This window comes from Pseudomonas sp. BF-R-30, from assembly GCF_019956175.1.
Taxonomy (GTDB): domain Bacteria; phylum Pseudomonadota; class Gammaproteobacteria; order Pseudomonadales; family Pseudomonadaceae; genus Aquipseudomonas; species Aquipseudomonas jessenii.
The window spans coordinates 344057-401073 of sequence record NZ_JAHBDE010000011.1; the positions used below are offsets into that span (position 1 = coordinate 344057).

53 protein-coding genes, 1 other RNA gene and 1 pseudogene (2 of these 55 running past the window's edge) are annotated in these 57017 nt (G+C 60.2%); 21 read left to right on the forward strand and 34 right to left on the reverse strand.

Annotated elements, in window-relative coordinates; genetic code table 11:
• The 6 genes from ssuD to KGB20_RS08395 all read right to left on the reverse strand — a co-directional run.
• Positions 1-599: the 5' portion of an FMNH2-dependent alkanesulfonate monooxygenase gene (gene ssuD, locus KGB20_RS08370; RefSeq protein WP_057712845.1), read on the reverse strand. It extends 550 nt beyond the left edge of the window; only the first 599 of its 1149 coding nucleotides appear in the window; it begins with the start codon at positions 597-599; the stop codon falls past the left edge of the window.
• Positions 600-624: 25 nt separating this feature from the next.
• Positions 625-1590: a sulfonate ABC transporter substrate-binding protein gene (locus KGB20_RS08375; protein WP_057712844.1), complete on the reverse strand. Its 966-nt coding sequence runs from the start codon at positions 1588-1590 to the stop codon at positions 625-627.
• Positions 1591-1680: 90 nt separating this feature from the next.
• Positions 1681-2274 carry an NADPH-dependent FMN reductase gene (gene ssuE / locus KGB20_RS08380; RefSeq protein ID WP_007993145.1) on the reverse strand — a complete coding sequence of 198 codons (594 nt, stop codon included), beginning with the start codon at positions 2272-2274 and terminating at the stop codon, positions 1681-1683.
• 334 nt (positions 2275-2608) lie between these two features.
• Positions 2609-3253: a peroxiredoxin gene (locus KGB20_RS08385; protein WP_223532191.1), complete on the reverse strand. Its 645-nt coding sequence runs from the start codon at positions 3251-3253 to the stop codon at positions 2609-2611.
• A 293-nt stretch (positions 3254-3546) separates the two neighbouring features.
• On the reverse strand, positions 3547-4887 hold the full coding sequence (locus KGB20_RS08390; protein ID WP_154860928.1) for an OprD family porin: 1341 nt from the start codon (positions 4885-4887) through the stop codon (positions 3547-3549).
• Between the two features lie 412 nt (positions 4888-5299).
• A complete protein-coding gene (locus tag KGB20_RS08395) occupies positions 5300-6631 on the reverse strand; it encodes an OprD family porin (RefSeq protein ID WP_090452049.1) in 1332 nt (443 codons plus the stop codon).
• Between the two features lie 362 nt (positions 6632-6993).
• On the opposite strand from KGB20_RS08395, the gene tauA reads away from it, so the two are divergent.
• Positions 6994-7983: a taurine ABC transporter substrate-binding protein gene (gene tauA / locus KGB20_RS08400; protein WP_102669319.1), complete on the forward strand. Its 990-nt coding sequence runs from the start codon at positions 6994-6996 to the stop codon at positions 7981-7983.
• 140 nt (positions 7984-8123) lie between these two features.
• Here the strand turns inward: tauA and argA are convergent, their stop codons facing one another.
• Entirely contained in the window at positions 8124-9422 is a 1299-nt protein-coding gene (gene argA, locus KGB20_RS08405; protein WP_057712838.1) for an amino-acid N-acetyltransferase, read from the reverse strand.
• Between the two features lie 258 nt (positions 9423-9680).
• Positions 9681-10832 carry an acetylornithine deacetylase gene (argE, locus tag KGB20_RS08410; protein WP_150813748.1) on the reverse strand — a complete coding sequence of 384 codons (1152 nt, stop codon included), beginning with the start codon at positions 10830-10832 and terminating at the stop codon, positions 9681-9683.
• Positions 10833-10989: 157 nt separating this feature from the next.
• Here argE and KGB20_RS08415 point away from each other — a divergent pair, with 157 nt between their 5' ends.
• Positions 10990-12357: an inorganic triphosphatase gene (locus KGB20_RS08415; protein WP_090452052.1), complete on the forward strand. Its 1368-nt coding sequence runs from the start codon at positions 10990-10992 to the stop codon at positions 12355-12357.
• Positions 12358-12472: 115 nt separating this feature from the next.
• Here KGB20_RS08415 and KGB20_RS08420 read toward each other — a convergent pair whose 3' ends face one another.
• On the reverse strand, positions 12473-12943 hold the full coding sequence (locus KGB20_RS08420) for an Lrp/AsnC family transcriptional regulator (RefSeq protein ID WP_090452054.1): 471 nt from the start codon (positions 12941-12943) through the stop codon (positions 12473-12475).
• 126 nt (positions 12944-13069) lie between these two features.
• Here KGB20_RS08420 and KGB20_RS08425 point away from each other — a divergent pair, with 126 nt between their 5' ends.
• The 5 genes from KGB20_RS08425 (at position 13070) to KGB20_RS08445 (ending at position 17132) form a co-directional block, all read left to right on the forward strand.
• Positions 13070-13408 (forward strand): hypothetical protein, encoded by a 339-nt coding sequence (locus tag KGB20_RS08425; protein ID WP_154909851.1) that lies wholly within the window; start codon positions 13070-13072, stop codon positions 13406-13408.
• A gap of 90 nt (positions 13409-13498) precedes the next feature.
• Positions 13499-15283: a GspE/PulE family protein gene (locus KGB20_RS08430; RefSeq protein ID WP_090452058.1), complete on the forward strand. Its 1785-nt coding sequence runs from the start codon at positions 13499-13501 to the stop codon at positions 15281-15283.
• Between the two features lie 84 nt (positions 15284-15367).
• Positions 15368-16288 (forward strand): SPFH domain-containing protein, encoded by a 921-nt coding sequence (locus KGB20_RS08435; protein WP_057712833.1) that lies wholly within the window; start codon positions 15368-15370, stop codon positions 16286-16288.
• Positions 16289-16296: 8 nt separating this feature from the next.
• Positions 16297-16746, forward strand: coding sequence for an NfeD family protein (locus KGB20_RS08440; protein WP_154860925.1), 450 nt, complete (start codon positions 16297-16299; stop codon positions 16744-16746).
• A gap of 68 nt (positions 16747-16814) precedes the next feature.
• The gene (locus KGB20_RS08445) at positions 16815-17132 is read left to right on the forward strand and encodes a DUF2388 domain-containing protein (RefSeq protein WP_057712831.1); all 318 of its coding nucleotides are present in this window, start codon (positions 16815-16817) and stop codon (positions 17130-17132) included.
• A 194-nt stretch (positions 17133-17326) separates the two neighbouring features.
• Here KGB20_RS08445 and gcvP read toward each other — a convergent pair whose 3' ends face one another.
• From gcvP to KGB20_RS08500, 10 genes and pseudogenes are all read right to left on the reverse strand, one after another.
• A complete protein-coding gene (gene gcvP, locus KGB20_RS08450; RefSeq protein ID WP_154860924.1) occupies positions 17327-20200 on the reverse strand; it encodes an aminomethyl-transferring glycine dehydrogenase in 2874 nt (957 codons plus the stop codon).
• 228 nt (positions 20201-20428) lie between these two features.
• Entirely contained in the window at positions 20429-20812 is a 384-nt protein-coding gene (gcvH, locus tag KGB20_RS08455; RefSeq protein WP_150813743.1) for a glycine cleavage system protein GcvH, read from the reverse strand.
• Positions 20813-20860: 48 nt separating this feature from the next.
• Positions 20861-21943, reverse strand: coding sequence for a glycine cleavage system aminomethyltransferase GcvT (gene gcvT / locus KGB20_RS08460; RefSeq protein ID WP_154909849.1), 1083 nt, complete (start codon positions 21941-21943; stop codon positions 20861-20863).
• A gap of 156 nt (positions 21944-22099) precedes the next feature.
• Positions 22100-23716, reverse strand: a complete 1617-nt coding sequence (locus tag KGB20_RS08465; protein WP_150813742.1) for an ABC transporter permease — start codon at positions 23714-23716, stop codon at positions 22100-22102.
• Between the two features lie 205 nt (positions 23717-23921).
• Positions 23922-24926: an extracellular solute-binding protein gene (locus tag KGB20_RS08475; protein WP_057712826.1), complete on the reverse strand. Its 1005-nt coding sequence runs from the start codon at positions 24924-24926 to the stop codon at positions 23922-23924.
• 248 nt (positions 24927-25174) lie between these two features.
• A complete protein-coding gene (locus tag KGB20_RS08480; protein ID WP_191628309.1) occupies positions 25175-26392 on the reverse strand; it encodes a 2-octaprenyl-3-methyl-6-methoxy-1,4-benzoquinol hydroxylase in 1218 nt (405 codons plus the stop codon).
• A gap of 9 nt (positions 26393-26401) precedes the next feature.
• A pseudogene (locus tag KGB20_RS08485) lies at positions 26402-26509 on the reverse strand (tetrameric acyl-CoA thioesterase); the annotation flags it as partial.
• A 37-nt stretch (positions 26510-26546) separates the two neighbouring features.
• Positions 26547-27734 (reverse strand): 2-octaprenyl-6-methoxyphenyl hydroxylase, encoded by a 1188-nt coding sequence (gene ubiH / locus KGB20_RS08490; RefSeq protein ID WP_150813740.1) that lies wholly within the window; start codon positions 27732-27734, stop codon positions 26547-26549.
• Complete coding sequence (pepP, locus tag KGB20_RS08495) at positions 27731-29065, reverse strand: Xaa-Pro aminopeptidase (protein ID WP_154909845.1); 1335 nt, start codon at positions 29063-29065, stop codon at positions 27731-27733. Before pepP ends, ubiH begins: the two co-directional genes overlap by 4 nt.
• Positions 29066-29092: 27 nt before the next feature.
• On the reverse strand, positions 29093-29650 hold the full coding sequence (locus KGB20_RS08500; protein ID WP_057712822.1) for a YecA family protein: 558 nt from the start codon (positions 29648-29650) through the stop codon (positions 29093-29095).
• 194 nt (positions 29651-29844) lie between these two features.
• Here KGB20_RS08500 and KGB20_RS08510 point away from each other — a divergent pair, with 194 nt between their 5' ends.
• The 4 genes from KGB20_RS08510 to KGB20_RS08525 all read left to right on the forward strand — a co-directional run bounded on the left by KGB20_RS08510 (position 29845) and on the right by KGB20_RS08525 (position 31269).
• Complete coding sequence (locus tag KGB20_RS08510) at positions 29845-30054, forward strand: TIGR02449 family protein (protein WP_007982902.1); 210 nt, start codon at positions 29845-29847, stop codon at positions 30052-30054.
• Positions 30051-30368: a cell division protein ZapA gene (locus KGB20_RS08515; RefSeq protein WP_057712821.1), complete on the forward strand. Its 318-nt coding sequence runs from the start codon at positions 30051-30053 to the stop codon at positions 30366-30368. The genes KGB20_RS08510 and KGB20_RS08515 overlap by 4 nt, the downstream gene beginning before the upstream one ends.
• Positions 30369-30398: 30 nt before the next feature.
• Positions 30399-30577: non-coding RNA, 6S RNA (gene ssrS, locus KGB20_RS08520), on the forward strand.
• Positions 30578-30663: 86 nt separating this feature from the next.
• Positions 30664-31269 (forward strand): 5-formyltetrahydrofolate cyclo-ligase, encoded by a 606-nt coding sequence (locus tag KGB20_RS08525; protein WP_008048703.1) that lies wholly within the window; start codon positions 30664-30666, stop codon positions 31267-31269.
• A gap of 35 nt (positions 31270-31304) precedes the next feature.
• Here KGB20_RS08525 and KGB20_RS08530 read toward each other — a convergent pair whose 3' ends face one another.
• On the reverse strand, positions 31305-31460 hold the full coding sequence (locus tag KGB20_RS08530) for a hypothetical protein (protein WP_007982896.1): 156 nt from the start codon (positions 31458-31460) through the stop codon (positions 31305-31307).
• A 195-nt stretch (positions 31461-31655) separates the two neighbouring features.
• On the opposite strand from KGB20_RS08530, the gene KGB20_RS08535 reads away from it, so the two are divergent.
• Positions 31656-32108 (forward strand): EVE domain-containing protein, encoded by a 453-nt coding sequence (locus KGB20_RS08535; RefSeq protein WP_154909843.1) that lies wholly within the window; start codon positions 31656-31658, stop codon positions 32106-32108.
• Between the two features lie 142 nt (positions 32109-32250).
• Here KGB20_RS08535 and KGB20_RS08540 read toward each other — a convergent pair whose 3' ends face one another.
• Positions 32251-32658, reverse strand: coding sequence for a flagellar basal body-associated protein FliL (locus tag KGB20_RS08540; RefSeq protein ID WP_032829534.1), 408 nt, complete (start codon positions 32656-32658; stop codon positions 32251-32253).
• 150 nt (positions 32659-32808) lie between these two features.
• Between KGB20_RS08540 and KGB20_RS08545 the strand changes: the two genes are divergently transcribed.
• A complete protein-coding gene (locus tag KGB20_RS08545) occupies positions 32809-33786 on the forward strand; it encodes an NADPH:quinone oxidoreductase family protein (protein ID WP_154860919.1) in 978 nt (325 codons plus the stop codon).
• A 47-nt stretch (positions 33787-33833) separates the two neighbouring features.
• Here KGB20_RS08545 and KGB20_RS08550 read toward each other — a convergent pair whose 3' ends face one another.
• Positions 33834-34448, reverse strand: coding sequence for an energy transducer TonB (locus KGB20_RS08550; protein ID WP_154909842.1), 615 nt, complete (start codon positions 34446-34448; stop codon positions 33834-33836).
• A gap of 326 nt (positions 34449-34774) precedes the next feature.
• On the opposite strand from KGB20_RS08550, the gene glpT reads away from it, so the two are divergent.
• On the forward strand, positions 34775-36124 hold the full coding sequence (gene glpT / locus KGB20_RS08555) for a glycerol-3-phosphate transporter (protein ID WP_008048696.1): 1350 nt from the start codon (positions 34775-34777) through the stop codon (positions 36122-36124).
• Here the strand turns inward: glpT and KGB20_RS08560 are convergent.
• The 7 genes from KGB20_RS08560 to KGB20_RS08590 form a co-directional block, all read right to left on the reverse strand.
• Positions 36100-36768: a gamma-glutamylcyclotransferase gene (locus KGB20_RS08560; RefSeq protein ID WP_090452075.1), complete on the reverse strand. Its 669-nt coding sequence runs from the start codon at positions 36766-36768 to the stop codon at positions 36100-36102. The genes glpT and KGB20_RS08560 overlap by 25 nt on opposite strands.
• Positions 36769-37079: 311 nt before the next feature.
• Positions 37080-38048: a CDP-6-deoxy-delta-3,4-glucoseen reductase gene (locus KGB20_RS08565; protein ID WP_090452076.1), complete on the reverse strand. Its 969-nt coding sequence runs from the start codon at positions 38046-38048 to the stop codon at positions 37080-37082.
• Complete coding sequence (gene ubiD / locus KGB20_RS08570) at positions 38048-39514, reverse strand: 4-hydroxy-3-polyprenylbenzoate decarboxylase (protein ID WP_008048693.1); 1467 nt, start codon at positions 39512-39514, stop codon at positions 38048-38050. Before ubiD ends, KGB20_RS08565 begins: the two co-directional genes overlap by 1 nt.
• Before the next feature lie 69 nt (positions 39515-39583).
• Positions 39584-41581 (reverse strand): acyltransferase family protein, encoded by a 1998-nt coding sequence (locus KGB20_RS08575; protein ID WP_154909840.1) that lies wholly within the window; start codon positions 41579-41581, stop codon positions 39584-39586.
• Between the two features lie 182 nt (positions 41582-41763).
• A complete protein-coding gene (rho, locus tag KGB20_RS08580) occupies positions 41764-43023 on the reverse strand; it encodes a transcription termination factor Rho (protein WP_057712815.1) in 1260 nt (419 codons plus the stop codon).
• Between the two features lie 247 nt (positions 43024-43270).
• The gene (trxA, locus tag KGB20_RS08585; RefSeq protein ID WP_003206727.1) at positions 43271-43600 is read right to left on the reverse strand and encodes a thioredoxin TrxA; all 330 of its coding nucleotides are present in this window, start codon (positions 43598-43600) and stop codon (positions 43271-43273) included.
• A gap of 120 nt (positions 43601-43720) precedes the next feature.
• Positions 43721-44428, reverse strand: coding sequence for a FadR/GntR family transcriptional regulator (locus tag KGB20_RS08590; RefSeq protein WP_154909838.1), 708 nt, complete (start codon positions 44426-44428; stop codon positions 43721-43723).
• Between the two features lie 255 nt (positions 44429-44683).
• Here KGB20_RS08590 and KGB20_RS08595 point away from each other — a divergent pair, with 255 nt between their 5' ends.
• From KGB20_RS08595 to ppx, 5 genes are all read left to right on the forward strand, one after another.
• Positions 44684-45469: a transporter substrate-binding domain-containing protein gene (locus tag KGB20_RS08595; RefSeq protein ID WP_150813732.1), complete on the forward strand. Its 786-nt coding sequence runs from the start codon at positions 44684-44686 to the stop codon at positions 45467-45469.
• Between the two features lie 22 nt (positions 45470-45491).
• Positions 45492-46160 (forward strand): amino acid ABC transporter permease, encoded by a 669-nt coding sequence (locus KGB20_RS08600; protein ID WP_150813731.1) that lies wholly within the window; start codon positions 45492-45494, stop codon positions 46158-46160.
• Complete coding sequence (locus tag KGB20_RS08605) at positions 46157-46807, forward strand: amino acid ABC transporter permease (protein WP_057712811.1); 651 nt, start codon at positions 46157-46159, stop codon at positions 46805-46807. The genes KGB20_RS08600 and KGB20_RS08605 overlap by 4 nt, the downstream gene beginning before the upstream one ends.
• Positions 46794-47531 (forward strand): amino acid ABC transporter ATP-binding protein, encoded by a 738-nt coding sequence (locus KGB20_RS08610; RefSeq protein WP_150813730.1) that lies wholly within the window; start codon positions 46794-46796, stop codon positions 47529-47531. The genes KGB20_RS08605 and KGB20_RS08610 overlap by 14 nt, the downstream gene beginning before the upstream one ends.
• A 234-nt stretch (positions 47532-47765) precedes the next feature.
• A complete protein-coding gene (gene ppx, locus KGB20_RS08615; RefSeq protein WP_154860917.1) occupies positions 47766-49268 on the forward strand; it encodes an exopolyphosphatase in 1503 nt (500 codons plus the stop codon).
• 166 nt (positions 49269-49434) lie between these two features.
• Here the strand turns inward: ppx and ppk1 are convergent, their stop codons facing one another.
• Entirely contained in the window at positions 49435-51663 is a 2229-nt protein-coding gene (gene ppk1, locus KGB20_RS08620) for a polyphosphate kinase 1 (protein ID WP_150813728.1), read from the reverse strand.
• An 18-nt stretch (positions 51664-51681) separates the two neighbouring features.
• Positions 51682-52695, reverse strand: coding sequence for a porphobilinogen synthase (gene hemB / locus KGB20_RS08625; protein ID WP_008015467.1), 1014 nt, complete (start codon positions 52693-52695; stop codon positions 51682-51684).
• Between the two features lie 208 nt (positions 52696-52903).
• On the opposite strand from hemB, the gene KGB20_RS08630 reads away from it, so the two are divergent.
• Positions 52904-53536, forward strand: coding sequence for a DedA family protein (locus KGB20_RS08630; RefSeq protein WP_057712806.1), 633 nt, complete (start codon positions 52904-52906; stop codon positions 53534-53536).
• Here the strand turns inward: KGB20_RS08630 and KGB20_RS08635 are convergent.
• Positions 53520-54752: a sterol desaturase family protein gene (locus KGB20_RS08635; protein ID WP_154909836.1), complete on the reverse strand. Its 1233-nt coding sequence runs from the start codon at positions 54750-54752 to the stop codon at positions 53520-53522. The two genes, KGB20_RS08630 and KGB20_RS08635, sit on opposite strands and share 17 nt — an antisense overlap.
• A gap of 115 nt (positions 54753-54867) precedes the next feature.
• Between KGB20_RS08635 and elbB the strand changes: the two genes are divergently transcribed.
• Positions 54868-55536 (forward strand): isoprenoid biosynthesis glyoxalase ElbB, encoded by a 669-nt coding sequence (gene elbB / locus KGB20_RS08640; RefSeq protein WP_057712804.1) that lies wholly within the window; start codon positions 54868-54870, stop codon positions 55534-55536.
• Between the two features lie 119 nt (positions 55537-55655).
• Here elbB and KGB20_RS08645 read toward each other — a convergent pair whose 3' ends face one another.
• Both KGB20_RS08645 and KGB20_RS08650 read right to left on the reverse strand, forming a co-directional pair.
• Positions 55656-56111, reverse strand: coding sequence for a YaiI/YqxD family protein (locus KGB20_RS08645; protein WP_090452091.1), 456 nt, complete (start codon positions 56109-56111; stop codon positions 55656-55658).
• A 109-nt stretch (positions 56112-56220) separates the two neighbouring features.
• Positions 56221-57017, reverse strand: the 3' end of a protein-coding gene (locus KGB20_RS08650) for a cytochrome c/FTR1 family iron permease (protein ID WP_154909835.1). The gene runs 1102 nt beyond the window's last position; 797 of the gene's 1899 nt are visible here — the last part of the coding sequence; its start codon lies beyond the right edge, outside the window; its stop codon occupies positions 56221-56223.

Below are 57017 nucleotides of genomic sequence, written 5' to 3' on the forward strand. Positions count from 1 at the left end.
GGCTCGCCCCAGGTCAGAACCATTTCCACCTGTTCGGCGGCCAGGTCTTGCGCAGCTTCCGAGGAGCCGCCGAAGTACAGGGGCGGACGCGGCTGCTGGATCGGCGGATAGAGTAACTTCGCGCCCTTCACGCTGATGTGCTGGCCGTCGTAATCGACGGTTTCACCTTCCAGTACCCGGCGCCAGATGCGGGTGAATTCCACCGAGGCCTGATAGCGTTCTTCGTGGCTGAGGAACAGACCATCGCCCGCCAACTCTTCCGGGTCACCGCCCGTCACCAGGTTGAACAGCGCACGACCGCCGGACAGTCGATCCAGGGTCGCGGCCTGACGCGCCGCCACCGTCGGGGAAATGATCCCGGGGCGCAGGGCGACAAGGAACTTCAAACGCTGGGTCACAGGAATCAGCGATGCCGCCACCAACCAAGAGTCTTCGCAGGAGCGTCCGGTCGGAATCAGTACCCCGCCAAAACCCAGGCGGTCAGCGGCTTGCGCGACTTGTTGCAGGTAACCGTGATCAACGGCGCGGGCGCCTTCGGCGGTGCCAAGGTAATGGCCGTCGCCGTGGGTAGGCAGGAACCAGAAAATATTGAGGCTCATGGAGTGGTCTCCTTGGGGAATCGATTTATTGGGCTTTGGCAACGGCGGCCGGCGGCGTCCAGATCACGTCTTTGATGCTCAACGGCTTGGGAATCAACTTGAGCTGGTAGAAGCTGTCGGCAATTTTCTGCTGCGCCGCGACCACTTCCGGAGTCAGGAACAACGCGCCATAGCCCTGGCGTTTCACCGAGGTCAGGGTGATGTCGGCTGGCAGGCCGAGCAGCGGTGAAACCTGTTGGGTCACCTCTTGCGGGTTAGCCTTGGACCACTCGCCCACCGCGCGCACTTCTTCCACCAGGGTCTTGATCACCTCGGGATTTTTCTGCGCATAAGGTTTAGTCGCCAGGTAGAACTGATGGTTGTCGACGATGCCCTGGCCATCGCGCAGAGTGCGCGCTTGCAACTGTTGTTCGGCGGCGGCCTGGTAGGGGTCCCAGATCACCCAGGCGTCGACACTGCCACGTTCGAACGCGGCGCGGGCATCGGCCGGCGGCAGGAATACGGTCTGGATGTCGGTGTATTTGAGGCCGGCGTCTTCCAGTGCACGCACCAGCAGGTAGTGCACGTTGGAGCCTTTGTTGAGGACGACTTTCTTGCCCTTGAGGTCCGCCACCGATTTGATCGCCGAGTCCTTCGGCACAAGGATCGCCTCACTGTGCGGCGCTGGCGGTTCGTAGGCGACGTAGAGCAAATCAGCACCGGCCGCCTGGGCGAACACTGGCGGAGTTTCACCGGTGACACCGAAGTCGATGGAGCCGACGTTCAGGCCTTCAAGCAGTTGCGGGCCACCGGGGAATTCCGTCCATTGCACGTCCACGCCTTGGGCGGCGAGGCGTTTTTCCAGGGTGCCTTTGGCTTTGAGCAGCACCAGGGTGCCGTATTTCTGATAGCCGATTCGTAAAGTCTCGGCCTGAGCTTGAGTAATGGCGCCGAAGGTGACAGCCGCAGCAAACAGAGCGACCAGACCACGACGCAAAATGACAGGGCGCATGGCGCTCTCCTTTTTGCAGTTGGGTTTTGGCTGCACCTGCTTGCCCGTTGGCGGGCGAGTAAGGCCAGTACTTCAATTTTTCGGTGAGGCTTAAATGCTCCAGCGAGCACTCAACAAACGATCATTCAACAGGTTCGGATCGAGCGGCTTGGGCCGTCGCGCCATGGCGCTGAAAAACAGCTCAAGCGATTCATTCAGTCGTTGTTCCAGCTCCGGCGCCAACTGCGCCAGGGCGCTGCCTTCGCCGTAGGCGATCTGGCTGTCGACGGCGAAAATGCCTTGCAGCATTTCCTGGGCCTTCAATGCCGACAGCACCGGCTTGAGCGCGTAATCCACCGCCAGCATGTGGGCGATGCTGCCGCCAGTGGCCATCGGCAGAACCACCTTGTGGCTCAAGGCGCGTTCGGGCAGCAAATCCAGCACGACCTTCAGTGCTCCGGAAAACGATGCTTTGTAAACCGGTGTGGCGATCAGCAGGCCATCGGCGTTTTCAATTTGTTGCAACAAGTCGATCACCTTGGGGCTGTCGAAGCGTGCGTGCAGCAAGTCCTCGGCCGGGAAGTCCCGTACCTGATAACTCACCACTTCCACGCCCTGCCCCTGTAACCAACGCTGGGAGCGATCCAGCAGCACCCCGGATCGAGAGCGCTGACTGGGACTGCCACCGAGTGAGACAACCAACATTCAGACGATTCCTTGCACGGTGTTGGCGATTCGCGGTTTGCGATCTCGCTTCGATGGAGTGACCTTAACAGCTGATTTATATATCCATAAATCATATTTATTCATTTGGTTATACCTTTAAGAAATATATAAAGCTGTTTCTTCCAGGCAAAAAAACAGGCCGTCGAAACGGCCTGAAATCCCCTGCTTTGTGGATGCTGTTAACTGTGAAACCTGTGGTGTCTGACCCGACGCCTTCGCGAGCAAGCCCGCTCCCACAAGGGGGTACGCGGACAAATGTGGGAGCGGGCTTGCTCGCGAAGGCGGCATCAGCCACACCGTAAATATTGATGACTCACCGATTAGGCTGCGGCGTCAGGCGCAAGTAAGGCTTAACCGCTCGATAGCCCTTGGGAAAACGCTGTTTGATTTCATCCTCATCCTCATCCTTAAGCGACGGCACGATCACCACCTCATCACCGTCCTGCCAGTTGGCCGGTGTGGCCACCTTGTAGTTGTCGGTGAGTTGCAGCGAGTCGATCACCCGAAGGATTTCATTGAAATTGCGGCCAGTGCTCGCCGGGTAGGTAATCGTCAGCCGGACCTTTTTCTTCGGGTCGATCACGAACAGACTGCGCACGGTCAGGGTGTCGTTGGCGTTGGGGTGGATCAGGTCGTAGAGGTCCGAGACTTTGCGGTCGGCGTCATCCAGGATCGGAAAGTTGACCACGGTGTCCTGGGTTTCGTTGATGTCCTCGATCCACCTGTGGTGCGACTCCACCGGGTCCACCGACAAAGCGATGGCCTTGACACCGCGCGCTGCGAACTCATCCTTGAGCTTGGCGGTGAAGCCCAATTCAGTCGTGCACACCGGCGTGAAGTCCGCTGGATGGGAAAACAGCACGCCCCAACTATCGCCCAGCCACTGATGGAAACGGATGGTGCCGGCGCTGGAGTTCTGTTCGAAATCGGGGGCGATATCGCCAAGTCTGAGACCCATGGTGCTGCTCCTTGTGAGTGCTTGATGGGTTCAACTGTGCCTGTGTTTTTTATCTATTAAAAAGAATAAATATCGATTTATTTAGATCATAAAGAAATATTAAATATCTATTCACTGGACGTACCCCGCACAACCGGCCGAACATCGCCCCCAAGGTTCGAGAAGGCCTTGAGTTACTGCAAAGAGGGAAGTTCAAGGCGGGATTACGGGGGTGAACCCGTCTTGAAAATGTAAAAGCCCCGCCCGGTGCAATACCGGGCGGGGCTTTTTTTGTCTCGGTTACGCGAGCGCTATTACAACAGCGGGATCGAGTAGCTGACGATCAGGCGGTTTTCGTCCTGCGAACGCGTGTTCGGCAGGTCGGTGCGCCAGGTCGCGTTTTTCCACGCCAGGCCCAGGTTTTTCAGCGGACCTTCCTGAACGACGTAAGCCACGCTCAGATCGCGCTCCCACTCGGAAGCACCATTGGCCGCCTCGCCACCCTTGGCGTTAACGGTATCGATGTTGTCGCCGTGCAGGTAAACCAGACCCGCCGTCAGGCCAGGTACGCCGACCTTGGCGAAGTCATAGGAGTAGCGTGCTTGCCAGGTACGCTCGCCGGCACGGCCGAACTTCTGGATTTGCGCGTCGGTGATGGTGTAGTTCGACGAACCGTCGCCCTGGTTCAGCCAAGGGAAATCGCTGCTGCCGTTGCTGACCTGATAACCGCCACCGAAGGTGTGACCGGCAACGGTGTACAGGAACAGGCCGCTGTACAGGTTGTTGTCGACCTTGCCTTTACCGTTTGGCGCGTTGTAGTTGCCAGTGGTGAAGTACAGCGGGTCGTGACCGTTGGCACCATCATCAGAGCTGTTGAAATAACGGAAATCCGACTTCAACACGCCAGGGCCGATTGCCCAGTTGTGCACCAGACCCAGGAAGTGTTGCTTGTAGAACTCTTCCAGGTTGCCGTAGTAGTACTGGGCCGTCAGGTCCTTGGTGATCTTGTAGTCGCCACCGGCATAGATGAACTTGTTGCTGTCGCGGAATTTGGTGCCGCGAGTGTTCGCGCCCGAAATCGACATCTGCTCATTGTTGCTGGAGTTACGGCCTTTAACGGCTTCGATCTGGCCACCAACCAGGGTCAGATCCTTGATGTCGCCGGACGTGATCTGGCCACCCTGCCAGGTTTGCGGCAGCAGACGACCATCGTTGGTCACGATCACCGGGTTTTTCGGCTGCAGGGTGCCCAGCTTCAATTCGGTCTGGGAAACCTTGGCTTTGGCCGTCAGGCCCAGGCTGGAGAAATCATCAACTGCCTCGCCGTTGGATTTGCTCGGGAAAACCGTGCCGCCGTAAGAGGTCGCCGTGGCGCCGTTGGTACCGCCGCCCGAATCCAGTTTCACGCCCAACAGGCCGATCGCATCGATGCCGAAGCCGACGGTGCCCTGGGTGTAACCGGAGATGAAACGCAGATCGAAGCCTTGGCCCCACTCTTCGTTTTTGTTGGCACCGGCTCCGTCACGGTAGTCGGTGTTGATGTAGAAGTTACGCAGCCCCAATGTTGCCTTGCTGTCTTCGATAAAACCCGCGGCGCTTGCCTGCTGGGTCAAAACCCCGACGGCCACAGCCATGGCCAAGGTGGACTTGTTCATGTTTCGCTCCTCTCGTTTCTAGTTCTGATGTTCCTGGTCCCGAATCGATTGCCCGGGATCCTGAATGCATAAATTCGCGGCAAACCGTCTAGGCCGGTCGTTTGGCGGGCCGCAGGATACATGGCCTTAAAGCCAAAAAGAATTTTTTGATATTTTTTAATATCACTTAGGAATATGACTTCCCACGACAGAGCCGAGGTATCGGCGGCAAGGCCGATTCCTGCACCTGACCTATTGTCGAGGGACGAAATCGCCAAATCCGGGCTCAGGGATGAGTGCCGGACAGGCGCACTTTAAGCGGGATATTTAAAAACTAAAAAGAATAATAAATAATCAGTAAAGATCTTTATGGAATATTAAAAAACAGACAAAAAAAACCTCGCCAGCAGGCGAGGCTTTTTTACAAGGCTTGTTACAGGAAGCTGTAGGTGTAGTTGAAGATCAGACGAGTCTGGTCAACATCAGGGTTGTTGGAGACTTCACTGCCACGGTAGACACCATTACGTAGCGTTACGCCGAAGCCTTTGAGAGCGCCCTGCTGGATGGTGTAGTCGATCCGCATGTCGCGTTCCCACTCGGAGCCATCAGGGCCGCTGCCGTTGGTAGCCTTGATGTTGTCGCCATGCAGGTAGGCGATCGAAGTTTTCAGGCCCGGCACGCCCAGTCCTGCGAAGTCATAGGAGTACTGACCGAAGGTGGTGTTTTCACCGGCACGAACAAAACCGTTGATCATGGAGTCGGTGAACAGGTAGAAGCTGGCGCCGCCGTTGCCTTCCGGACGGCCATTGCCATCAACCACGTTGCCCTGGTTCAGGTAGACAAAACCGCCGTCATCGCTGACGCGCTGATGACCGAGCAGGAAGGCGTTGCCACCCAGGGTGTAGGTGAACATGGCGCTCCAGGTCTTGTTATCGACCTCGCCCGGGTTCCTGGCGAAACCGTTGTTGTTGTTGAAACGGAAACCCGGATCGCCGTTCTTGCCGTCGGAGCTGCTGTCGAAGTAGCGAATATCAGTCTTGAAGGACTGTTTGGCGTCGATCGGAAACACGTGGATCAAGCCCAGGAAGTCCTGCTTGTAGTAGTCCTTCAGATTCGAGTGGTAGTACTGCAGGGTCAGGTCCTTGGTGACCTTCCAGTCAGCACCACCGTAGTAGAACTTGTTGCTGTCCTCTGTGCCGCCAGCCACGGCCAGGCCGGTGGAGTTCGAAGAGGCGCGACCCGCCGAATGCTCCAACTGACCTGCGTTGAAGGTCACGTTGTCGATTTCTTTCGAAGTGATGGTGCCACCGTCAAAGGTCTGTGGCAGCAGACGGCTGTCGTTCGCGACCAGGATCGGCAAGTTGGGTGCCAGGGCGCCACCCAGGTGGGCTTCGGTCTTCGAGAAGCGCGCCTTGACGTTAGCGGCTGCACGGCTCCATTCGGACACGGCCGAACCATCGCTGTCGCTTGGGAAGAAGGTGTTGTTGTCCGGGTGGTGACCCTTGCCGCCGTCCAGGTGGATACCCAGCAGTGCCTGGGCGTCGATACCGAAACCGACAGTGCCTTGGGTGAAACCGGACAGATAATCGAATTTCAGGCCTTCTGCGGACTCTTTCTGATCCGCACCGCCTTCACGGTTATCGTTGTTGTAATACATGGTCCGGGAACTGATGGACGCCTTGCTGTCTTCCAGGAAACCTGCGGCGCCTGCCTGCTGCGCCAAAACCCCTACGGCCACGGCCAAAGCCAAGGTGGACTTGTTCATTGTGTAGCTCCTCTCGATTCTAGTTCTTGTATTCCTGGTCTCGAGTCGTCGCCCGAAATCCTAAGATGCGCGATTAGCGCCAGACCGTGACCCACAAGTCAATCGTAACTATGTGTGTCTACGACCTTTGTCTAACCCCCGATTTTTTGGTCCCTGCCGGGTCATGAATTCGTCATGAACCTGAAAAGAATTACCCGATTCTTTTCTAATACCGTTTAGGAATTTAGCGCTCAATTTCCAGCCCCCCCAGAACAAAGGGTTCGGCTCATAAGCTAATTCCTAAACGGTATTTATATTTGCTTTTTTAGATCGATTAGTTTCTGACGCAATCCGGAAACAAATCCTTACAGAAAGGCAGCCCCATGACGATCAAGCGCGCACTATCCAGACCAATTGTTACAGTTTGTGTATCTCTCGCATTTTCTTTCACCGCCCAGGCGGCGAACCTCACCGTCGGTTATCAAACCGGAATCGACCCCAGCAAAGTCCCCCAGGCCGATGGCCTTTATGAAAAAACCATCGGCCAGCCCATCGACTGGCGACGCTTCAACAGCGGCCCGGAAGTGGTCACGGCGATTGCCTCCGGCGATGTACAAATCGGCAATCTCGGCTCCAGTCCGCTGGCCGCTGCCGCTTCGCGCAACCTGCCGATTGTCGCGTTCATCGTCTCGGCGCAGATCAATGCCGCCGAAGCGCTGGTGGTGCGCAATGGCAGCGGCATCGAAAAACCACAAGATCTGATCGGAAAGACCATCGCCACGCCTTTCGTTTCAACCTCCCACTACAGCCTGCTTGGTGCGTTGAAGCACTGGGGCCTGGACAGTTCGAAAGTCAAAGTGGTGAACCTGCAGCCGGCGGAAATCGCGGCAGCCTGGAAGCGGGGAGATATTGATGGCGCGTTTGTCTGGTCGCCAGCCCTGGGGGAAATCCGCAAGAGCGGCAAGACCCTGACCGACGCTGCACAGGTAGGCCAATGGGGAGCCCCCACCTTCGAGGTCTGGGTGGCACGCAAGGATTACGCCGAGAAGCACCCGGAGGTGGTGGCCAGATTCGCCAAGGTCACCCTCGACGCCTTTGCTGATTACGCGGCGCATAAAGCCAGCTGGACTGCCGACTCGGTACCGGTGCAGAAAATCGCCAAACTGACCGGTGCCAATGCCGCCGATGTGCCGGAGTTACTGGCCGGTTCCGCATTCCCGGATGCCAAGGCGCAACAGAGCACCGCGCTGCTGGACGGCGGCACGGCCAAGGCCATTGGCGAGACGGCGAAATTCTTGAAGGAACAAGGGAAGGTGGAGACGGTGCTGCCGGATTACTCGCCGTATGTCAGCGCGAAGTTTGTCGCCGAGTAACACCACCGACCTCTGTAGGAGCGAGCCTGCTCGCGAAAAACCCAAGGACGCCACTGGGCATCTGGTTTACGCGTTATCGTTCACGATTTTCGCGAGCAATCGAGCGTCGACCGGCTGCTCCTACAAGGACCGTATCCTGATCAAAGGGCTTTTTCGAAGATCTTCGAATTACGCTGATAGTTGTACAGCGACGCCCGCGCCGACGGCAGACGGTCAACGCTGCTCGGCACAAAACCACGCTCGCGGAACCAGTGAGCGGTGCGGGTAGTAAGGACGAATAATGTCTTCAAACCCTGAGCCCGGGCGCGGGTCTCGATGCGCTCCAGCAATTCATCACCGCGACCGCCATGGCGATACTCCGGATTCACCGCCAGGCACGCCAGTTCACCGGCATCCGAATCGGCAATCTGATACAGCGCCGCACAGGCGATGATCATGCCTTCGCGCTCGACCACGCTGAACTGTTCGATTTCGCGCTCCAGCACCTCACGGGAACGGCGCACCAGGATGCCCTGCTCTTCCAGCGGGCTGATCAAATCCAGCAAACCACCGACGTCTTCAATGGCCGCTTCGCGTACGACTTCGAACTGCTCCTGGGCCACCAGCGTACCGCCACCGTCGCGGGTGAACAGCTCGGTCAGCAGTGCACCGTCTTCGGCATAACTGACGATATGGCTGCGGGCCACGCCGCCACGGCAAGCTTCGGCCGCGGCATCGAGTAATTCTGCCTGGTAGTTACTGCCCAACCGTTGCAGATGCGCCGGCACCTGCTGCGGACGCAGTTCGCGCACCAGGCGCCCGTGTTCGTCGATCAGGCCAAGGTCGGCGCCGAACAGCAGCAGCTTGTCCGCGCCCAGGTCGATGGCCGCGCGGGTGGCGACGTCTTCGCAGGCCAGGTTGAAAATCTCCCCGGTCGGCGAATAGCCCAGCGGCGACAACAGCACGATGGAGCGCTCGTCCAGCAGACGGTTGATGCCCTTGCGGTCGACCCGGCGCACTTCGCCGGTGTGGTGATAGTCGACGCCTTCAAGCACGCCGATCGGCCGTGCCGTCACCAGGTTGCCGCTGGCCACCCGCAGGCGCGAACCCTGCATCGGCGACGAAGCCATGTCCATCGACAGGCGAGCCTCAATGGCAATGCGCAACTGGCCAACCGCGTCGATCACGCACTCCAGGGTCGCGGCATCGGTGATGCGCATGCCGTGGTGGTAATGCGGGGTCAGGCCACGGGCCGCGAGGCGCGCTTCGATTTGCGGGCGGGAACCGTGAACCAGCACCAGACGCACACCCAGGCTGTGCAACAGCACCAGGTCGTGGACGATATTGCCGAAATTCGGGTGTTCAACGCCGTCGCCGGGCAGCATGACGACAAAGGTGCAATCGCGGTGGGCGTTGATGTAAGGCGAAGCGTGACGAAGCCAATTGACGTATTCGGGCATGAACCTGGGCCTGTAATAAATAGCAGCCGAAAAAAGGGCGAAACTGAAAACGCACAGCGGGCTGATGGTTATCGTCGGAACAGGCTTGGCGACACGCGCGCTCTCCTCATGAATACGGGTTTGGGTACCGGCAATTTATACGGCTTGTCAGGTAAATCACAGACCCCTGTGGGAGCGGGCTTGCTCGCGAAAGCGGAGTGTCAGTCGACGCTGGGCGCCTGAGACACCGCCTTCGCGAGCAAGCCCGCTCCCACAGGGTCAAGCCACCGGTGTCAGGCAATAGTGTTCGATCAGTTGCCTTAATAGATGCACCGTAGGCTGCAAACGTGACATTTCGAGGTATTCCCCCGGCTGGTGGGCGCAGGCGATATCACCCGGGCCAAGCACCAGCGTTTCACAGCCAAGACGCTGAAGATAAGGTGCTTCGGTGCCGAACGCCACTGCTTCGGCGCTGTGGCCGGTGAGCTTTTCGGCAATGCGCACCAACTCTGCGTCCTCGGCCTGCTCGAACGGCGGCACTTCGGGGAACAACGGCGCGTAATCGATCTTGACCTGATGCCGCTCGGCAACCGGCTTGAGCTTCTGCAGGATCTCGGCGCGCAGGACCTTGGGGTCCATGCCGGGCAGCGGCCGCAAATCGAATTCCAGCGAACACTGGCCGCAGATGCGGTTGGGGTTGTCGCCGCCATGGATGCAGCCGAAATTCATCGTTGGCGTCGGCACGCCAAACTGTGGATTGCGGAATTCGCGTTGCCATAACAAGCGCAGGCCACGCAGTTCACCGATGGCATCGTGCATGGCTTCCAGGGCGCTGTGGCCCAGGCGCGGGTCGGAGGAATGACCGCTCTGACCAAGGATGTCGATGCGCTCCATCATGATGCCCTTGTGCATGCGGATCGGCTTGAGCCCTGTCGGCTCGCCGATCACCGCCGCCCGCCCCAGCGGTCGCCCCGCTTCGGCCAGCGCGCGGGCACCGGACATCGAACTTTCTTCATCGCAAGTGGCGAGAATCAGCAACGGCTGTTTGAACGGCTGATCGAGCAGCGGTATGACCGCCTCGATGGCCAGGGCGAAAAAGCCCTTCATGTCGCAACTGCCCAGGCCGACCCAACGACCGTCGACTTCAGTGAGCTTCAGCGGATCGGTTTGCCACAGCGCACCGTCGAACGGCACGGTGTCGCTGTGCCCGGCCAGTACCAGGCCGCCGGGGCCGGAGCCGAAACTGGCCAGCAGGTTGAACTTGCCGGGGCTGACTTGCTGGATATCGCAGGTAAAACCCAGTTCACCGAGCCACGTCGCCAGCAGATCGATGACCGGGCGGTTGGTTTGATCGAGACTGGGTTGGGTGCAACTGACGGACGGTGCAGCGATCAACGCAGCGAATTGTTCTTTCATCGACGGCAATGGCATCGCTGACTCCCGGCACCTGAATTGAAGTCCATCATAGAACCAACCGATGACAGGAATAAACCGTCTCGGCGCGTACTAACCTTGAGTCCTGTACACTGCACGACCTTGGCAGCCACACACTCCCCCGGCTGCGCTCCCGATCCTGGATTTTCCGGCCATGCAGAAAGAAACCGAAATCAAACTCCGCGTCAGCCGCGAAACCCTCGCCGCACTGCGCGAGCACCCGTTACTGAAAAAACGCAACAAAAGTGGCTGGGAACGCCGTGAGTTGATGAATCAGTACTTCGACACGCCCGAGCGTGACCTGGCCCAGGCAAAAGTCGCCCTGCGCCTGCGCAAGGATGGCGAAGAAGTGATTCAGACCCTCAAGACCCGCGGCCAGAGCGTCGCCGGCCTGTCCGTTCGTAACGAATACGACTGGAACCTGCCCAAGGCCAAGCTCGACTTGAAGAAACTCGACGGCGAATGCTGGCCCGAGGAACTGGCCGAGCTGGACAAGAAGACCCTGAAGCCGATCTTCACCACCGATTTCGTCCGTGAACGCGCGGAAATCGCCTGGGGTCGCGGCAAGACCAAAGTGGTCATCGAAGCCGCGCTGGACCTGGGTCACGTCGTGGTCGGCAAGCAGAAAGAAGAAATCTGCGAGCTGGAACTGGAACTGCGCGAAGGCGAACCGGCAGCCCTGCTGGAACTGGCCGCCGAGCTGGCCGAGAAACTGGCCCTGATGCCATGCGATATCAGCAAGGCCGAGCGTGGTTATCGCCTGTACGACGCCCACAGCTATTCGTTGAGCCTGCCGGCACCGCAGATCACCGCTGAAACGCCGCTGGACGACGCGTTCGCCGCGCTGAGCTGGCATTTGCTGGGCAGCAGCCAGCGTCTGGCCGAGCAGTATCGCTTCAACGGTCACTGGCGCCTGTTGCAGGACTGGGTCGAATGCCTCGCGGAAATGCGCGCGCTGATCAGCAGCCTGGGCCAGGCCGCTCCGCGTCAGTCGACCCACGATCTGCGTATTGCCCTCGATGCCTTGCTGGAAGACTGGCGTCCGCTGGTACAAGCCGGCCTGGACGATGAAGACGTGCGCAAGGCCGCGCCCGAGCAGTTCCTCGAAGAACTCGAAGACCCACGCTGGGGCCTGTTCTCCCTGACCACCTCGCGCTGGCTGCTGGCCCGCACCTGGGCCGCCGACCGCAACACCCGTGGCAATCGCCAGGGCGCTGCGCAACTGGGCAGCTGGTTGCCGCGCCTGCTGGGCGAAGAAGCCACTTCGTTGCAACTGCAACGTTACCAGCAACAACCGGAAGACCTGGCCGAGCAACTGCCGCGCATCGAACGCATCCAGGTCTGGCTGCACCATGCGCGCAACGTGCTGGAGATCCCGGAAATGGATCGCCTGTACGGCGAGTTGAACAAGCTGGCGCAACTGGCCAACGAGTCGATCACCGACGAAGTCCTGGATGCACGTAAGCAGCAGGCGATTGCGGTGTATCAGAACCGCGCCTGGAAAATGTTGCTGCGCCTGTAATACCTTTGTGGCGAGGGGGCTTGCCCCCGTTGGACTGCGCAGCAGGCCCATTTTTGGGGTCGCTGCGCAACCCAACGGGGGCAAGCCCCCTCGCCACAAAGGCCCTCAAGCATCATCAGCGCAACACCGGCAAACTGGTGGTCGACTTGATCTCCGACAACGCCACGATCGAATTGACCTCCTGAATCCCCGGCACCATCGACAGCTTCTCGAAGAAGAAGCGCTCGTACGCTTCGATGTCCGCCGTGACAATCCGCAGCAAGAAATCCACCGCCCCCATCAGCACGTAACATTCCAGCACCTCCGGAAAGCCGCGAATCGCCTCGGTGAATTCGGTGAAGTTCGAACGCCCGTGGGCATTGAGTTTCACCTCCGCGAAGATTTGCGTGTTCAGGCCGATTTTCTTGCGGTCGAGCAAGGTCACCTGGCCGCGAATGATGCCCTCCTCTTTCATCCGCTGAATCCGCCGCCAGCACGGCGATTGCGAGAGCCCCACCTGCTCGGCGATCTGTGCGCTGGAAAGCGAAGCGTCCTCTTGCAGCAAGGCGAGGATCTTGCGGTCGTAGCTGTCCAGTTCGCTATGCATAAAAAAACCCTTAACCGCGTAATAAATGAATTGATTTATTCTTCATTCCTGCAATACAGCCAATCATAGAGAAGAAATACCCGGCACAGGATGTAAACATTTCTCCAATGATTCTGGAGCCTGACCATGCCGTATCTCGAAGCCGTGAATACCCCACCTGCCCGCGCCGATGTCTGGAACGTCGGCAACGCCCATTGCCGGGTTCGCTATCAAATGACGGCCGAGGCTGAACCGGACCTGCTGTGTCGCGCCCTCAATCTGTTCGCCCTGCAATTGCTCACGCCGGAGCAGGTCAGCGCGCAGCGCCAGGACGACTGGTTGACCATCGAGGTTGTCATCGACGGTTTGAGCTGGCACCGCGCGCAAGTGATTGCGGAAAAACTTCGCAACCTGATCAGCGTCTGCTCGGTGGAGCTGCAAGAAGCTGATGCCCCATGGGCCGAAGCGGTTCAAGCGGCGGGCTGAAAAACTCCGAAACGGCTTTGTCGGGTAGTGGCCCAGCGGTCAGCCGAGCCACGGCTATCCTTTGCGCACTGTCGTTCAAAAGGAGCCCGCATGTCCGTACAAATCGCCCTTCAGGACCGCTGGCTGGATCTCAATGATCTACTGCGCGAACTCGTCGCCCAGGGCTTTATCAGCCAGGATTCGGCCGAACACGCACTCAATGCCCGCCGCCGCAACGCCTCCCTTGGGCAGATGCATCCGCTGGAGTTCATTGCCAGCCAACAGCTGGACGATCTCAGCCGCCCCGGCAAACCGCTGGACCTCGAGAGCCTGACCCTGTGGCTGTCCCGGCAGGCCGGCCAGCCTTACCTGCGCATCGACCCACTGAAAATCAACGTCGCGGCCGTGACCCCGCTGATGTCCTATGCCTTCGCCCAGCGCCACAAGATCCTCGCGGTAGCCATCGACCGCGAGGCGGTAACCGTGGCCAGCGCCCAGCCTTATGTCAGCGGCTGGGAGGCTGACCTGACCCACGTGCTCAAATTGCCGATCAAGCGTGTGGTGGCCAACCCCGTGGACATCCAGCGCTTGAGCGTCGAATTCTTCCGCCTGGCCAAGTCGGTCACCGGGGCGAACAGCGCCGACCCGCAAGTCAGTACCCTCGGCAATTTCGAACAGCTGCTCAACCTCGGCGCCAGCGACCAGGAGCCGGACGCCAACGACGCACACATCGTCAATATCGTCGACTGGCTGTTCCAGTACGCGTTCCAGCAACGCGCCAGCGACATCCATATCGAGCCCCGGCGCGAGCAAGGCACGGTGCGCTTTCGCATCGACGGCGTGCTGCACAACGTCTATCAATTCCCGCCCCAGGTCACCATGGCCATCGTCAGTCGCCTGAAAACCCTGGGGCGCATGAACGTCGCGGAGAAACGCAAACCCCAGGACGGACGGGTGAAAACCAAGACTCCGGATGGCGGTGAAGTCGAATTGCGCTTGTCGACACTGCCCACGGCCTTCGGCGAAAAAATGGTCATGCGGATCTTCGATCCGGAAGTATTGCTCAAGGACTTCGACCAGCTTGGTTTCTCCGCCGACGACCTGCGCCGCTGGCAAGACATGACCCGCCAGCCCCACGGCATCATCCTCGTCACCGGGCCGACGGGCTCGGGCAAGACCACCACCCTCTACACCACCCTGAAAAAACTGGCGACGCCGGAGGTCAACCTCTGCACCATCGAAGACCCGATTGAAATGGTCGAGCCGGCGTTCAACCAGATGCAGGTCCAGCACAACATCGACCTGACCTTCGCCGCCGGCGTGCGCGCACTGATGCGGCAAGACCCGGACATCATCATGATCGGCGAGATCCGCGACCTCGAAACCGCGGAAATGGCGATCCAGGCGGCGCTCACCGGGCACCTGGTGCTGTCGACCCTGCACACCAACGACGCGCCCAGCGCCATCAGCCGTCTTCTGGAGCTCGGCGTGCCGCATTACCTGATCAAGGCCACAGTGCTTGGCGTCATGGCCCAGCGACTGGTGCGAACCCTGTGCCCGCACTGCAAGGCGCCGCTGACGCTGGGCGAAGACGACTGGCAAACCCTGACCCGTCCCTGGCAAGCACCGTTGCCGGCCAATGCCCAGCGTGCCATCGGTTGCGTGGAATGCCGCGACACCGGTTATCGCGGTCGCGCCGGGGTCTACGAAATCATGCAACTGAGCGATGGCATCAAGGCGTTGATCAGTCCCGACACCGATCTGCTGGCCGTGCGGCGCCAGGCATTCAAGGAGGGCATGCGCAGCCTGCGGTTGTCAGGAGCGCAAAAGGTCGCCGCCGGGCTGACGACTATCGAGGAGATTCTGCGCGTGACTCCCCAGAGCGAGCAGAACTGAGCCTGGCTGTACTGATCCGGCATCGGCACAGCTACACTTCAGCCATTGCAACTCCACAGATCCACACATCAACAAGGAATCGTTATGCAGATCGGTAGTGTGCTTTTGCTTTTTGTCGGCCTGGTGGTCGCCATTCTGTTCATGGGTTTCAAGGTCGTGCCCCAAGGCTTTGAATGGACCGTCGAGCGTTTCGGTCGCTACACCAACACGCTCAAGCCGGGGCTGAACGTCATCATTCCGGTCATGGACCGCATCGGCCGCAAGATGAATGTGATGGAAAGCGTGCTGGATATTCCGCCACAGGAAGTCATCACCGCCGACAACGCCACGGTGCAAATCGACGCCGTGTGCTTCTTCCAGGTGGTCAACACCGCCCAGGCGGCCTACGAGGTCAACAACCTCGAACACGCCATCCGCAACCTGCTGCAAACCAACATCCGCACCGTGCTCGGCTCGATGGAGCTCGACGCCATGCTCAGCCAGCGTGACGGGATCAACGAAAAACTGCTGCGCACCGTCGACGAAGCGACCGCGCCTTGGGGCATCAAGATCACCCGGATCGAGATCAAGGACATCAGCCCGCCCGCCGACCTGATGGCGGCGATGTCAGGGCAGATGAAAGCCGAGCGAATCAAGCGTGCGCAGATCCTCGAGGCCGAGGGCCTGCGCGCCGCAGCGATCCTGACCGCCGAAGGCAAGAAGCAGGCGCAGATCCTCGAAGCCGAAGGCAGTCGCCAGGCCGCATTCCTGGAAGCCGAAGCCCGCGAGCGGCAAGCCGCGGCAGAAGCCCAGGCGACCAAAGTGGTGTCCGAAGCCATCGCCAGCGGCAACGTGCAGGCGGTGAACTACTTCGTGGCGCAGAAGTACATCGATGCGCTGGGCAAGTTGTCCTCGGCCAACAACAGCAAGGTGATCCTGATGCCGCTGGAAGCCAGTTCGATGATCGGTGCGGTGGGCGGCATTGGCGAAATCGTCAAGGCCACTTTCGATAACAAGAAAGCCTGAGGCGCGCCATGTGGGCATTTTTGCAGCATCTTTCGTTCTGGGACTGGCTGGCGCTGGGCACGGTGCTGTTGATTCTCGAAGTGTTCGGCGCCGGCGGTTATCTGCTGTGGATCGGCATGGCCGCGGCATCCGTGGGCGTCTTGACCTTCCTGATGCCGGACCTGTCCTGGGAATGGCAGTTTCTGTTGTTCGGCCTGCTGTCGATCACCACCGCGTTGTACTGGTGGCGGCGTCAGCGCACGGCAATGCGTCCGAGTGATCAGCCGCACCTGAATCTGCGCGGCCAGGAACTCATCGGCAAAACCTTCGTGGTGCATGAAGCGATTGTCGACGGTCGCGGCAAGATCAAGGTGGCTGACGGTGTATGGATGGCCCGCGGGCCGGACACAGCCACTGGCAACCGCGTGCGGGTGGTCGGCCAGCAAGGCGCCATCCTGCTGGTCGAAGCGGCGGATTAAGCGACCACGGAACTCGATTGGGGGTTGGCAATCCAACCGCGTACTCAACCCAGTGGAGTCACCTTGTCATGCGTTTCAAACTTGCTGTCGCTACCGTCGCGCTGTTGTCCCTGCCTGTCGGTTCGGCGATGGCCGATACTTTTTGGCGTAACGTTCTTACGTCCGGTGCAACCACCGGTTCGAGCTATCTGACATCCAAGGATAACAAGCTGGTCGTCGCGGCCCAGGACGATGCCAGCAGCTTCGTCGCCAGTGACGGCGGTATCCGCGGTCCGTACCTGGAAGCGGCCATGCAGAAGGTCCGCGCCGAAAACCCGGGCCTGCAAGCCACGGACATGGAACTGGCGAACGCGATCCTGGCGAAGAATGCCGTGGCTTCGGAATAAGCGTTGCGAATGAAAAATGCCGCTCAATTGAGCGGCATTTTTTTGCCTGGCGAACGCAAATCTCATGTTCACCGAGCCCCCCTGTGGGAGCGAGCTTGCTCGCGATAGCGGTGGATCAGTAAAAACTTCATTGACTGTCACACCGCAATCGCGAGCAAGCTCGCTCCCACAGGGGTTATGTACAACCTGGGAAGTCAGCGGTAGTCGTCCACCGGCACACACGCACAAAACAGGTTCCGGTCCCCATACACATTGTCCACCCGGTTCACCACCGGCCAATATTTGTGAGCCTTGGTGTGCGCGTCCGGCGTGACCGCTTGCACGATGCTGTACGGTCGTTCCCACACGCCGGTGATATCGGCCAACGTATGCGGCGCACCTTTCAACGGATTTTCTTCAGCCGGCCAATTACCGTTCTGCACCTCATTGATTTCCGCGCGGATGCTCAGCATCGCCCCGATGAACCGGTCCAGCTCCGCCTTCGATTCACTTTCGGTCGGTTCGACCATCAGCGTCCCCGGCACGGGAAACGACATGGTCGGGGCATGGAAGCCGTAATCCATCAGACGCTTGGCCACGTCCTCCTCGGTAATGCCGGTCAACGCCTTGAGCGGTCGCAGGTCGAGGATGCATTCGTGGGCCACCCGTTCGTTGCGCCCGGTATAGAGCACCGGGAAAGCACCGGACAAATGCCGCGCCAGGTAATTCGCGGCCAGGATCGCCACTTCGCTGGCGTCCGCCAGTTGCGGCCCCATCATGGCGATGTACATCCAGCTGATCGGCAGAATGCTTGCGCTGCCCCAAGGCGCTGCGCTGACGGCGCCATTTTGCGGGTGCGGCCCGTCGATTGGCACCACCGGATGGTTGGCCACGAACGGCGCCAGATGTGCCCGAACACCAATCGGCCCCATGCCCGGCCCACCGCCACCATGGGGAATGCAGAAGGTCTTGTGCAGGTTCATGTGCGAGACATCGGCACCAATATCGGCCGGCCGCGCCAACCCCACCTGAGCGTTGAGGTTGGCGCCATCCATGTACACCTGCCCCCCGTGCTGGTGGATCACCTCACAGATTTCGCTGATGCCTTCCTCATACACCCCATGGGTCGAAGGATAGGTCGCCATCAGGCAGGCGAGTTTTTCGGCGGCCTGCGCGGCTTTTTCCTTGAGGTCATCCAGGTCGACGTTGCCCGCCTCGTCGCACTCGACGATCACCACGCGCATCCCGGCCATTTGCGCCGACGCGGGATTGGTGCCGTGAGCCGACGAAGGAATCAGGCAGATATCACGGCCGCCCTGTTGCCGGCTCTCATGGTATTTGCGGATCGCCAGCAGCCCGGCGTATTCGCCCTGGGCGCCGGAGTTGGGTTGCATGCAGATCGCGTCGAAACCGGTGATCGCGCACAACCAGCGCTCCAGTTCCTCGATCATCAGCCCATAACCGGCGGCCTGTTCCTTGGGCACGAACGGGTGCAGGTTAGCGAACTGCGGCCAGGTAATCGGGATCATCTCGCTGGTGGCGTTGAGCTTCATGGTGCAGGAGCCCAACGGGATCATCGATTGATTGAGCGCCAGGTCCTTGTTTTCCAGCTGCTTGAGGTAGCGCAGCATCTCGGTTTCACTGTGATGGGCGCTGAACACGGGGTGACGCAGATAAGGTGAAGTTCGCGCCAGCCCTTGGGGAATTCCGCCAGGCAAGACTTCGGCATCCAGGTCGTCGATGCTGAGCCCGTGATCGGCCCCCAGGAACACGTCGAACAGCTTCGCCACGGTGCCTTCGTCGCAGGTTTCGTCGAGGCTCAAGCCCAGCTGGCCGCGCCCGAGAATGCGCAGGTTGATCTGTGCGGCCCGGGCACTTTCGATGATCGCGGTCTGGGTCCCGCCGACTTCCAGCGTCAAGGTGTCGAAGAAGTGCCGGTTGACCCGGGTGATACCGTTGCGTTCAAGCCCGGCGGCAAGGATGCAGGTCAGCCGATGAACCCGCTGGGCAATTCGCTTGAGCCCTTCGGGGCCGTGGTAGACCGCATAGAAACTGGCGATATTGGCCAGCAGCACCTGGGCCGTGCAGATGTTGGAGTTGGCCTTCTCCCGGCGGATGTGTTGCTCGCGGGTTTGCAGGGCCATGCGCAGGGCGGTGTTGCCCCGCGCATCTTTCGAAACACCGATGATCCGCCCGGGAATCGCGCGCTTGTATTCATCGCGGCTGGCAAAAAATGCTGCATGAGGCCCGCCGTAGCCCATGGGCACACCAAATCGCTGGGACGAGCCGAACACCACATCGGCACCCAGTTCACCCGGCGGAGTCAACAACAACAGGCTCAGCAAATCCGTGGCGACACAGGCCAGGGCCTGTTGCGCGTGCAGGTGATCAATCAGCGGTCGCAGGTCGTGGATTTCACCATGGGTGTCAGGGTATTGCAGCAGCGCGCCGAACACCTGGTGCCGCTTCAAGTTATCCACAGTGTCGACGATCAGATCGAAGCCGAAACCTTCAGCGCGGGTCTGCACCACGGAAATGGTTTGCGGGTGGCAGTTTTCGTCGACAAAGAACAGGTTGCTTTTGGACTTGGCGACCCGCTTGGCCAAGGCCATGGCCTCCGCCGCGGCGGTGGCTTCATCAAGCAGCGAGGCATTGGCCAGTTCCAGGCCGGTCAGGTCGATGGTCAGTTGCTGGAAGTTCAGCAGCGCTTCGAGTCGCCCTTGGGCGATCTCTGGCTGATAGGGGGTGTACGCGGTGTACCAGCCGGGATTTTCCAGCACATTACGCAGAATGACCGCCGGTGTGAGGGTGCCGTGATAGCCCATGCCGATCAGGCTGGTCCAGACCTGGTTCTGCTCGGCATAACCGCGCAGCTTGGCCAGCGCGGCCTCTTCATCGAGTGCCGGGGGCAGGTCCAGCGCCCGGTTGAGGCGGATGCCCGGCGGCACCGTCTGCTCGATCAATTCGACCCGACTGCCCAGGCCGAGGCTGTCGAGCATCGCCTGTTGCTCGGCGGCATCGGGCCCGAGGTGGCGGCGTAGAAAGGCATTGGGGTCGCGTAACTGGCTCAGGGACGGCAATTGGGACATGACGGGCTCTCTCTTGACTGGCGCTCAGCGTCGATGCAACACGATCAAACCAGCATAGCAGCCACTCTGTAGGAGCGAGCTTGCTCGCGATGACCCCGAGCGCGCCGCGGGGTCTCAGGTTGCAGCGTTATCGTTAACGACCATCGCGAGCAAGCTCGCTCCTATAAGGGAAATTCGCCAGACAACAAAAAGCCCCGACGAGTCGGGGCTTTGGATGACGCTGAAGGCTTACTCGCCGATGGCGGCCTTGTAGCCGGCGGCATCCAGCAGTTTTTCCAGCTCGGCGGTGTCGCTTGGCTTGAGCTTGAAGATCCACGCGCCGTACGGATCGGAGTTGAGCAGCTCAGGCTCAGCGCTCAACGCTTCATTGACCGCGATCACTTCACCGCTGATCGGTGCATAAATGTCGGAAGCGGCTTTGACCGATTCAACGACACCCGACTGATCACCGGCAGCAAACACGTTGCCGACCTCAGTCAGCTCGACGAACACCACGTCACCCAGCGCTTCCTGCGCGTGATCGCTGATGCCCACGGTGACGGTGCCATCGGCTTCCAGACGTGCCCATTCGTGACTTTCGGCAAAACGCAGGTCGGCAGGGATATCGCTCATGTTCTGTGTCCTCAGGAAATGGTCGGCGGTCATGTCCGCCAGAAAAGATTAGATCAAGGTTTTGCCGTGGCGTACGAAGGTCGGTTTGACCACCCGGACCGGGTACCACTTGCCACGGATTTCCACTTCAGCGCGGTCGGCTGTTGCCATCGGCACGCGCGCCAGTGCAATCGACTTGCTTAGCGTAGGAGAGAAACTACCACTGGTGATCTCCCCTTCGCCAACATCGGCGATGCGGACCACCTGATGAGCGCGTAAAACACCGCGTTCCTCAAGGACCAGACCGACCAGTTTTTGCTGTACACCGGCAGCCTGCTCGGCGTCCAGCGCCTTGCGCCCGATGAACTGCCGGGTGGCAGGTTCCCAGGCAATGGTCCAGGCCATATTGGAGGCCAAGGGTGAAATATCCTGCTGGATATCCTGACCGTAAAGATTCATGCCGGCTTCGACCCGCAAGGTATCCCGCGCGCCAAGACCGATGGGAGAAATCCCGGCGCCGACCAGATCGTTGAAAAAGCCTGGCGCCTGATCGGCCGGCAGAATGATTTCCAGGCCGTCTTCGCCGGTATAACCGGTGCGTGCGATGAACCAGTCACCATCGGACAGGCCTTCGAAAGGCTTGAGGAGCTGGATCAGGTTGCCGCGGGACTGACTGACCAGTTCGGCAATTTTCTGCCGGGCGTGGGGGCCCTGGATGGCCAGCATCGCCAACTCGGAACGCTCGCGAAGTTGCACATCGAAACCGTCGAGATGCGCTTGCATCCAGGCCATGTCCTGATCGCGGGTGGAGGCGTTGACCACCAGGCGATAACCCTCATCGAGACGGTAGACGATCATGTCGTCGACAATCCCGCCCTGCTCGTTGAGCATGGTGCTGTACAACGCACGGCCTGGGCTGTGCAGGCGTTCGACATCATTGGCCAGTAAATGCCGGAGCCAGGCTTTTGCCTGGGCGCCACCGACATCGATTACGGTCATGTGGGATACATCGAAGACACCGCAATCGCGGCGCACCTGATGGTGTTCCTCGACCTGCGATCCATAATGCAGAGGCATGTCCCAACCGCCAAAATCGACCATCTTCGCGCCGAGTGCGAGATGAAGGTCATACAGAGGCGTACGCTGTCCCATGGGTTTCTCCTTCCGGGCGTGGCGAAGGTGCGGGCTGGTGCTGCACGGACTGAATGCCTTGAAATAAAGGGCCTTCAACCGATTTCAGCTACCTGGTCTGTCAGACGGACCGCACCGAATGCCGCGCATTGTAGCCGCAAGGTGTAGGACTGACACCTAGCTGTTTCGATGTGCTGAGCGTCGGATCAATCCGATGACCGGTAACAGCCCGACCAGTACCAGAGTCAATGCCGGCAAAGACGCCCGCGCCCATTCGCCTTCGCTGGTCATTTCGAAGATTCGCACCGCCAGCGTGTCCCAGCCAAACGGGCGCATCAGCAAGGTTGCGGGCATTTCCTTGAGCACATCGACGAACACCAGCAGCGCGGCGCTCAACGTGCCGGGTAGCAATAATGGCAGATACACTTTGAAAAACAGTCGTGGCCCACTGACGCCAAGGCTACGTGCCGCTTCGGGCAAAGATGGCCGTATACGCGCCAGGCTGCTTTCCAGCGGTCCGTAAGCCACCGCAATGAAGCGCACCAGATAGGCCAGCAACAATGCCGACAGGCTGCCCAGCAGCAGCGGCTTGCCCGCACCACCGAGCCAACTCGAAAGCGGGATCACCAGTTCGCGGTCCAGGTAACTGAACGCGAGCATGATCGACACCGCCAACACCGAACCGGGCAAGGCGTAGCCCAGGTTGGCCAGACTGACCCCGGAACGAATGACCCGGGTGGGCGCCAGTCGTCGGGCAAACGCCAGTAACAAGGCGACGCTGACGGTGATCAACGCCGCCATCGCCCCCAGGTACAAGGTATGGACGATCAACCCGGTGTAGCGCTCGTCGAGATCGAAGCGCCCACGCAGCCAGAACCACACCACCAATTGCAGCATCGGGATAACGAAAGCACAGGCGAACACCAGGCAGCACCACATCGTGGCCGCCAGTGCCTTGACGCCTCGCAGGTGATACAGCGCCTTGACCCGTGGTCGCTCGTTACTCGCCCGGTTCGCCCCACGGGCACGCCGTTCGCCGTAGAGCACGAGCATCACCACCAGCAGTAACAGGCTGGCCAGTTGCGCGGCGGACGACAGGCTGAAAAAACCGTACCAGGTCTTGTAGATGGCCGTGGTGAAGGTATCGAAGTTGAACACCGACACTGCGCCGAAGTCCGCCAGGGTTTCCATCAGTGCCAATGCCACGCCCGCACCGATGGCTGGCCGCGCCATGGGCAATGCCACCCGCCAGAACGCTTGCCAGGGCGATTGGCCAAGGACCCGCGCGGCTTCCATCAGGCCTTTGCCCTGGGCAAGGAAGGCTGTGCGGGCCAGCAGGTAAACATAGGGATAGAAAACCAGCACGAGCACGACGATCACGCCACCCGTGGAGCGCACGCGCGGCAGCCGCAGGCCACTGCCAAACCACTCGCGCAGCAGGGTTTGCACGGGCCCGGCAAAATCCAGCAGGCCGACGAAGACGAAGGCCAGCACATAGGCCGGGATCGCGAAGGGCAGCATCAATGCCCAGTCCAGCCAGCGCCGACCGGGGAATTCGCAAAGGCTGGTGAGCCAGGCCAGGCTGACACCCAGGACTGTCACGCCGACACCAACGCCTAGCACCAGGGTCAGGGTATTGCCCAGCAAACGCGGCATCTGCGTGTCCCAGAGATGAGACCAGATCTGTTGATCGATGGTTTGCCAGGACAGCAGCAACACGCTCAGGGGCAACAGGACCAGCGCAGCAATGGCGAAGACGACTGGATACCAGCGGCGTTGGGCGGGATGGGCCACAGGCTTGGTTCTCTACTATCTAATGGATGAGATCGACACTGGTAGGAGCGAGCTCGCTCGCGAAAAACGTCAACGATAATGCGGGAAGCCTGACCGTCCGCGGCGCCCTGACGTTCATCGCGAGCAAGCTCGCTCCTACAGCGTCAGGGGTGCGTAACGCAAAAACAAACGCCCCGCCTAGGCGGGGCGCAGCATAACAGCTGGCTCAGTTCCAGCCAGCCTTGTCCATCATGCGAATCGCCTCAGCCTGGCGCTTGCCAGCGATTTCCACGGGCAAGGTATCAGCAATGAACTTGCCCCATGCGGCGACTTCAGCCGATGGCTGCACGGCCGGATTCGCCGGGAACTCCTGGTTCACGTCGGCAAAGATTTTCTGCGCTTCAGGGGTGGTCATCCACTCCACCAGAGCCTTGGCCGCTTCCGGGTGTGGCGCGTGTTGTGTCAGGCCGATACCCGACAAGTTGATGTGTACGCCACGGTCAGCCTGGTTCGGCCAGAACAGTTTCACCGGCAGGTCTGGCTTCTGCTTGTGCAGGCGGCCGTAGTAGTAGGTGTTAACGATACCGACGTCGCACTGACCGGCGTTGATCGCTTCCAGCACGGCGGTGTCGTCGGAGAACACGTCAGTGGACAGGTTCCTGACCCAGCCCTTGAGGATTTCCTCGGTCTTCCCGGCGCCGTGCACTTCGATCATGGTCGCGGTCAGGGACTGGTTGTAGACCTTCTTCGCCGTGCGCAGGCACAGGCGGCCTTCCCATTGCTTGTCGGCCAGCGCTTCGTAGGTGGTCAGTTCACCCGGCTTCACCCGATCTGTGGAGTAGGCAATGGTCCGCGCCCGCAGGCTCAGGCCGGTCCAGGCGTGGGAGGCTGCCCGGTATTGCAGCGGAATATTGGTGTCGATGGTTTTCGAGGTGAACGGTTGGAGGATGCCCATCTGCTCGGCTTGCCAGAGGTTGCCGGCATCGACGGTGAGCAGCAGGTCGGCCGGCGTATTCGCGCCCTCGGCCTTGAGCCGCTGCATCAGCGGCGCTTCCTTGTCGGTGATGAACTTCACCTTCACGCCGGTCTTGGCGGTGTAGGCATCGAATACTGGCTTGATCAGCTCGTCGATTCGCGAGGAGTAGACCACCACTTCGTCAGCGGCCTGGGCGGCGGTGCTGCCGATCAGGGTCAAGGCCAGTGCAGTCAGTAGACGCTTCGGTGCCAACATGGGAGCGGTCTCTCGATTGAAAAATGAGGACAAATGATAAGGACTCACATTTAGCTTCTCAATCGAACCCGCTTGCGGAGGAGTTACCAGATGTTGCACAAGCTGGAATATTGGGTGGCCGAACTGCCGACATCGCGAGCAAGCTCGCTCCCACAGGGTTCTCCAGCGTTCACACAAATTGCATTAACACCTGAATTCCTGTGGGAGCGAGCTTGCTCGCGAAGGGGCCCTTAACCTCAACAAAAATCTCAGGCCTTGGCGAGTGCCGGCAAATCCCCGGTCAACCCCAGCGCTTCACGCACGAACAACGCCTTGGCTTCCGGCATTTTCTCCACCATTTTCAATCCGGTATTACGCAACCAGCGCACCGGCAACGGATCGGCCTGGAACAACCGCTCGAAGCCTTCCATCGCCGCCATCAACGCCAGGTTGTGGGGCATGCGTCGACGCTCGTAACGGCTGAGGACTTTCACATCCGCCAGGCGTTCGCCACGTGTTGCCGCTTGCAGCAACACTTCGGCCAGCACGGCGGCATCGAGGAATCCGAGATTGACCCCCTGCCCGGCCAACGGGTGAATGGTGTGGGCCGCGTCGCCGATCAATGCCAGGCCTTCAGCCACATACCGCTTGGCATGCCGCTGACGCAGGGGCACACACAGGCGCGGGTCGGCGCTCAGCACTTCACCGAGCCGACCTTCAAAGGCCCGCTCCAATGCCTTGCAGAAACCTTGTTCATCCATCGCCATCAGACGTTCGGCTTCGCCGGGTGTGGTCGACCAGACGATCGAACACCAATCCTGTTGGCCGTCCCGCTCAAGGGGTAGAAACGCCAACGGGCCGGTGTCGGTGAAGCGCTGCCACGCCGTCATCTGATGCGGTTTGGCGCAACGCACGCTGGTGACGATGGCATGGTGAAAATAATCCCATTCGCGGGTCGCCACTCCGGCCAGGCGTCGCACCGCCGAGTTGGCGCCATCTGCCGCGATCACCAGCGGCGCGCGCAGGGTGCGGCCATCGGCCAGGGTCAGCAGCCAGTCATCGCCGGAGCGGCGCATCTGCTCCAGGCGAGCATTGGCCAGCAACCCCAGGTCGCAATCGTGCAGACGCTCAAGCAAGGCATCCTGGACCACGCGGTTCTCGACGATATGCCCCAGCACCTCGGCATGCACGCTGGCCGCCGAGAAGTGGATTTGCCCGGTGCCGCTGCCATCCCAGACCTGCATGTCGGTGTAGGGGCTGCTGCGCCGCCCGGCGATGCCGTCCCACACGCCCAGGCGCTCGAGAATCCGCTGGCTGGCAGTCGACAAGGCGCTCACCCGTGGCTCAAACGCTGCCTGAGCGTTGAACGGTTTGACGCTCATGGGGCTGCCGTCCAGCAGCAGGACTTCCAGCCCGCTGTCCTGCAACGCCAGCGCCAGGGCGCTGCCGACCATTCCGGCCCCGACAATCAGCAGATCTGCGCGCATTTCCATGCTTTAAGCCTGTCTCTCTTGCGGCTTGAGCCGCACGTAAAGGGTTTTCCCGACCCGCGCCACCCAGTGGCCGGCGCTGTCATGAATGTCGAACCTGCAAGGCAGGTATTTTATCAATCGCGCCTTGCCGAATCGGCGGATCAGCCAGTTACGCATCTGGACGCGTACCCAGCCCCATCGCCTGCCGGGCAAACCAGCGTTTGGCCGGTGGCAGCAGATCGAGGCCGAGCAAGCCGATGTTGCGCCCCAGGGACACCAGCGGCTGGGTACTGCCGAACAGGCGCGTAACCTGATCGGAGAAACCCACGGTGAGGTCCTGATCGAGACGCTGGTGTTCGCGATAGGCCTGCAACGTGGCGAAGTCGCCCAATGGTTTTTCACTGGCGAGCAAGGCATTGGCCAGGGCCTGAGCGTCGCGCAGGGACAGGTTGAATCCCTGGCCGGCAATCGGATGCAGGCTGTGCGCCGCGTTGCCGAGCACCGCCAGATGCGGGCGCACCTGTTCTTCGGCCTCGACCAGTGTCAGCGGATACAGATGCCGCGCACCCACCTGCTTCAATGTGCCAAGGCGATAACCGAACACACCCTGCAACTCGCTGAGGAAGCTGCGCTCGTCGAGGGCTGCCAGGCGTTGCGCGTCCATGCCCAGGCGGGTCCAGACCAATGCGCAGCGATTATCCGGAAGCGGCAGCAACGCCATCGGGCCTTCGTCGGTGAAGCGCTCGAAAGCCATGCCGTTGTGGGCTTCGCTCGGGGTGATGTTGGCGATCAGCGCGCTCTGGTTGTATGGACGCTTGCGGATGCCGATCCCAAGTTGCTCGCGCAGGCCGGAGCGGCCACCATCGGCGAGCACCGCGAGGTCGCATTCCAGGGTGGTTTCATCATTGAGGGTCAGGCGGTAGCCGTCGGTCAGCGGCTCCATGCGGGTGACTTCTGCCGGGCAGTGCCATCTGATCACGTCCTTGTCCAGGCCTTGCCACAGGCATTGGCCGAGCCAGGCGTTTTCAACGACATAACCCAGCGCTGGAACACCCTCTTCCATCGCCGACAACCGCGCCGTCGAGAATCGACCACGGTCGGAAACATGAATCTGCTTGATCGGCTCGGCTCGGCGCGAGACTTCCTGCCAGACACCCAACCGTTGATAGATTTGCCGCGAGCCGAAGGACAACGCCGAGGAACGGGCATCGTAACTCGGTTGCCAGGTGTCGCCAGGAGCAAACGGCTCGATCAACACGATCTTCCAGCCTCGGGCTTTGGCCCCGGCCTGAAGCGCCAGTGCCAGACTTGCACCGACCAGCCCGCCACCGATGATTGCCAGGTTGACTCGACTCATGCTGCCTGTGTCCGCGCGGCGGCCATCAGGGCCTCGATCTCGGCGACGGTTTTCGGCACGCCGCTCGTCAATATTTCACAGCCGGTTTTGGTGACCACTACGTCGTCCTCGATGCGCACGCCGATACCGCGCCATTTCTTCGCAACATTCTGGTTGTCCGGGGCGATATAAATCCCCGGTTCCACGGTCAGCGCCATGCCGACTTCCAGCACGCGCCACTCGCCGCCGACCTTGTATTCGCCGACGTCATGCACATCCATGCCCAGCCAATGGCCGGCGCGGTGCATGTAAAACGCCTTGTAGGCTTCACTGGCGATCAGTTCGTCAACGTCACCACGCAGCAGACCCAGCTTCACCAGCCCAGCCGTGATGACCCGGACCGTGGCCTCGTGCGCCTGATTCCAGTGCTTGTTCGGGGCGATTTCGGCAAAGGCGGCTTCCTGGGAGGCCAGCACCAATTCGTAGATCGCTTTCTGTTCCGCTGAATATTTGCCACTGACCGGAAAAGTCCGGGTGATGTCGCTGGCATAACAGTCGATCTCGCAACCGGCATCGATCAGCACCAGATCACCGTCCTTGAGCAGCGCGTCATTCTGCTGGTAATGCAGGATGCAGCTGTTGCGCCCCGCCGCGACGATCGACCCGTAGGCCGGCATCTTCGCCCCGCCCTTGCGGAACTCGTAATCGAGCTCGGCTTCCAGGCTGAATTCGTGCAATCCGGCGCGACAGGCCTGCATTGCCCGTACATGCGCCTGGGCGGAAATCCGCGCCGCCTCGCGCATCACTTTCACTTCTGCCGCCGATTTATACAGGCGCATGTCGTGCAGCAGATGATCCAGGGCAACGAATTCGTTCGGCGGCTGGGCACCGAGGTTGGCCTTGGAGCGGATCACGTTGATCCACTCCATCAGGTGGCGATCGAATTCGGGGTTGCTGCCCATGGCCGAATATACCCGGTCACGACCTTCGATCAGGCCCGGCAGGATGTCGTCGATATCAGTGATCGGAAAGGCGTCGTCGGCGCCGAAGTCGCGAATCGCGCCTTCCTGCCCGGCACGCAGGCCATCCCACAGCTCGCGCTCGGCATTGCGTTCGCGGCAGAACAGGATGTATTCGCCATGCACGCGCCCCGGCATCAATACCAGTACGGCCTGGGGCTCGGGAAAGCCGCCGAGGTACTGGAAGTCGCTGTCCTGGCGGTAAACGTGCTCGACGTCGCGGTTACGAATAGCCACCGCGGCGGCGGGCAGGATGGCGATGCTGTTGGGTTCCATCTGCGCCATCAGGGCCTTGCGGCGACGGCTGTATTCCGATTTCGGGATATGGATCATGGGCAGATGGCGTTCCCTGGCAAACGATTAGTGCAGCGACGGTTTGGCGGCGGCCGGTACGTCTTTTTTGGTCTCGGAGAACAGCAGCAGCGGAGCGACGCGCAGGTATTCCATGACTTCCATGTAGTCGTTTTCGCCGTCGTCGGACTCTTCCAGGGCATCCTGCACCTGGGAAATGGCCGCCAGATCCTGCAGCACCTCGGTGGCCTCGGTGCTCAGGGCGCTGCTGTCACGGCAGTTCAGGCCGAAACCGCTGAGGAAACCCTGGCACCACTGGCCCAGTGCGACAGCACGGTCGGTGAGGGGGGCGTCATCGGTCGGCAAAAGCAGAACGACGGTCACGTCATCGCCCGTTAGCTCGCCCTTGACCATCTCTTGCAAGCCGATCAAGGCGTTGCGAACGTTGTCCTGCGGCTCGCTTTCGAGCAGTTCGGCGGCGTCGATCAACCACTCTTCGGCATTGAAACCGGCGCCGGCACAGCTGCGGCCGAGCAGCAGGCCATGCAGTTCGGCAGGCGAGACGTTATGACCGCTGGAAGTCAGCAGGGTGGCGAAGGCTTGGTACGGGGAATTCTGAATGGTCATGGGCAGCTAGGCGCCAGACGGCGCTATGTCTAGAATGAAGGCCTTGTATCCTACATCGACTACCCCTGTAGGAGCGAGCTTGCTCGCGATGGTCGCCAACGATAACGTTGGGTACCTGACACCCCGCGGCGTTCTCGGGTTCATCGCGAGCGAGCTCGCTCCTGCAGTCCGACACCCATCAGACAGTGAAGACAATGGAAGACACCGACCTGCAAGCGCTGATGGCCAGACTCGAACTGCTGATTACCCGAGTCGAGCAACTTAAGAGTCAAAACGGACTCTTACTAGCTCAGGAAAAGACCTGGCGCGAGGAACGCGCGCACCTCATTGAAAAAAACGAAATCGCCCGGCGTAAGGTCGAATCGATGATTTCGCGCCTCAAGGCCCTGGAGCAAGACTCATGAGTTCAAGCAATAGCGTCACCGTGCAGATCCTCGACAAAGAGTATTCGATCATCTGCCCTCAGGAAGAGCGCAGTAATCTGATCAGCGCCGCCCGTTATCTGGACGGCAAGATGCGCGAGATCCGCAGCAGCGGCAAAGTCATCGGCGCCGACCGTATCGCCGTGATGGCCGCGCTGAACATCACCCACGACCTGTTGCACAAGGAAGAACGGCCGGATATCCAGGCCAGCGGCTCGACCCGCGAACAAGTGCGTGACCTGCTCGATCGCGTCGATCTGGCGCTCGCCACCGATCCGGATGTCACCAAAGGCTGATTCGCGCCGCCGCTTGCGGTATAATCCCCTCACTCCCTGGGGTGCTTGCCAGTTGGCGATGTCCCTGAGCCGATTTGCTATACCCTGGAGGTTGCACGTTGGGCTGGTGTGCATGTCCGCTAGACGGAAAGCCTTAAAGCCTACTGCATCTTCCACCTTGAACTTTCGGGTTCAAGGGCTAAGTCGACAGCGGCACATTCGGGGAGCCTGATTTCAGTCCAATGCCGGTTTTGATACCGGCATTGGCGTTTTTACGGGTACGCTTCACGTATCCGCATTGTTGAAGCCCGAATACATGACCGAACCTGCGCTGCTCCCCCGCCCGCAACTTCGACGCATGCTGCGCAAGGCCCGCCGCGCACTGACACCCAGCCAGCAACGCCAGGCCGCTCGCGGGCTGTACAAGCAATTGGCCCAGCAACCGCTGTTCCGCCGCGCCCGGCACATCTCCCTCTACCTGCCCACCGACGGTGAAATCGATCCGCGTCTGTTGCTGCGCGCCGCGCAACGCCGGGGCAAAGCCACCTATCTACCGGTGCTGAGCGCCTGGCCGCGAACCAAAATGGTGTTCCAGCGCATCCGTCCCGGGGAAAAACTCAAACCCAACCGCTTTCGTATTCTCGAACCACGGGCCAACCTCGCCCGGCAGCGCAAGATCTGGGCGCTGGATCTGGTGCTGTTGCCATTGGTGGGTTTTGACGATGTCGGCGGACGCCTGGGAATGGGCGGTGGTTTCTACGACCGGAGCCTGGCCTACCTGGCGCGACGAAATGACTGGCGCAAGCCCACGCTGTTGGGGCTGGCCCATGAATGTCAGAAAGTGGCGCGATTGGCTCAGGCGAGCTGGGATGTGCCGCTGCAAGGAACGGTGACGGACAAGGCCTGGTATTACGCAGGCTAGGCGCCACTTCGATCAGTGGCGCCGAGGCAACAGGATCAGCGCTTGAAGGCTGTCGACTGTTGCTGCAATTGGGCGAGTTCGACCGGCGCATCGGTCTTGTTGGCCCATAGGCTTTGGGCATAGCCAGTGGTCACGACGCCAAGGCCAAACAAAATGACCAAAATCCATAGTAAATCCGGTTTGCGTTTCATCGATTGCCCCCCAAAGGCACATCAACACGATGACAGCAGCGGTTTCCGTTTGTAGGCCGTGCAGCAGCGTCAAGCTTTAAAGGCCGGCATTTTGCGACAACGTGAACCGCTGCGCAAATGCTGACGTCAACCGACTGTCGGTTTGTCATAAAATCGCCAACAAGCTGCTCAATCACCACGCAAGGAGCAAAAGACATGGCCTATTGGCTGATGAAATCCGAGCCCGACGAACTCTCGATCAAAGGGCTGGAAAAGCTCGGCAAAGCGCGCTGGGACGGGGTTCGCAACTATCAGGCACGCAATTTCCTGCGGACCATGGCGGTGGGAGATGAGTTCTTTTTCTATCATTCCAGCTGCCCCGAGCCTGGCATCGCCGGAATCGGCAAGATTGTCGAAGCCGCGTATCCGGACCCGACGGCGCTGGAGCCAGAGAGCCATTATTTTGACCCAAAGGCCACTCCGGAGAAAAACGCCTGGAGTGCGATCGATGTCGCGCATGTCGAGACGTTTGCCCGGGTGCTGAAACTGGATTATCTGAAACAGCAGACGGCGCTGGCCGAGTTGCCACTGGTGCAGAAAGGCTCGCGACTGTCGGTGATGCCCGTAACCCCGGAGCAGTGGGCGGCGGTGATTGCTTTAAAGCCTTGAGTCATTCATTGCCTGTACCGGCCTCTTCGCGGGCAAGCCCGCTCCCACAATGGATTTGTGTTGGAAAACGATCACGTATACACCAAAGAAAACTGTGGGAGCGGGCTTGCCCGCGAAGAGGCCGGCCCGGACAGCAGAGTTCTTACTGAATGATCAGGTTGTTAAACAACAGATCCTCAACCACCGGCTTACCGGTTTCGTCGTTCATCACCTGTTGGGTCTGTTTCAGCGCTTCCTGACGCAGCTTTTCCTTGGCCTCGACGTTGTTCATCGTCTCGGTGGTCTGCTGGGCGAACAGTGCGACCAATTGATTGCGGATCAAGGGTTCATTGGCCTTCACCGCCTTGGCAGCCTCGTCACCGGTCACCCGCAACGCCACATCGGCCTTGTAGACCTTGAGTTTCGGCGTGCCGTCCAGCCCGTAGTTACCCACGAACGGCGGGCTCAGGGTGATGTAACTGACCTTCGGAGCTGCATCTTCTTTGGCTTCTTCGGCCACCGCTGCCACAGGCAGAGACAGGGCCAGCATCAACATGATCCACGCTTTCAAAATTCGCTCCTTATCCGGTTTGCGGCCTAGCATAACGACCCGCCGCGCAAGCACAAGCTTATGGCTGACTATCAGGGCCGGGCATGCTCGTTGACCCATCGACCCACACACCTACACTTATCGGCCATCACTCCCAAAGGAATAGCCCTGATGAAAGCCGTGCTGTGCAAAGCCTTCGGCCCTGCCGAATCGCTGGTGCTGGAAGACGTCGCCAGTCCTGTCGCGAAGAAGAATGAAATCCTGCTGGACGTGCACGCCGCCGGGGTGAACTTCCCCGATACGTTGATCATCGAGGGCAAATACCAGTTCAAGCCGCCCTTCCCGTTTTCGCCGGGTGGTGAAGCGGCCGGCGTGGTCAGCGCAGTGGGTGAAAAAGTCAGCCACTTGAAAGTCGGTGACCGGGTCATGGCCCTGACCGGCTGGGGCAGCTTTGCCGAGCAGGTCGCCGTGCCGGGCTACAACGCACTGCCGATCCCGCCATCGATGGACTTCAACACCGCCGCCGCCTTCAGCATGACCTACGGCACCTCGATGCATGCCCTCAAGCAGCGCGGCAACCTGCAACCGGGCGAAACCCTGCTGGTACTGGGTGCTTCCGGCGGCGTCGGCCTGGCGGCGGTGGAAATCGGCAAAGCCATGGGCGCCCGGGTGATCGCGGCGGCCAGCAGCGCAGAGAAACTCGCCGTGGCCAAGGCCGCCGGCGCCGACGAACTGATCAACTACAGCGAAACCAGCCTGAAGGACGAAATCAAGCGTCTGACCGACGGCCAGGGTGCCGACGTGATCTACGACCCGGTCGGCGGCGACCTGTTCGACCAGGCCATCCGCGCCATCGCCTGGAACGGCCGCTTGCTGGTGGTCGGCTTCGCCAGCGGTCGCATTCCCGAATTGCCGGTCAACCTGGCCTTGCTTAAAGGTGCGGCAGTGCTCGGCGTGTTCTGGGGCTCGTTCGCCCAACGCCAGCCGCAGGACAACACGGCGAACTTCCAGCAGTTGTTTGGCTGGTTTGCCGAAGGCAAGCTCAAGCCTCTGGTGTCCCGGGTGTATCCGCTGAGCAATGCGGCGCAGGCGATCAATGACCTTGGCCAGCGTAAAGCGGTGGGGAAAGTGGTGGTGCAGGTTCGCTGAATCTCTCTGCAAACAAGCGCGGCCATGTAGCCGCGCTTTTATTGCCGTCAAAGCAACACCCGAATCTCCTCCGGCAAAAACCGCACATACCGACTCGCCGGATGTGCGCTACACCGCTGCACAATCGAACGGACGCTGGCATTGAGCTTGGCAATCAGAGCCAGACGTTTCTCTTCCGGCAATTGAGTCGGTGAAAGCGAGTGGGTCAGGTAACTGCGGGTCCAGCTGAAAACCGGCAGGTCCACCCACGAGGAAGTGGCGATGTTCAACGATGCCCGTGCGATAGCACTGCACTTCAGCCGCTCCAACTCCTTGTTGACGTGGAAGGGATGTTCGCTGTCCAGCCTGTATTCCATGGGTGCGACCACGAGGATTTGCGCAGGTTGATCCTTGGTAATTGTCCACGGCTTGAATCGCCATTGGTTGACTGCGGCCAATGACGCCTCTTCGAGTTCGGGATGTGCACTTTGCACAATCCCGGCATTACTGACTGATCCATCGGCCTTCACAGTCATGCTGACACGCACCATGCCAGTGACACCCGCCCGATGCAGCGCCTTCGGATAAATCGGCTTTGGGTTGTTCTCGGGTATCAGAAATACCTCCCCGGCCCTGATATCCGCAGAGACCAGCAACAAAATTCCAACCAACCACCACCGCATGTCCCTCTCCCTTCGTCTGCAACGCCAGACTTGGCAACAGCACAAAGGTTAAAGCGCCGGGCCATTCGACATAACGCCATGACTTCTGCTTTAAACGAAGGATCTTTCCTAAAGTCCTGCCCCATTCCGGGCAGATCAAATGCCCCAAACGAAAACAGGTAACGCTTCCTACAACGCCCTTCACTTACATCTGAGCGACATGTTCATAAAGGAATGCGCGACTTCCAACATTTCCGCTGTTTTGCCGATGAGAACCGGTGCTATTTTCGGTAACGAAACTGTAACATTCGTATCCGCAGTCAAAACAAGAAATCTGGAGCTCTTGAATGTTTGCTTTCTTTCGTCCTGCCGCACATCAGGCTCCATTGCCTGAAGAAAAAATAGACAGTACCTACCGACGCCTTCGCTGGCAGATTTTCGCCGGCATTTTCATTGGCTATGCCGGTTACTACCTGCTGCGCAAGAACTTCTCCCTGGCCATGCCGTATCTGATCGATGAGGGCTACTCCCGTGGCCAGCTGGGTCTGGCGATGTCCGCCATCGCGATTGCCTACGGTCTGTCGAAGTTTCTCATGGGCCTGGTGTCCGACCGTTCCAACCCGCGCTTCTTCCTGCCATTCGGTCTTCTGGTGTCGGCTGGGGTGATGTTCATTTTCGGTTTCGCGCCCTGGGCGACGTCCAGCGTGACCATGATGTTCATTTTGCTGTTCATCAACGGCTGGGCGCAGGGCATGGGTTGGCCGCCGAGTGGCCGGACCATGGTGCACTGGTGGTCGCAGAAGGAACGTGGCGGCGTGGTGTCCGTCTGGAACGTGGCGCACAACGTCGGCGGTGGCCTGATCGGCCCGTTGTTCCTGATCGGCATGGGGCTGTTCAATGACTGGCACGCCGCGTTCTACGTGCCGGCAGCCGTGGCGCTGGCAGTAGCGGTGTTTGCCTTTGTGACCATGCGCGACACCCCGCAATCGGTTGGCCTGCCGCCGATCGAGCAATACAAGAACGACTACCCGGAAGGCTACGACGCCAGCCACGAAGAGGAATTCAGCGCCAAGGAAATCTTCGTCAAATACGTGCTGCGCAACAAAATGCTCTGGTACATCGCCTTGGCCAACGTCTTTGTCTATCTGCTGCGTTACGGCGTGCTGGACTGGGCACCGACCTACCTCAAGGAAGCCAAGGGTTTCACGGTGGATAAAACCTCGTGGGCGTACTTCTTCTACGAGTGGGCAGGTATCCCGGGCACGCTGCTGTGCGGCTGGATGTCGGACAAGATCTTCCGTGGCAACCGTGGCCTGACCGGCATGGTGTTCATGGCGCTGGTGACGGTCGCGACGCTGGTTTACTGGCTCAACCCGGCCGGCAATCCGATGGTCGACATGATCGCGCTGCTTTCCATTGGCTTCCTGATCTACGGCCCGGTGATGCTGATCGGCCTGCAGGCGCTGGAACTGGCACCGAAGAAAGCTGCCGGTACGGCGGCGGGCTTTACCGGTCTGTTCGGTTACTTGGGCGGTTCGGTCGCGGCCAGTGCAGCGATGGGCTACACCGTGGACCATTTCGGTTGGGACGGCGGTTTCGTGCTGCTGGTCGGTGCCTGCCTGTTGGCGATGGCCTTCCTGGCCCCGACACTACGGCACAAACAAATCGCCAGTCAGGGCCGCGAAGCACTCGCTTGATCGGCCTTTGATTTACAGCGCTTGAGCCGCGCCTCCAGATTCCGGTCTGGCATGGCGTGGCTACGAAGGGCGTGCGCGGTCTGCTCGACATAATCGCGAGTGGTGCCGTAGCGCCCGCAGGCGTTTTCGAACACATGGCTCAGCACATGGTCCGGCAAGTTACCGGCATAGCTGGGCAGGTGTCGCTCCAGCACAAAGCCCAATGCCTGAACCTGGCTGCCATCGTCGAGGCGGCAGTTGAGCCAGTGCGGGCGGTAGGAAGGGAAAGGCATCTCGCGCTGCCAAAGTGCGTAGAGCGAGGCTTCGAGTTGCTCTTCGGGCAAGCGATAGGCGAAACCGCTGCAAGAACCGCCGCGATCCAGGCCAAACACCAGGCCGGGCATTTCCGGTGTGCCGCGATGTTCGTGGGACCACAGGTACAACCCGCGATGGTAGCCATGCACCCGGCCGCGAACCCGCTCAACCGCCGTGCATTCAGGGCGCCAGATCAGCGAGCCATACGCAAACAGCCACACCGGCCCGCCCTTGTGGCGCGCCATGGTCGATTGCATCGAGCTGAGCAGTTGTTCGTGAGTGAGCTGCGGCCCCAGATCGAGCCGCGGAGGGTAAGCCAGATTCAAAAAAGCAGATTCAATGGCGCTCATGGCGAATAGCGTTCAGCTCCCCGCGGGTGAAGAATTACTTAATAGAACGCACGGCTGTAACAATAAGGCACATAAGTTTTAAGGCAATTTAAATGCCATGGCACAGTTCTTAATGAATTGCTTGGACAACATATAACCTACCGATATTTATAAAAATTTATAAATGCCGATTGGCTATATGTGGAGTTATATACCTGTAGGAGCGAGCCTGCTCGCGATGGAATCAAGAACGCTGCGGGTAGCCTGACTGCCCGAGTAATCGTTAACGACCATCGCGAGCAGGCTCGCTCCTACAAGGTGGTCGGGGCAGATCAAGACCGCGGCGCGTACGCAAACACATCGGCGCGCATTTGATGAGCATCCATTCCCGCTTCCACCAGAGCATCCAGCGTGCCGTAGACCATGGCCGGAGAGCCGCTGGCGTACACGTGTAGCGGCTTGAGGTCAGGGAAGTCTTCACAGACCGCTTCATGCAACATGCCGCACCGCCCTTCCCAACCGCATTGATCGCTGACGACCTTGTGCAGGAACAGGTTGGGCAACTTCAGCCATTCGTCCCAATGCTCGATCTGATAAAAATCTTCAGGACGACGCACGCCCCAATACAGATGCACCGGGTGCTTGAAACCCGAAGCCCGGCAATGCTCGATCAGACTGTGGATCTGGCCCATGCCGGTACCCGCGGCGATCAGCACGAGAGAACCTTCCGGTAACTCCTCCAGGTGGGTATCGCCGAACGGCAATTCGACCCGCACCATACTGTTGCGCTGGAGCTGTTCGATCAGGCTCAGCGCACTGGATTCGCGCGCCAGTACGTGGATTTCCAGGTCGCGCCCCGCATGCGGTGCCGAGGCGAGGGAGAATGCGGACTTTTCGCCGTTCTCCCGTTCGATCATCAGGTACTGGCCAGCGTGGTAGCGCGGCGGTTTGCCGGCCGGAGCCCGCAGACGCACGCGCCAGGTGTCGCCGCCCACCTCCTTGCACTCAATGACCTGACACGACACGCTGCGCACCGGCAGTTCTCCCAGCGCGAGCACGCCATCCCACAGCACGATGCAGTCTTCCAGCGGCTCCGCTATGCAAGTGTAGAACTCGCCATGGTCACGCACATTGCCAGCCTGCTCGACCCGGCCTTCCACCAGCAGCGCGGCGCACACGTGGCAATTGCCGTTGCGGCAGCTTTGCGGGCATTCGTAGCCCAGACGTCGTGCGCCATCGAGAATCCGCTCGCCGGGCAATATCTCAAGTACTGCTCCGGAGGGCTGCAAGGTTACACGCATCAATCTATTCCTAACTGATTCCAGATGGCATCGATCCGCTGGGTCACGGCATCGTCCTTGACGATGACCCGGCCCCATTCGCGAGTAGTTTCGCCCGGCCATTTATGCGTGGCATCGAGGCCCATTTTCGACCCCAGGCCGGAAACCGGCGAGGCGAAGTCGAGGTAGTCGATCGGCGTGTTATCGATCATCACGGTGTCGCGCTTGGGGTCCATGCGCGTGGTGATGGCCCAGATCACGTCGTTCCAGTCCCGGGCGTTGATATCGTCGTCGGTGACGATAACGAACTTGGTGTACATGAACTGTCGCAAAAACGACCAGACACCCAGCATTACCCGCTTGGCGTGGCCCGGATACGACTTTTTCATGGTCACGATGGCCATGCGGTACGAGCAACCTTCGGGCGGCAGGTAGAAATCGGTGATCTCCGGGAACTGCTTCTGCAGGATCGGCACGAACACTTCGTTCAATGCCACGCCGAGGATTGCCGGCTCATCCGGCGGACGGCCGGTGTAGGTACTGTGGTAGATCGGCTTGATCCGATGGGTAATGCGCTCGACGGTGAACACCGGGAAGCTGTCGACTTCGTTGTAGTAGCCGGTGTGGTCGCCGTATGGGCCTTCATCGGCCATCTCGCCCGGATGGATCACGCCTTCGAGGATGATTTCGGCGGTGGCCGGCACTTGCAGATCGTTGCCGCGGCACTTCACCAACTCAGTGCGGTTACCGCGCAAGAGGCCTGCGAAGGCGTATTCGGAAAGGCTGTCGGGCACCGGGGTCACGGCACCGAGGATAGTCGCCGGGTCAGCGCCCAGGGCCACGGAAACCGGGAACGGCTGGCCCGGATGCTTTTCGCACCACTCGCGGTAATCCAGCGCGCCGCCACGGTGGCTCAGCCAGCGCATGATGACCTTGTTGCGACCGATCACTTGCTGACGGTAGATACCGAGGTTCTGGCGATCCTTGTTCGGGCCTTTGGTGACGGTCAGGCCCCAGGTGATCAGCGGACCGACATCGCCCGGCCAGCAGGTCTGCACCGGCAGCATGGCCAGGTCGACGTCGTCGCCTTCGATGACCACTTCCTGGCACACCGCGTCCTTGACGACTTTCGGCGCCATCGAAATGATCTTGCGGAAGATCGGAAGCTTGGACCAGGCATCCTTCAAGCCTTTGGGCGGCTCGGGTTCCTTTAGGAACGCCAGCAGCTTGCCGATCTCGCGCAGCTCGCTGACCGACTCGGCACCCATGCCCATGGCGACCCGCTCGGGGGTACCGAACAGGTTGCCGAGTACCGGGATGTCATAGCCTGTCGGCTTTTCAAACAACAGCGCCGGGCCTTTGGCACGCAGCGTGCGATCACACACCTCGGTCATCTCCAGCACTGGAGAGACGGGGATCTGGATGCGTTTCAACTCTCCGCGCTGCTCAAGCTGCTGCACGAAATCCCGAAGATCCTTGAATTTCATTGATGATGGCACCCGAAAAATAGGCGTACATCCTACCTGCTCTGCCGGCCGCTGGCAGCTTATCGCTGCTTATCTGGATGCATTCACCTGCGGTTCCCCCTCGTTTGCCCTGGCTTGCAGACTGACAAACAGCGGTTCGAGGATCGGCGCCACGAACCGCGCACCGACTTCCGAGAGGTGATTGTCATCGGTGTACAACGAGTAGCCGCCGCGTTCGGCGCGGCACAGGCCGCTGGCATCACACAGTCTTGGCGCCGGGTCCACCACCTGTACCGCCGGGTCCTGCGCCAATTGTGCGAACAATTGACTGATGAATGCCTGGCGCTTGTGATGCTCTGCGAGCGCCAGCCCGACATCGTCGACCGGACGGGCCAGCATTGCCAGACGGGTGAGGCGATACGGTGGGCTGAAGGCCTGCAACGGCGCCTCTTTTACCAGCCAGACCCGATGCCCGCCGGCACGCAATTGCGCGACTCGGGTACGCAAGCCATCGGCCAGACGTTGTTCGGCAATTGCGCGATCGTAATGCCCGTCAGGGTTTTTCAGAACGTGGCCCAGATCACCTTTGGCATCGCCGTAGAGGTATAGGCTCCAGTGTGCAACCAGCACCACATCGCTGACAGCTTGCGGCTTCAGGGCCTGTTCAACACGTCGATTGAACCGCGCACAACGCGCATCGTGCTCCAGGCCTGCGACAGGCAAACAGCCGGCAGAACTGGCGAGCATCACATTGACGCCATGGGCCTTGGCACCCTCGTCGAAAACCGGAATCAACGCCGTGGCATGGCTATCGCCCCAGACAAGCGCTGGGGGCAGGCGGTTTTGCGCGCCATAACGGCAGAACAACTTGTCATCCGGCGTCTTGTCATCGGCCAGGCAGGCCATCAGCTCTGGCCGCCATTCGCGACCCTTGGCGTATTGCAGCGCCTGGTCAGACAGACGCCATGGCAAGCCGTCGGTCCATCGCAAGGCTTGTCCGGCCAGGCCGAGCACCAGGACGCCGCAGGCACCAGCGAGCAGAATCTGCCGGCGCCCGGCGAGCAGGCGACGCTCACGAAACGGGGTTTCGACGAATTTCCAGGACAGATAACCCAGCAACAGCGTCAGTAAAATCAACCCGACACTGTCGAAAACACTCGTTTCACCGACGCTGGCATAGCTGGAGAATACGAACACCGGCCAGTGCCACAGGTACCAGGAATATGAAATCAGACCGAGGCCGACCATTATCCGACTGCTCAAAAACTGACCAACCCAGGTTTCACGATGACCGTTGGCCAGAATCAGCAGCACCACACCCGGCACCGGCAGCAACGCCGCGACACCCGGGAATGGCGTGGCCTTGTCATAACCGAACACCGCCAACAGGATCAGCAACATACCGAGCAGGCTCAGCCACTGCGCCGCCATCGGCTTGAGACGCCATGCAGACTTGGGTGCTACCGCCAGCATTGCACCGGCCAATAGCTCCCACGCACGCATAGGCAACAGGAAGAAAGCTTTTTCCGGATGATGGGCGACAGCCCACACGCTCAAACCAAAGGACAGCAGCAATACGCTGAACAGTGCCAGTCGCCAATGCTTGAGACGGCTCGACAGCAGTGTCAGCAGCAACGGGAAGACGATGTAAAACTGCTCCTCCACCGCCAGCGACCAGGTGTGCAGCAGGGGCTTGAGATCGGAGGCGACATCGAAATAGCCGTCCTGGCGCATGAACAGGATGTTGGAGACGAACATCACCTGGTAACGCACCGATCGCCCCAGTTCTTCGTAATCCTTCGGTGCCAGCAAAAACCAGCCGACCGCCAGCACCGCAATGATCATCGCGAACAACGCCGGCAAAATCCGCCGCGCACGCCGGGCCCAGAAATCGACGAAGCTGAATTGCCCGGCCTGGCGCTGATTCCAGATGATCGACGTGATCAGGTAACCGGAAATCACGAAAAACACGTCCACGCCGACAAAGCCGCCGGTAAACCCAGGAACGCCAAAGTGAAACAGCACGACGGCGATCACCGCCACTGCGCGCAAGCCGTCGATATCCCTTCGATAAGCCAGTGAGCTCATAAGCATTAAACCAGTCAGATCGTTATTTTCAGCGCGCTTGAGCATCGCCCCCGGAGATGACTGCAAACGCGGCTGGTTGAAGTGCTAACCAACTGACCTTGGCCAATCAAAAACCTCCCATGGCCCAGGTAAAAAAAAGGCGCCCCACCGGGGCGCCATTCTCTTGAACTCAACGGGCGATGTTACTTGCGCTTCATCGACAGGAAGAATTCGTCGTTGGTCTTGGTCGTTTTCAGCTTGTCGACCAGGAACTCGATGGCAGCAATTTCATCCATCGGGTGCAGCAGTTTGCGCAGAATCCACATGCGCTGCAGCTCGTCGTCGGCGGTCAGCAACTCTTCGCGGCGGGTGCCGGAACGGTTGATGTTGATGGCCGGGAACACGCGTTTTTCAGCGATGCGGCGATCCAGAGGCAGCTCCATGTTGCCGGTGCCTTTGAATTCCTCGTAGATCACTTCGTCCATCTTCGAGCCGGTTTCAACCAGCGCGGTGGCGATGATGGTCAGCGAGCCGCCTTCTTCGATGTTCCGCGCGGCGCCGAAGAAACGCTTCGGTTTCTCCAGGGCGTGAGCATCGACACCACCGGTCAGTACCTTGCCGGAGCTCGGGATCACGGTGTTGTAGGCGCGAGCCAGACGAGTGATGGAGTCGAGCAGGATCACCACGTCTTTCTTGTGCTCGACCAGGCGCTTGGCCTTCTCGATCACCATTTCGGCAACCTGCACGTGACGGGTTGGCGGCTCGTCGAACGTCGAGGCAACCACTTCACCGCGCACGGTGCGCTGCATTTCGGTTACTTCTTCCGGACGTTCGTCGATCAGCAGCACGATCAGGTGAACTTCAGGATTGTTACGCGCGATGTTCGCGGCAATGTTCTGCAGCATGATCGTCTTGCCGGCTTTCGGCGGTGCAACGATCAGACCGCGCTGGCCTTTACCGATCGGGGCGCACAGGTCGATGACACGACCGGTCAAGTCTTCGGTGGAACCGTTACCGGCTTCCATCTTCATGCGCACGGTCGGGAACAGCGGGGTCAGGTTCTCGAAGAGAATCTTGTTCTTCGCGTTTTCCGGACGGTCGAAGTTGATCGTGTCGACCTTGAGCAGCGCGAAATAACGCTCGCCTTCCTTTGGAGGGCGGATCTTGCCAACGATGGTGTCACCGGTGCGCAAGTTGAAACGACGGATCTGGCTCGGCGAGACGTAGATATCGTCCGGACCTGCGAGATAGGAAGCGTCAGCGGAGCGCAGGAAGCCGAAGCCGTCCTGGAGAATCTCCAGCACGCCATCACCGGAGATTTCCTCACCGCTTTTCGCGTGCTTCTTGAGCAGGGAGAAAATCACGTCCTGCTTGCGCGAACGGGCCATATTTTCTATGCCCATCTGTTCGGCCAATTCGAGCAGTTCGGTAATCGGCTTTTGCTTGAGTTCAGTCAGATTCATATAGGAATGACGTAATCATTTATGGAGGGGGGAAATTAAGCTTTTGGCTTAATGAGGCCGCGCCGCGGAGAAGGCGACAGGATCGCGTACTTATTCGAAAAGGAGTGCGTCGGCGACGGCTAGCAGGGGGCAATGGAGAAACCAGTGCGGGGCCGAATGTACCATCTGAGTTTAGGAGCGTCTAGCCCTGAATACGCAAAAAGCCCCGCTATTTGCGGGGCTTTTTCAGGACACTTTGCAACGACGCTTAGATGTTGGCGTCGAGGAATGCAGCCAGTTGCGACTTCGACAGTGCGCCGACCTTGGTCGCTTCAACGTTGCCGTTCTTGAACAGCATCAGGGTCGGGATACCGCGCACGCCATGCTTGGCCGGGGTTTCCTGGTTTTCGTCGATGTTCAGCTTGGCAACGGTCAGCTTGCCTTTGTAAGTCTCGGCAATCTCGTCCAGAACAGGAGCGATCATTTTGCAAGGGCCGCACCATTCAGCCCAGTAATCGACCAGTACAGCGCCTTCGGCCTTGAGTACGTCGGCCTCGAAGCTAGCGTCGCTAACGTGTTTGATAAGATCGCTGCTCATGGAATTCTCCAGGTTGTAAGCAAAAAAACGTGGCCCATCATAGCGGTCCTTCCCTCGTTCAGGAAGGTGCAGATGATTGAGTCTCGCTATGGTGATCCATGAGTTTGGGTATAGCTCAGGTCATGAAGTGGCGGGAGCGATGAACGCGATTCCGGTGCGCAACGCGGCGTTACGTACGTGCTCTTGCATGGCCTTTTGCGCGGCGCCAGACGCTCGGCGAGCCAGCGCACGAAGGATTTTGCGGTGTTCCTGCCAGGTTTCCATGGCCCGCTCGACCCGGATGAACGGTAGCTTCTGGCTTTCCAGGAAGATGTCGGCGCTGGCGGTCAGGATGCTCAGCATCGCCTGATTGCCGCTGGCCAGCAGGATGCGGCGGTGGAATTCGAAATCCAGCCGGGCCGCGGCTTCGAAGTCGCCGGACTTCAGCTCATTGCGCATGGCGGCGACATTGTCTTCCAGCGCATCGAGTTCGTCGGTGCTCAAGGTTACGGCCGCCAACCCCGCAGCAAAACCTTCCAGCGCATAGCGCAACTGAAAGATGTCCAACGGCGAAGCCTGCGCCGCGAACGGCCAGCCCGGCGCCGCATCGCCCCGCGGTAGCTCCACGGGCGATTGCACGAATACGCCTTTGCCCGGCTGGATACTGATGACCCCCAGCGCACTCAGCGATGACAACGCCTCGCGCAACGACGCCCGACTGACCCCCAATTGCACCGCCAGGTCCCGTTGCGAGGGCAAGGCATCCCCCGGCCCGAAGCCCTGTTCGGTAATCAGTTTGCGGATGGCTTGCAGCGCCACTTCAGGTACGGCGCGGGAGATCGAGTTCATGGTTTTCCAGACGAACCAGCCAATGTGCGCTCAGTTGTAAAGCTATTCGCGACGTCCGGCAAGTCGTGCCCCATGGGGGTTCGGAGATTTTCACGGCTGCGCCATCGGGGTGCGAAAAGCAACCTGACTGTTCAGACCAGTAAGACCGTGCGACGCCAGTAAAACCGTGCCCTGGCGCCCTCAAAACCCCATGTTGGCATGGCCCATGCTCTGTCGATCCGCAGAAATCACTTCTTGCCGATCCGGAGATTTGCCATGACCCAGCGTTACAGCGCCCTCCTCGCAGCCTTGTTCGCCAGCCTGATGCTGAGCCTGGCACCCGCCCACGCCGATGGTCTGGAGGATGTGGTCAAGCGCGGCGTCCTCAAGGTGGCCGTGCCCCAGGACTTCCCGCCATTCGGCTCGGTCGGCCCGGACATGAAACCCCGCGGCCTCGATATCGACACCGCGAAACTGCTGGCCGACCAGCTCAAGGTCAAACTCGAACTGACGCCGGTCAACAGCACCAACCGCATCCCGTTCCTCACCACCGGCAAGGTCGACCTGGTGATCTCCAGCCTCGGCAAGAACCCGGAGCGCGAAAAAGTCATCGACTTCTCCCGCGCCTACGCGCCGTTCTACCTTGCCGTGTTCGGTCCGCCAGACGCCGACATCAAGGGCCTGGACGATCTCAAGGGCAAGACCATCAGCGTCACCCGTGGTGCCATCGAAGATATCGAGCTGACCAAGGTCGCCCCCGAAGGCGTGACCATCAAGCGTTTCGAAGACAACAACTCGACCATTGCCGCGTACCTGGCCGGGCAAGTCGACCTGATCGCCAGCGGCAACGTGGTGATGGTCGCCATCAGCGAGAAGAGCCCGAAACGCGTGCCGGCGCTGAAAGTGAAGCTCAAGGACTCACCGGTCTACGTCGGCGTGAACAAGAACGAGTCGGCGCTGCTGGACAAGGTCAACCAGATTCTTGTGACCGCCAAGAGCGACGGCGCGCTGGAAAAGAACGCCCTGACCTGGCTGAAAGAACCGCTGCCGGCCGATCTCTGATTCGGCGCGCTGGAGACGTTTTATGGCTTATCAGTTCGATTTCCTGCCGGTGGTGAACAACACCGATCTGTTGCTGCGCGGTGCGTTGTTCACCCTTGAGCTGACCGCCATCGGCGCTGTGCTCGGCGTGGGGCTGGGCATCGTCGGGGCGCTGGTGCGGGCGTGGAACATCCGGCCTTTCGCGGGGATTTTCGCGGTCTACGTCGAGTTGATCCGCAACACGCCATTTCTGGTGCAGTTGTTTTTCATCTTCTTCGGCTTGCCGTCCCTGGGCGTGCAGATTTCCGAATGGCAGGCGGCGGTGCTGGCGATGGTCATCAACCTCGGCGCCTATTCCACCGAGATCATCCGCGCCGGCATCCAGTCGATCCACCGGGGTCAGCTGGAAGCCGCAGCGGCACTGGCGATGACGCGCTTCGAAGCGTTCCGTCATGTGGTGCTGCTGCCGGCACTGGGCAAAGTCTGGCCGGCCCTGAGCAGCCAGATCATCATCGTGATGCTCGGCTCGGCGGTGTGTTCGCAAATCGCGACGGAAGAGCTGAGTTTCGCCGCCAACTTCATTCAGTCGCGCAACTTCCGCGCCTTTGAAACCTACGCCCTGACCACACTGCTGTACCTGTGCATGGCGCTGCTGATCCGCCAGTTGCTGAACTGGCTTGGCCACCGCTTCATCGCAAGGAGCAGCCGATGAGCGACTTCACTTTCTGGGACATCGTGCGCAACCTGCTCACGGGCCTGCAATGGACGCTGGCGCTGTCGCTGGTGGCGTTCATTGGCGGCGGACTGATTGGCTTACTGATCATGGTCATGCGCATCTCGAAAAAATCCCTGCCGCGCAGTTTCGCCCGCACTTACATCGAACTGTTCCAGGGCACACCGCTATTGATGCAACTGTTCCTGGTGTTTTTCGGCGTGGCGTTGGCCGGGATCGAGATTTCGCCGTGGATGGCCGCGGCGATTGCACTGACGTTGTTCACCAGTGCTTATCTGGCGGAGATCTGGCGCGGTTGCGTCGATTCGATTCCAAACGGCCAGTGGGAAGCCTCATCGAGCCTGGCGCTGAACCCGCTGGAACAATTGCGCCATGTGATCCTGCCCCAGGCCCTGCGCATCGCCGTGGCGCCGACAGTGGGGTTTTCGGTGCAAGTGGTCAAAGGCACCGCCGTCACCTCGATCATCGGCTTCACCGAGCTGACCAAGACCGGCGGCATGCTCGCCAACGCCACCTTCGAACCGTTCATGGTCTACGGCCTCGTCGCCCTCGGCTACTTCCTGCTCTGCTACCCCTTGTCGCTCAGTGCGCGATACCTGGAAAGGAGACTGCATGCCTCTGCTTAGAATTTCCGCCCTGCATAAATACTACGGCGATCACCATGTGCTCAAAGGCATCGACCTGAGCATCGAGGAAGGCCAGGTGGTGGCAATCATCGGCCGTAGTGGCTCGGGCAAGTCCACCTTGCTGCGCACCCTCAACGGCCTGGAGTCGATCAACGACGGCGTGATAGAAGTTGACGGCGAGTACCTCGACGCCGCCCGCGCCGACCTGCGCAGCCTGCGGCAGAAAGTCGGCATGGTGTTCCAGCAGTTCAATCTGTTCCCGCACCTGACCGTCGGCGAGAACGTCATGCTCGCGCCGCAAGTGGTGCAGAAAGTGCCAAAAGCCAAAGCTGCCGAACTGGCACGGCAGATGCTGGAAAGAGTCGGGCTGGGGGAAAAGTTCGATGCCTTCCCTGATCGGCTGTCGGGCGGGCAGCAACAGCGGGTAGCGATTGCCCGGGCACTGGCGATGTCGCCGAAGGTTTTGCTATGCGACGAAATCACCTCGGCACTGGACCCGGAACTGGTCAATGAAGTACTGAGCGTGGTCCGGCAACTGGCCAGGGAAGGCATGACGCTGATCATGGTCACCCACGAAATGCGCTTCGCCCGGGAGGTTGGGGATAAGTTGGTGTTCATGCACCAGGGCAAGGTGCATGAGGTTGGGGATCCGAAGATTCTGTTCGCGAATCCGCAGACGGCGGAGCTGGCGAATTTTATTGGGACGGTTGAGGCGGCGGGCTGATAGATCTTTGTTGACCGGAAGGCCGCCTTCGCGAGCAAGCCCGCTCCCACAGTTGACCGCGTTGTTACTGAGGTACGCGGTTAAATGTGGGAGCGGGCTTGCTCGCGAAGAGGCCATCAGCAGCACCGCAAATATTCCCGCGGCAGAAGATCGCAGCCTTCGACAGCTCCTACGCGTTGGCGCCAGCCTTTGATCGTGGCACGATGTCGAGGTTATCGACCGAGACCCCTGACCATGCCGCAATCCAAAGCCAAGAATCTGTCCCTGATCGCCGCAATCGACCTGGGCTCCAACAGTTTTCACATGGTCGTGGCCAAGGCCCAGAACGGCGAGATCCGTATTCTCGAGCGTCTCGGGGAGAAGGTTCAGCTGGCCGCCGGCATCGACGAAGAGCGCCACCTCAACGAAGAATCGATGCAACGCGGGCTAGATTGCCTCAAGCGTTTCGCCCAACTGATCAGCGGTATGCCCACCGGCGCCGTGCGAATCGTGGGCACCAACGCCTTGCGTGAAGCCCGCAACCGCGCCGAATTCATCCGTCGCGCCGAAGAAATTCTCGGCCACCCGGTGGAAGTCATTTCCGGTCGTGAAGAAGCGCGCCTGATCTATCTCGGCGTGTCCCACACCCTCGCCGATACCCCGGGCAAGCGCCTGGTGGCCGACATCGGTGGCGGCAGTACCGAGTTCATCATTGGCCAGCGCTTCGAACCGCTGCTGCGCGAAAGCCTGCAGATGGGTTGCGTCAGCTACACCCAGCGCTATTTCAAGGACGGCAAGATCACCCCGGCCCGTTACGCCCAGGCGTACACGGCAGCACGGCTGGAGATCATGAGCATCGAGCATGCCCTGCATCGCCTGACCTGGGATGAAGCCATCGGCTCCTCGGGCACCATCCGCGCCATCGGCCTGGCGCTGAAGGCTGGCGGCTACGGCACCGGGGAGGTCAACGCCGAGGGCCTGGCCTGGCTCAAGCGCAAACTGATCAAGCTGGGCGACGTCGAAAAAATCGATTTCGAAGGTATCAAGCCGGATCGCCGGGCGATTTTCCCGGCCGGCCTGGCGATCCTCGAAGCGATCTTCGACTCCCTGGAACTGCAACGCATGGATCACTGCGAAGGTGCCCTACGCGAAGGCGTGCTCTATGACCTGCTGGGCCGCCATCATCACGAAGACGTGCGCGAACGCACCCTCACTTCGCTGATGGAGCGCTACCACGTCGACCAGGAACAGGCGGTACGGGTCGAGCGCAAGGCGCTGCATGCGTTCGATCAGGTGGCCGCGGACTGGGATCTGGAAGACGGCGTCTGGCGCGAACTGCTCGGCTGGGCGGCCAAGGTCCATGAAGTTGGCCTGGACATCGCTCACTACCAGTACCACAAGCACGGCGCCTACCTGATCGAGCATTCGGACCTCGCCGGGTTCTCCCGCGAAGACCAGTTGATGCTCGCGCTGTTGGTACGCGGTCACCGACGCAACATTCCCAAGGACAAGTTCGCCGATTTCGGCGATGACGGCATCAAGCTGATTCGCCTGTGCGTACTGCTGCGCTTTGCGATCCTGTTCCACCACATCCGTGGCACCCAGCAAATGCCCCAGGTGGAACTGAATGCCTATGGCAACAGCCTGGAAGTGGTGTTCCCGGAGAACTGGCTGGACGAAAACCAACTGACCCAAGCCGACTTCGAAATCGAAGCGCAATGGCTGACCCGGGTCGACATCGTGTTGAGCGCTCGCTGAAATTGAAAAAAGGCCTTCTTCGGAAGGCCTTTTTTTGTATGCGATTCTGCAAACGCCACTATCCCCTGTGGGAGCGAGCTTGCTCGCGATGGGGGATGGTCAATCAATACATCGTTGCCTGACACACCGTCATCGCGAGCAAGCTCGCTCCCACAGGTTGCAGTCGTTACCGGACGGCCAGGATCGGACTGCCCAAACGCTCCAGCAATGTCGCCTGGGCGCTGCGCGGGTTCTGGTTGCCGGTCGGAGTGTTACGGATGTAACGGCCGTCCGACTGCAGGCTCCAACTGTGGGTGTTATCGGTCAGATACAACTCCAGTTCTTTCTTGACCCGCATGATCAGCTTCTTGCCCTCCACCGGGAAGCAAGTCTCGACGCGCTTGTCGAGGTTGCGTTCCATCCAGTCGGCACTGGACAGGAACATCTGCTCGTCGCCACCGTTGAGGAAATAGAAGACCCGGGTGTGTTCCAGGAAGCGGCCGATGATCGAACGCACGTGGATGTTGTGGGAAACCCCGGCGATGCCCGGTCGCAGGCAGCACATGCCACGCACCACCAGATCGATGCGCACGCCCGACTGGCTGGCCTTGTACAGTGCGCGGATGATCTTCGGATCGGTCAGCGAGTTGAACTTGGCAATGATGTGCGCCGGTTTGCCGTCGAGGGCGAACTGGGTTTCGCGGGCAATCATGTCGAGCATGCCCTTTTTCAGGGTGAACGGCGCGTGCAGCAGTTTCTTCATGCGCAGCGTCTTACCCATGCCGATCAACTGGCTGAACAGTTTGCCGACGTCTTCGCACAAGGCGTCGTCGGAAGTCAGCAGGCTGTAATCGGTATACAGGCGGGCGTTGCCGGCGTGGTAGTTACCCGTACCGAGGTGCGCATAACGCACGATTTCACCCGCTTCGCGCCGCAAAATCAGCATCATCTTGGCGTGGGTCTTGAAGCCGACCACACCATAGATCACCACCGCACCGGCCGCTTGCAGACGGCTGGCCAGTTGCAGGTTGGACTCTTCGTCGAACCGTGCGCGCAGTTCGATCACCGCGGTGACCTCTTTGCCGTTACGCGCCGCATCCACCAGCGCATCGACGATTTCCGAGTTCGCGCCGGAGCGGTACAGGGTCTGGCGCACCGCCAGCACGTGCGGGTCCTTGGCGGCCTGGCGCAGCAGGTCGACCACCGGAGTGAACGACTCGAACGGGTGCAGCAACAGGATGTCCTGCTTGCTGATCACGCTGAAAATGTTCTCGCTGTTCTGCAGCAGTTTTGGAATCTGCGGGGTGAACGGCAGGTATTGCAGCTCGCGCTGGCTGTCCAGGCCGGTAATGCTGAACAGCCGCGTCAGGTTCACCGGACCGTTGACCTGATACAACTCCGTCTCGCTCAGGTTGAATTGCTTGAGCAGGTAGTCGGACAGGTGTTTCGGGCAGGTGTCGGCCACTTCCAGACGCACCGCATCGCCATAGCGACGGGAGAACAGTTCGCCGCGCAAGGCACGGGCCAGGTCTTCGACGTCTTCGGAGTCCAGCGCCAGGTCGGCGTTACGGGTCAGGCGGAACTGGTAGCAACCCTTGACCTTCATCCCCTGGAACAGGTCATCGGCGTGGGCGTGGATCATCGACGACAGGAATACATAGTTGTCGCCGGCGCCGCCGACTTCTTCCGGCACCTTGATGATGCGCGGCAACAGGCGTGGCGCCGGGATGATCGCCAGACCGGAATCGCGGCCAAAGGCGTCGATGCCTTCGAGCTCGACGATGAAGTTCAGGCTCTTGTTCACCAGCAACGGGAACGGGTGCGTCGGGTCCAGGCCGATCGGGGTGATGATCGGCGCGATCTCGTCACGGAAATAGCGACGGACCCAGGTCTTGAGCTTGGCCGTCCAGTTACGGCGACGGATGAAGCGGACCTGATGCTTTTCCAGTTCCGGCAACAGTATGTCGTTGAGGATCGCGTACTGGCGATCGACGTGACCATGGACCAGTTCGCTGATGCGGGCCAGGGCCTGATGCGGTTGCAGACCATCCGCGCCGGCCTGTTCACGGGCGAAGGTGATCTGCTTCTTGAGGCCGGCGACACGAATTTCGAAGAACTCGTCCAGGTTGCTGGAGAAGATCAACAGAAACTTCAGCCGTTCCAGCAATGGATAGGACTCGTCCAGCGCCTGCTCCAGCACGCGGATGTTGAACTGCAGTTGCGAGAGCTCGCGGTGGATGTACAGGCTGCTGTCATCCAGGCCGGGAATGGCCAGCGCTGGCGCCGGCGCTGTCACGGCGGTTTCGACGACCGCCGCGGGCGGAGCTGGCTCCAGCTCCGGCGGGGTCTCGTCGACTTGCTCCACCACAGGCTGAGCGTCTTTTACGGCAACTTCAGTGAGCACTTCGGTATTCATCGAATGTTCCTGGGAGGGCTATTTTTGCTCTCGTAACAATTGAGCGGCACGAACGGCGAAATACGTCAGGATGCCATCAGCCCCTGCACGTTTGAAAGCGGTCAGGGACTCGAGGATAACCCCTTCGCTCAACCAGCCATTCTGGATCGCCGCCATGTGCATGGCGTATTCGCCGCTGACTTGATAAACAAAAGTCGGCACTTTGAATTCTTCTTTTACCCGGCACAGGATGTCCAGGTACGGCATGCCTGGCTTGACCATGACCATGTCTGCACCTTCTGACAAGTCCGCCGCCACTTCGTGCAGGGCTTCGTTGCTGTTGGCCGGGTCCATCTGATAGGAGGCCTTGTTGGCCTTGCCCAGATTCAGCGCCGAACCGACCGCATCACGGAACGGGCCGTAATAGGCACTGGCGTACTTGGCCGAGTAGGCCATGATCCGCACGTTGACGTGACCGGCCACTTCGAGAGCTTCGCGGATCGCCTGGATGCGACCGTCCATCATGTCCGATGGGGCCACGACCTGAGCGCCGGCCTCAGCGTGGGACAGGGCTTGCCTGACCAGTGCGTCGACGGTGATGTCGTTCTGCACGTAGCCTTCTTCATCAAGAATGCCGTCCTGGCCGTGGGTGGTGAACGGGTCCAGGGCAACGTCGGTGATCACGCCCAGCTCCGGGAATTGCGCACGCAGCGCACGGGTCGCGCGTTGGGCGATGCCTTCGGGGTTCCACGCCTCGGCTGCGTCCAGCGACTTGAGTTCCGCTGGTGTCACCGGGAACAGCGCAAGCGCCGGAATCCCCAACTCGACCCACTTGGCCGCTTCTTCCAGCAACAGGTCGATGGTCAGGCGTTCGACGCCCGGCATCGAAGCCACCGCTTCGCGACGGTTTTCGCCGTCCAGAACGAACACCGGCAGGATCAGGTCATCGACGGTCAGGACGTTTTCACGGACCAGACGACGCGAGAAGTCGTCACGACGATTGCGGCGCAGGCGGGTTGCAGGGAACAAACGGTTGGCGGGGGTAAAGCTCACGGCAGACTCCTGAGCCCGCGCTTACGGGCGAGCGTGACAGTTATAAGCGGCCATTATGACGAACGTATTACAGTTGTGTGCACCCCTGTGACAGGTAGCCGCATTCCATTGTCGTTGTAGGAAATGTTCACGTCGAGACACATTTGGACACTTTCCTGAATGTGTCCGAAGGGTTAGGCTGCGCGTTCATTTCGCCAGCACCCAGACAATGCTCCAACAATTTCTGCATGACTTCGGCTACTTTGCCCTTTTTCTAGGCACGTTCTTCGAAGGCGAAACCATCCTGGTACTCGCGGGCTTCCTCGCGTTCCGTGGATACATGGACATCAACCTGGTGGTGGTCGTGGCCTTCTTCGGCAGCTATGCCGGCGACCAACTTTGGTATTTCCTGGGACGCAAACACGGCCGCAAGCTCCTGGCGCGCAAACCCCGCTGGCAGATGATGGGTGACCGGGCGCTGGAACATATTCGCAAGCATCCGGACATCTGGGTATTGAGCTTCCGCTTCGTCTACGGTTTGCGCACGGTCATGCCGGTGGCCATCGGGCTGTCGGGCTATCCGCCGGGCCGGTACCTGTTGCTCAACGGCATTGGCGCAGCGATCTGGGCCACAGCCCTGGCAGCGGCCGCGTACCATTTCGGTGCGGTGCTCGAAGGCATGCTCGGCAGTGTGAAGAAGTATGAACTCTGGGTGCTCGGTGCGCTGCTGGTCCTGGGCTTCGTGCTGTGGCTGCGTCGGCGCTTCAAGAATGCCCGCCTGGCCAAGCAGGTCTACGCCGACGAACAAGCCCTGAAGGCCGAACGAACCAAAGCCGAAGGCCCTACTACGCCAGCCGAGTGATGCGGTTTCTGCAACAGTAGAGACCGATGCCGCTCAACAGACTGTAACTGAACAGGCCGACCCAGCCCACGGCGCTGGCCGGCCACAGCCCCACCATCGGGGCCAGCCATACCAATGGCAGATTCGACGCCAGCCGCACCAGCTCCAGCTTCAACGCCCACGGGCGATTCTCCAGAGCCACGCCCAGCACAAACAGACCGAACGCCACCGCTCCCCAGCCCAACGCCAGGGCGACGACGGACAGCTTCGGCTCAAGATTCATCAAGCAACTGCCCAGCGCGATATAGACGCAGAACTGCAGGAGGACGTAGAGCTGCTGACGCCCGCCCAGCGCCACCTCGAATTTGCGAAACTGGCTCAGGTCCGGCTTGTTCATCGGGTATCTGGCAGCTACCTCCGCCGGGCGCCAGCCGGTGCGCATGAACCAGATCCGCAGCTTGTCCCAGGTGCTTTCGGCACGACGCGCATCTGCCCACAACTGCGCGTAGAACTGCACGTTCGCCCACACGGGGTTCCAGCTCGCCAGTGGCGTGGTCACGCCGAAGATCACCGGCTCGTTGTCGTCTTCTTCCTGGAACGAGCCGAACAGACGGTCCCAAATAATGAACACGCCGCCGTAGTTGCGATCCATGTAGAGAGCATTCTGTGCATGGTGAGCCCGATGATTGGACGGCGTGACAAAGAACCATTCGAACCAGCCAAGCTTGGGAATGTGCCGCGTGTGCACCCAGAACTGGTACAGCAGGTTCAGCGCCGCGACGCTGACGAACACCAGCAGCGGCACGCCGGACACCGCCATCGGCAGATAGAAGATCCAGCCCAGCAGGAAGCCGGTACTGGTCTGGCGCAAGGCCGTGGACAGGTTGTAGTCCTCGCTCTGGTGATGCACCGAATGGGCGGCCCAGAGGATGTTGCGCTCGTGACCCATGCGATGCAGCCAGTAGTAGCAGAAATCGTAGAAGACAAAGGCAAACACCCAGGTCCAGATGCTGTCGGCCGACAACTCGAACAACGCCAAGTGCTTGAGGGCAAAGGCGTAGGTCACCAGCCCCACCCCCTTGGTCAACAGCCCCGTGGTGGTCGACAGCACGCCGGTGCTGATGCTGTTGATCGCGTCTGCCACCCGATAATTGCTCACCCCGCGCCAACGGTCGGCCAGCAGCTCGGCGGCGATCAGCACAAAGAAAAACGGCACCGCATACAGAATGAAGTCCATGACGCGCCCTGATCGGAATCTTGAGGACAGATGCTATGTGCAGCCGTGAATTAACCCTATGGCAACGCAGGACAAATTAGTGGACATTTAACGCCATGAATCTGGAGAAAAGCCCATGAGCAAAAAAGTTGCAGTGATCCTTTCCGGTTGTGGCGTGTACGACGGCGCCGAGCTCCACGAGAGCGTCATCACCCTGCTGCGCCTGGACCAGCGCGGGGCCCAGGTGCAGTGTTTCGCACCTGACATCGCGCAGTTGCATGTGATCAACCACCTGACCGGCGAAGAAATGCCCGAATCGCGCAACGTGCTGGTGGAGTCGGCGCGGATTGCCCGGGGCAACATCAAGGATATCCGAGACGCGAACGTCGATGAGTTCGATGCGCTGATCGTGCCCGGCGGCTTCGGCTCGGCCAAGAACCTGTCCAGCTTCGCCATCGAAGGCGCCGCCTGCACCGTTCAACCGGATGTCCTGGCACTGACCGAAGCCTTTGCCGAGGCCGGCAAACCGGTGGGGTTGATGTGCATCTCCCCTGCCCTGGCGGCAAAGATCTACGGCCCTGGCGTCACCTGCACCATAGGCAACGACACCGACACGGCAGCTGCGATGAACAAGATGGGCGCGACCCATACCGATTGCGCGGTCAGTGACATCGTCGAGGACAAGGCGCGCAAACTGGTGAGCACACCGGCTTACATGCTGGCGCAATCGATCAGTGAAGCGGCTTCAGGCATCAACAAACTGGTAGACCGGGTACTGGAACTGACCCACGAAAACGACGCCTGACACCCTCCAAAACTGTGGGAGCGAGCTTGCTCGCGATGGGGCCAGCACATTCAACATCGATGTTGTCTGTAAGTCCGCTATCGCGAGCAAGCTCGCTCCCACAGGGTTCGCCACTGGTCTTAAGAACTGCGTGCCAAACGTGTGAGAATCCGGTCCAGCGCATTGGCAAACGCCTGCTTCTCACGGTCGCCAAACGGCGCTGGCCCTCCGCCCATTTGCCCTTGTTCGCGCAAATCGGTGAACAGGTTGCGAACCGCCAGCCGCTCGCCCATGTTCTGCGCATCAAACTCCTTGCCCCGTGGGTCGAGCGCTGCCACGCCCTTCTTCACCAGACGATCGGCAAGCGGCACATCGCTGCAGATCACCAGCTCACCAGGCACCGCGTGTTCCACCAGGTAGTCATCGGCCGCATCCGGGCCGCTCGGCACCACGATCAGCTTGACCAGTGCCAGCCCCGGCTTGGTCTGCGGCTGCCCGGCCACCAGCACCACTTCGAACTGGCGCTTGAGAGCGAACTTCACCACCAGATCCTTGGCTGCCCGAGGACAGGCGTCGGCATCGATCCACACACGCATTGAATTTTCCTCTGTTGAAAAGCATCGCGGGCAAGCCACGCTCCCACAGGTTAACGCGAAACCTGTGGGAGCGTGGCTTGCCCGCGAAAGTGAGCGAAGCGAATGCCGTTTAAGAAAGCTGCACCCGCTGCCTCTCAACCACCCGGCTACGACCGTACAACACAACAATCGAAATGATCGCCACAGCCTGGGCGCTCAACGAATAGGCATCGGCATGGATCCCCAGCCATTCAAAGTCAAAGAACGGCACCGGCCGCGTACCGAAGATCCCGGCTTCCTGCAGCGCTTTCACGCCATGCCCGGCAAACACCACCGACAAGGCGCACAAAAGACCGGCGTTGATGCTGAAGAACAACGCCAGCGGCAACTTCGCCGAACCGCGCAAAATCACCCAGGCCAGGCCGACCAGCAGCACCACCGCCGTGGCACCACCGGCCAGCACCGCGTTGTGCCCCGCGGGACCTGCCTGCAACCACAGGGTTTCGTAGAACAGGATCACTTCGAACAGTTCGCGATACACCGAGAAAAACGCCAGGGTCGCAAAACCGAAGCGCCCGCCACCGCCCACCAGGCTGGTCTTGATGTAATCCTGCCAGGCCGCGGCGTGACGACGGTCATGCATCCACACGCCCAGCCACAGCACCATGACGCTGGCAAACAGCGCCGTCGCACCTTCCAGCAATTCGCGTTGTGAACCACTGACATCAATCACATAGGCTGCCAGCGCCCAGGTGCCCAGCCCCGCCACAAACGCCAGGCCCCAGCCGACGTTAACGCTGCGCACCGCCGCCTGTTGATCCGTGTTACGCAGGAAAGCAAGGATCGCCGCCAGCACCAGAATCGCTTCCAGACCTTCGCGCAGCAGAATCAGCAGGCCGGAAATGTAACTCAGCGACCAGCTCAAAC

What these genes read in the sequence shown, in the direction of transcription:
- KGB20_RS08375 (WP_057712844.1), bottom strand. Translation starts at nt 1,590, where the DNA reads ATGCGCCCTGTCATTTTGCGTCGTGGTCTGGTCGCTCTGTTTGCTGCG.
- ssuE (WP_007993145.1), bottom strand. Translation starts at nt 2,274, where the DNA reads ATGTTGGTTGTCTCACTCGGTGGCAGTCCCAGTCAGCGCTCTCGATCC.
- KGB20_RS08385 (WP_223532191.1), bottom strand. Translation starts at nt 3,253, where the DNA reads ATGGGTCTCAGACTTGGCGATATCGCCCCCGATTTCGAACAGAACTCC.
- KGB20_RS08390 (WP_154860928.1), bottom strand. Translation starts at nt 4,887, where the DNA reads ATGAACAAGTCCACCTTGGCCATGGCTGTGGCCGTCGGGGTTTTGACC.
- KGB20_RS08395 (WP_090452049.1), bottom strand. Translation starts at nt 6,631, where the DNA reads ATGAACAAGTCCACCTTGGCTTTGGCCGTGGCCGTAGGGGTTTTGGCG.
- tauA (WP_102669319.1), top strand. Translation starts at nt 6,994, where the DNA reads ATGACGATCAAGCGCGCACTATCCAGACCAATTGTTACAGTTTGTGTA.
- argA (WP_057712838.1), bottom strand. Translation starts at nt 9,422, where the DNA reads ATGCCCGAATACGTCAATTGGCTTCGTCACGCTTCGCCTTACATCAAC.
- argE (WP_150813748.1), bottom strand. Translation starts at nt 10,832, where the DNA reads ATGCCATTGCCGTCGATGAAAGAACAATTCGCTGCGTTGATCGCTGCA.
- KGB20_RS08415 (WP_090452052.1), top strand. Translation starts at nt 10,990, where the DNA reads ATGCAGAAAGAAACCGAAATCAAACTCCGCGTCAGCCGCGAAACCCTC.
- KGB20_RS08420 (WP_090452054.1), bottom strand. Translation starts at nt 12,943, where the DNA reads ATGCATAGCGAACTGGACAGCTACGACCGCAAGATCCTCGCCTTGCTG.
- KGB20_RS08425 (WP_154909851.1), top strand. Translation starts at nt 13,070, where the DNA reads ATGCCGTATCTCGAAGCCGTGAATACCCCACCTGCCCGCGCCGATGTC.
- KGB20_RS08430 (WP_090452058.1), top strand. Translation starts at nt 13,499, where the DNA reads ATGTCCGTACAAATCGCCCTTCAGGACCGCTGGCTGGATCTCAATGAT.
- KGB20_RS08435 (WP_057712833.1), top strand. Translation starts at nt 15,368, where the DNA reads ATGCAGATCGGTAGTGTGCTTTTGCTTTTTGTCGGCCTGGTGGTCGCC.
- KGB20_RS08440 (WP_154860925.1), top strand. Translation starts at nt 16,297, where the DNA reads ATGTGGGCATTTTTGCAGCATCTTTCGTTCTGGGACTGGCTGGCGCTG.
- KGB20_RS08445 (WP_057712831.1), top strand. Translation starts at nt 16,815, where the DNA reads ATGCGTTTCAAACTTGCTGTCGCTACCGTCGCGCTGTTGTCCCTGCCT.
- gcvP (WP_154860924.1), bottom strand. Translation starts at nt 20,200, where the DNA reads ATGTCCCAATTGCCGTCCCTGAGCCAGTTACGCGACCCCAATGCCTTT.
- gcvH (WP_150813743.1), bottom strand. Translation starts at nt 20,812, where the DNA reads ATGAGCGATATCCCTGCCGACCTGCGTTTTGCCGAAAGTCACGAATGG.
- gcvT (WP_154909849.1), bottom strand. Translation starts at nt 21,943, where the DNA reads ATGGGACAGCGTACGCCTCTGTATGACCTTCATCTCGCACTCGGCGCG.
- KGB20_RS08475 (WP_057712826.1), bottom strand. Translation starts at nt 24,926, where the DNA reads ATGTTGGCACCGAAGCGTCTACTGACTGCACTGGCCTTGACCCTGATC.
- KGB20_RS08480 (WP_191628309.1), bottom strand. Translation starts at nt 26,392, where the DNA reads ATGCGCGCAGATCTGCTGATTGTCGGGGCCGGAATGGTCGGCAGCGCC.
- ubiH (WP_150813740.1), bottom strand. Translation starts at nt 27,734, where the DNA reads ATGAGTCGAGTCAACCTGGCAATCATCGGTGGCGGGCTGGTCGGTGCA.
- pepP (WP_154909845.1), bottom strand. Translation starts at nt 29,065, where the DNA reads ATGATCCATATCCCGAAATCGGAATACAGCCGTCGCCGCAAGGCCCTG.
- KGB20_RS08500 (WP_057712822.1), bottom strand. Translation starts at nt 29,650, where the DNA reads ATGACCATTCAGAATTCCCCGTACCAAGCCTTCGCCACCCTGCTGACT.
- KGB20_RS08510 (WP_007982902.1), top strand. Translation starts at nt 29,845, where the DNA reads ATGGAAGACACCGACCTGCAAGCGCTGATGGCCAGACTCGAACTGCTG.
- KGB20_RS08515 (WP_057712821.1), top strand. Translation starts at nt 30,051, where the DNA reads ATGAGTTCAAGCAATAGCGTCACCGTGCAGATCCTCGACAAAGAGTAT.
- KGB20_RS08525 (WP_008048703.1), top strand. Translation starts at nt 30,664, where the DNA reads ATGACCGAACCTGCGCTGCTCCCCCGCCCGCAACTTCGACGCATGCTG.
- KGB20_RS08530 (WP_007982896.1), bottom strand. Translation starts at nt 31,460, where the DNA reads ATGAAACGCAAACCGGATTTACTATGGATTTTGGTCATTTTGTTTGGC.
- KGB20_RS08535 (WP_154909843.1), top strand. Translation starts at nt 31,656, where the DNA reads ATGGCCTATTGGCTGATGAAATCCGAGCCCGACGAACTCTCGATCAAA.
- KGB20_RS08545 (WP_154860919.1), top strand. Translation starts at nt 32,809, where the DNA reads ATGAAAGCCGTGCTGTGCAAAGCCTTCGGCCCTGCCGAATCGCTGGTG.
- KGB20_RS08550 (WP_154909842.1), bottom strand. Translation starts at nt 34,448, where the DNA reads ATGCGGTGGTGGTTGGTTGGAATTTTGTTGCTGGTCTCTGCGGATATC.
- glpT (WP_008048696.1), top strand. Translation starts at nt 34,775, where the DNA reads ATGTTTGCTTTCTTTCGTCCTGCCGCACATCAGGCTCCATTGCCTGAA.
- KGB20_RS08560 (WP_090452075.1), bottom strand. Translation starts at nt 36,768, where the DNA reads ATGAGCGCCATTGAATCTGCTTTTTTGAATCTGGCTTACCCTCCGCGG.
- KGB20_RS08565 (WP_090452076.1), bottom strand. Translation starts at nt 38,048, where the DNA reads ATGCGTGTAACCTTGCAGCCCTCCGGAGCAGTACTTGAGATATTGCCC.
- ubiD (WP_008048693.1), bottom strand. Translation starts at nt 39,514, where the DNA reads ATGAAATTCAAGGATCTTCGGGATTTCGTGCAGCAGCTTGAGCAGCGC.
- KGB20_RS08575 (WP_154909840.1), bottom strand. Translation starts at nt 41,581, where the DNA reads ATGAGCTCACTGGCTTATCGAAGGGATATCGACGGCTTGCGCGCAGTG.
- rho (WP_057712815.1), bottom strand. Translation starts at nt 43,023, where the DNA reads ATGAATCTGACTGAACTCAAGCAAAAGCCGATTACCGAACTGCTCGAA.
- trxA (WP_003206727.1), bottom strand. Translation starts at nt 43,600, where the DNA reads ATGAGCAGCGATCTTATCAAACACGTTAGCGACGCTAGCTTCGAGGCC.
- KGB20_RS08590 (WP_154909838.1), bottom strand. Translation starts at nt 44,428, where the DNA reads ATGAACTCGATCTCCCGCGCCGTACCTGAAGTGGCGCTGCAAGCCATC.
- KGB20_RS08595 (WP_150813732.1), top strand. Translation starts at nt 44,684, where the DNA reads ATGACCCAGCGTTACAGCGCCCTCCTCGCAGCCTTGTTCGCCAGCCTG.
- KGB20_RS08600 (WP_150813731.1), top strand. Translation starts at nt 45,492, where the DNA reads ATGGCTTATCAGTTCGATTTCCTGCCGGTGGTGAACAACACCGATCTG.
- KGB20_RS08605 (WP_057712811.1), top strand. Translation starts at nt 46,157, where the DNA reads ATGAGCGACTTCACTTTCTGGGACATCGTGCGCAACCTGCTCACGGGC.
- KGB20_RS08610 (WP_150813730.1), top strand. Translation starts at nt 46,794, where the DNA reads ATGCCTCTGCTTAGAATTTCCGCCCTGCATAAATACTACGGCGATCAC.
- ppx (WP_154860917.1), top strand. Translation starts at nt 47,766, where the DNA reads ATGCCGCAATCCAAAGCCAAGAATCTGTCCCTGATCGCCGCAATCGAC.
- ppk1 (WP_150813728.1), bottom strand. Translation starts at nt 51,663, where the DNA reads ATGAATACCGAAGTGCTCACTGAAGTTGCCGTAAAAGACGCTCAGCCT.
- KGB20_RS08630 (WP_057712806.1), top strand. Translation starts at nt 52,904, where the DNA reads ATGCTCCAACAATTTCTGCATGACTTCGGCTACTTTGCCCTTTTTCTA.
- KGB20_RS08635 (WP_154909836.1), bottom strand. Translation starts at nt 54,752, where the DNA reads ATGGACTTCATTCTGTATGCGGTGCCGTTTTTCTTTGTGCTGATCGCC.
- elbB (WP_057712804.1), top strand. Translation starts at nt 54,868, where the DNA reads ATGAGCAAAAAAGTTGCAGTGATCCTTTCCGGTTGTGGCGTGTACGAC.
- KGB20_RS08645 (WP_090452091.1), bottom strand. Translation starts at nt 56,111, where the DNA reads ATGCGTGTGTGGATCGATGCCGACGCCTGTCCTCGGGCAGCCAAGGAT.